Below are 57,671 nucleotides of genomic sequence, written 5' to 3'. Positions count from 1 at the left end.
TCTGTATCATTTTTGGCCAAAAACTGGGTTTCCATCCCTACACCGAAATCAAAGCCTTCCAAAAAGAAGAACCCGATAAATAATACCGCAATCAGCACAAACCATAATTCATTAAGAGAAAGCATGCGATCCCTCCTTCGTGTATGGATCATGCGAGTCACCGTGATCGTTATCCATGGCATAAGGGCCTTTTTTGATCACTTTGATGAACAGGCCAACCAGCACAGCTCCCAGTATGGCGTAAATGGCCGTAAAGGAAATGACCGAGAACAGCACCTGCCCAGCAGTAACATTAGGAGACACACTATCCGCTGTGGTCATAAGTCCAAATACCGTCCAAGGCTGACGCCCGATTTCAGTCATGATCCAGCCCGATACATTGGCGATTGGCGGAAGCAGCAGCCCCCAGAGCATAAAGCGCATGAACCAGGTATTCGGACGTTCCATCTTCTTGCGCCACATCAGATAGATGGCATAGACGCCAAGCGCAATCATCGCCGTACCTGCGGCAACCATGATGCGGAAGCTCCAGAACGTTGTGCGCACAGGCGGGATATAATCCCCAGGGCCGTATTTCTGTTCATACTCTGCCTGCAGCGTATTCATGCCTTTAAGAGACCCGGAGAACTTGCTGTAGGAGAGAAAGCTCAGCATGTACGGAACCTTGATTTCATGTGTGCTTACTTTATTATCAGGATCAATGTTTGCGTAGACTGTCCACGCCGCAGGATCTCCACTGTCGTCCCAAAGCGCTTCTGTAGCAGCCATTTTCATCGGTTGAGTCTCTACAAGATACTGCGCTTGAGCATGACCCGCAATGGCTACGCCAAACGAGGATACGACCCCGACAATAGCAGCTATTTCAAACGACTTTCTGAAAAAAGAAACATCCTGCTTCTTCAGCAGTTTATACGCACTGATACCCGTTACCAGGAATGCGCCTGTAGCGTAAGCAGCGAGCACCGTATGCGGGAATTCCACCAGCAATTGTCCGTTCGTAATGAGGGCGAAGAAATCATTCATTTCAGCTCGGCCATTATTAATGGCAAAGCCAACCGGATGCTGCATAAAAGAGTTCGCGGCCAGAATCCAGAACGCCGATAACATCGTTCCCAGGGCTACCAGCCAAATGGCGAGACAGTGAATCTTCTTCGGAACCTTGTCCCAGCCAAAAATCCACAATCCGATAAATGTAGACTCCAGAAAAAAGGCCAGCAGCGCTTCAATGGCCAGCGGAGCTCCGAACACGTCACCGACAAAACGTGAATAATCGGACCAGTTCATCCCGAACTGAAACTCCTGCAAGATCCCTGTCACTACACCTACGGCAAAGTTAATGAGGAAAAGCTTTCCCCAGAACTGTGCCATTCTTTTGTACTCGTCATTGCCTTTTCTGACATACATCGTCTCCATGATTGCAATCAAGAGCGCAAGTCCAATCGACACCGGTACAAAGAAATAATGAAAAATTGTCGTCGACGCAAATTGTATACGCGACAGTATAACTGTATCCATATTTCTCCCCTTCCTTCTCCCCATTCATTACGTATATTCTGTCAAAAATCCAAACCCTTAAGTGTGATATTAATCACATTATACACCCGGTTTCGGCCTGAAAATCAATAAATTTGTGACAAATATCACAATATTACGTTTATAAAGCAAAAAAAATAAGACGGTTTTACCGTCTTGGATGTGTGCATCATTCTATAGAGAAAGCTTGACTCATAAAGGTGCTCATTTAGCTAATGGAAGTGCCCTTCTTCAGCGATTTAAGATCGCCATTTGAATTAAGCAATTGTGGCAGCATCTTCATGGAACGCTCCATCGGAGAGTTGCAGAGACGGCAAGAAGGCGCATGCTCAAATGCGAAATTATCCCTCATCCATCCGTTACATCCATCGTTGGTACAGGCCCATATCTCAGTATTTTCCTCCGGTACTTCCTCCAGAGGCTTCTTCCGGTAGTTCATTGCCGTTCCTCCCTTCCTTTATGTAACAAGCCCGAGAATCCAGACAAGTAAAAACGGCATTGCCGCCCTTGTTCTAAGGGCGGCAACCGTATCAGTAAGTTTAAAAAAAGACCGTCCCAGCTTTCACAAGCGGGACGGTTCCTTCTATTATTACAGTTTTACAACGTTTTCGGCTTGTGGTCCACGGTTGCCTTGAACAACGTTGAATTCAACGCGTTGGCCTTCATCCAAAGTTTTGAAGCCATCGCCAGTGATAGCGCTGAAGTGAACGAATACGTCGCTTCCGCCTTCAACTTCGATGAATCCGAATCCTTTTTCTGCGTTGAACCATTTAACTGTACCTGTTTGCATGTGTGTTACCTCCACAAATTTAAATTAATATGTTCTTTTTATCTTCAAACAAAGAAAAAATTCACACATTGAAAAAGGTTGTACTTCAGTTGACAGCCCTTTTCAATACGAGAATTAGGTATCAATTGTATGATTTATTTTTATGTTACCACACCTCAATAACAAAGGCAAGCTGATTCATCCGAATTTCTCCGTATTTCCCCTTATAAGGTTGATCTCCCAATGTAAGGGCTATCAGCTTATAAAAAGTATACAAATTTATACCTTCTTTATCCATTACCCTAATTATTTCACTTAGAAACGGTTGCCGCCCTTAAATAATAATTATAAGGACGGCTTGCCGCCTCTCTTCATGTGACTGCTTCATCATTATATACTGTCTGTCGCGTTTTTATTCCTCCGGCTTCTCAAGAAGCTTCACAGTGACCTGCTTCAATTCCCCATTGCGGTAAAAAGTGATTGTAAGCTCATCGCCGATCTTGGTGTGATCGTACAGATACTTCCGCAGTGAAAGCGTAGATGTAATCGGCTGATCGTCAAACTTCGTAATGACATCATTGAGCTGCAGTCCCGCCTCCTTGGCTGGACCTACAGCATCAAGCACGACTACTCCGTCCTTCACGCTCGCCGGCAGGTTCAGCTCCTTGCGCTGGTCCTCTGCCAATGGCACATAAGGGTTGTTCAGGTCAACGGAATATACACCCAAGTACGAACGGGCTATTTTTCCATTGGCTGTCAGTTCATCCGCCGTTTCTATCACATGATTGGCTGGAATGGCAAAGCCGAGGCCTTCCACGCCTGTATCAGAGATCTTCATTGTATTGATGCCTATTACCTTGCCGTCCAGATCTACCAGCGCGCCTCCGCTGTTGCCCTCATTAATTGCGGCATCGGTCTGAATAACTTCCTGCTCCCAGTCATATACGCCATCCTGGTTCAGCGATACGGGAATGGTCCGTTCAGTGTAGCTGACAATACCGGAGGTGAGCGAATCGCCGAGTCCCAGCGGATTGCCAATGGCGATTACCGTCTCACCAAACCGCAGCTTGGAGGAGTCGCCAATCTGGGCAATGGTATTGATGCCTTTGGCGTCTATGGAGAGCACTGCGATGTCGCTTACTTTATCCGCACCAACAAGTGTAGCCTTGCGGGTCTCCCCGTCAACCGTAACCACTTCCAGCTTGCCTGCGCCATCAATCACGTGATTATTGGTAATGATGAAGGCCTTGCCGTCGTTTTTCTTATATATAACCCCTGAACCCAATGCCGACTGATCTTGAATATTGAGTTCCTTGTTATCTTCTTTATGATTAATAATGCTTACCACCGCAGGACGTACAAGAGCGGCTGCCTGAACAATCCGGTCATAGGGATCACCGCTGCTCACAGCGAGCTTGCCTATTACTGAAGGTGAACTGGCTTTCTCATGAGTGAACTGCCCTGTGACCATACTGAAGAGAAGCACCGATATCACAGCGCTGGCTATGGAGCAGATCATTGCCACCTGCCACGTTGCCAGTCCCCTCCGTGATTTGTGTACAGCCCATTTACGGCTGCCAGCTCCACTGGAGGCCTCACGTTCCCTGCTTATGCGCCGTGACACTTTCGTTGAATAGAAATCATCATCAAACAGTCCCACCGTTACACCCTCTCCCCTCTATTGCTACTGCATTCAAGACCTGAACGCCAAGCAACCACGTCCGAGCTCATCACTTTATCTCTTAGACTCCAGGAGGCACTAAAAGGTTTCAACTGATTAAGTACACAGGCTCTCTTATTCTTGCAGCCTAGCATAGATCGTTACGTATTTTCGAAGAATATTTTGCAACTTAAAAGACTACAATAGTAGAAACAGCTACTCCGGTCTTGCACCTGATTTGTTCTATACAATTGTATCACAGGCAGCAGCCGTTCCGTATTTTTTCTACAGTAAATTTCATGTAAATTTATTACAGTTAAAGCGTATACTTAGTATTGAAGGAGGAAGACAGAATGGAATCTTTTGGGACAAGCAAGGACCTCGTACAATTCATCGGCAAGCTGGGTGATCTCAAGGATGAGCATTATCATTTGGTTCTGGTTCAAAGTGCGATGATTGAGCTGCTGATTGATAAAGGACTCTTCTCACGCCAAGAGCTGGAGCATACAATCGCCGAAATGGACCGGCTTATGACTGACTCACCTTATCCCATGGCGTAGGGCGGTCATAATAGGTATCACATAGTCTGAATTCACTGTCTTTGAAAAAGCAGCCCCGGTCTTCCATCGCCCCGCGCACCGACATCCTTGCCAGATCAATCATGTTATGATCCCGGCTCAAGTGAGCCAGATAAGTGCGTTTGGTCCGCCCTGTCAGAATCTCGCTCAGCGCCGCCCCCGCCGCCTCATTGGACAAGTGGCCCAGATCGCCCAGAATTCGCCGCTTGGTGTTCCACGGATAACGTCCCATTCTCAGCATTTCAATATCATGATTGGCTTCCAGCACAAGGACATCGGCATCCGAAATCGCCGTCCGCACCTTATCGCTGACATATCCAAGATCCGTCGCTACACAAAGCTTCTCCTTGCCGTCATAAAAATTGTAGCCCACCGGTTCAGCCGCATCATGCGAAATTGCAAACGACTCTACCCGCAGACTGCCGAAATCCCTGTGCTGCCCAGTCTCCAGAATGATGCGTTTATGTTCGGCAATGTTGCCGATTCCCTTCTCTATCGCCCCCCAAGTATTGGTGTTGGCGTAGATCGGAAGATCGTATTTGCGCGCCATGGCCCCGAGTCCCTTAATATGATCAGAATGCTCGTGCGTTACCAGAATTCCATCAATATCCTGGCCCGTCAGCTCGCGCATGGCCAGCAGCTCATCAATCCGTTTGGCACTTAGACCGGCGTCGATCATCAGCGTGGTTTCCCCGTTCCGCACCACCGTTACGTTACCGGTAGAGCCGCTCGACAGCACCGTAAATGATATTCCCATCTCTCTCCTGCTCCTTCTACTTCTGCTCTGTTGTCTTGGGACTAATTATGTCCGCACTAATGGCATCCACATAATAGGCGTTGCCATTCTCCAGCATAAACCGCCACATGGGCGACGCTACCTGGCTTTCGGAATTGAACAACTCGCCGTAGTAGCCAAGCTCAATCTCTTTGACCACTGAATTCGCCGGTAAATATTTCTCAATCAGGCTGCTCAGCGCCTGGGAAGCCGGAAGCACCTTCTGCGCTTTGTCTTCGCTGCTGGCTTCAATCTCAATCTTCGGCCAGCGGTACGCCACGATTTTCTGGTCGCTGTTAATCAGCTCCAGCCTGACTCTGAACAGCGAATATTTCTTATCGACCAGTGGATGGAGCACGAACTTGCCGACCTCACTTTCCTGTGAATCGAAGCGGTAGTTGGCAATATCCGTGATCTGGCCCTGCAGCGCACTACTCAGCTCCGTGAACGAGGAATAGATCAGCTTGCTGTCCACCGGCTCCTTCAACTGAACCGGAGGATCATTCTGCTCATCGCCGGAGTAATGGTACGTAATATTGGGAAGCTGGGGTGTGGCTGCCGGGATTGGGCACAGCACCCGGATCGCCTTGTCCTCCATCACGGCCTGTGTTTCCTGGGACAAGGAGGTGAAATCCAGATTGGCACTGGCCTGATCGCGCAGATCAATCCAGAGCTGATAACACAGCAGCAGGTTCAGCACCAAAAAGGCGTAAATCATTACATTCTTCGCTCTTCCCCAGTCCATACCTTCCCCTCCGTCACTTCTAGTTCAACGAAAGCACAGTGCCGTCTTCTAATGTAACCCGCCATACCGGGCGAAGCTGCAACGATTCTCTCTTCACAACAGGCACATAAGCCGGAGTCAAATCCTTTACCGCCGAAACCTGGCTGATTTGTGCCAGTTGATTACGCAGCCTGTCTCCTACCGGCAGATCGACAATTCGCTTAACCGCCTTAGCCTCTTGCACATACATCAGGGAGCGCTCGTAGGAGGATACCGTCCCCTGCTGCAGCTCCAGGTTAATGATTCCATACTTCAGCCGGGGCTGGCTAATGATCGGATAAGAACCATAAGGCGAGTCGCCGTAGAACTGTTGAAAAGAAACCTTGCGTTCCTGCCGCCCCTCCTCCGTCGCCTCCAGCCGGTATGTTCCATTCCAGCCGCCATGCTGGTTGACGAAATCAACAGCCTCCAGGGCGTCCTTCGCCGGCGTGCTCTCCCCGGCTGGAAGGGCCGCCGGATCGCTGTAGCTCATCCAGTTCTGCTCCTGATCCACCTGAAGACTGCGTTTGCTGTCCGTATAAATCTCCGTTCCGTTTTTCTCTGGGATATATCTGGTGCTTCCTGCATCGAAGAAGAGATTGCTCTGCATTTGCTGGATAGTATACATGCCGGAAGGCATCTCTGCCTCAACCATGGATACCTTCCCCTCCGGCACATAATAATCGCCGTTTACGGCCGTATATTTAGGAAGATTGTTTCCGAAGTCCACATGCTGCTGCACGTCCTGAACCGTGAGGTCAGCTTTGGCTGCTTCATATACGATATCGCCCCGGGTGCTGAAGAAGATGGCATGCGCTTTGGAATCATTTTTTACATTGTAAATCCAAATCCGGTCGATGCTCTCCCCTTCAAACAGCGAGTCGGGAGACAACTGCATTACCCGCTGCAGCAGGGTTACCGGGATGCCTGCCCCGTAGGACAGCTCAATCCCCGGGTTCTCATTACGGATTTTATCCCAATCGAAATCCTGTACAGAGCGCCGCTGAAAGCTCTCAAAGCTGCGTCCTTTCAAGCGGTTCAGAATAAGATTATAGAACGTGGTGCTTGGATAAAAAAGCGTATGCTTGCTCTCTCCCATATGAATGATCATTTTATCGGGATAGAGCAAATTCTCTACCTTTTCTTCCGGCCCCATGTTATCCGTCTTCACATACAGATTCTCCGACATAACCGCCGAGTCGCTGCCCGGCAGCCGGTAGATCAGGTAATAGCTCTCTACAAGACTTCCGAAGACAAGCAGCGCCAGAATCCATGATTTCACCTTTTCCTTCATGACTCACTCCCCCTTTGCTCCTTCAGAGGCAGTGTGAAGGTTACGAGCGAACCTTCATTAAGCTCAGATTGCAGGGAAATAGAGCCGCCATGCGCTTTCACAATTTCCCGGGCAATGGACAGCCCCAGGCCGGTTCCACCCATATTCCGCGAGCGTGCCTTATCCACTCTGTAAAACCGTTCAAAAATACGCTCAATATCCTTTTTCGGTATTCCAATCCCGGAATCCCTTACGGAAATAGCCAGCATTCCTTCTTCATTCTTCCAAGCCTCAAGCTGGATTGTTCCGCCCTCTGGCGTATATTTCAGCGCATTGGAGACCAGGTTGCCCAGCACTTGATCAATCTGGTCACGGTCAAGCCAGGCGCTCTCAACCTCCTTGCGCACTCTTGTGCTGATATGAATCCGCTTCTGGCGAATCTGAAAAGAGAAGCGGTCAGCGACATCCTCCAGCATCTCGGAGATATCGGTTTGTTGAATGCGCAGGCTGGATTCCTTCGAATCAAGCCGCGAAAGGTGCAGCAGATCCGTGACAAGGCGGATCATCCGCTCGGTTTCATTGCGGATAACTCCAACGAACCGCACAGCTAGCTGCGGATCATCCAGTGCGCCGTCATCCAGCGCTTCGACATAGCTTTTGATGGTCGTAAGCGGCGTCCGCAGCTCATGCGATACATTGGCTACGAACTCGCGGCGGGACTCCTCCAGATTCTCCTGCTCGGTCACATCCTGCAGCACAGCAATCGTGCCCGCGATTCCCCGGCCTTCCCGGCGGTGAATCGGCGTAAAGGTGACGCGCACAATATTGGAGCTGCCGCCCCCCACGGGCGAGAGATGAAGCATGGCCGACTGGGCATTGCCCTGGGCAAGCGACCCCGACTGCTCATGGTCCAGGCCCAGCAGCTCGTCCAGGGGAGCGCCCTCAGGAAGCGGACCTTCGGAGCCCAGCATATGCGCTGCGCGGGTATTCATCAGAATGACCACGCCGCTCTCATCTGTAGCCACTACACCATCGCTCATATTCGCCAGAATGGAAGCCAGCTTCTCCTTCTCCTCCTCATTCTGTGACAGGGCTTCGCGGAGTCTTCCCGTCATATAATTGAACGCCTGACTCAACTGGCCGATTTCATCGTTGCCGAATACAGGCATCTTCCGGTTAAAACGCCCTTCCGCAACCGCTGTGGCATGACGGGTCATTTCTTTGATCGGATGCGTGATCGTATGAGCAAGAATAACACCCAGAACGGCCGTCAGCGCCAGAGCAAGCAGTATTCCCGAGAGGAATACGCTGTTAATCCGGCTCATAGTGGCGTATAAATCCTTCATGTCGGCGGCAATATAGATTGCGCCTACGACCTTGTCACCGGAGAGCACCGGCTTGGCGACTACCTTCTTTCGCACATTGTCGTCGGCAATAATATATTCTTCATTGTCGCTAATCCCCTGCAGTGCGCGGCTGACCACAGTCTGCGTGTTGCGCTGGCCGACATAATCATTCTGCGAAGGGACAGAGGTGGTGATGATTTTACCGCTTGCATCCAGAACCTGAATTTCAGCACCGCTGATATAGAGATTGTTAACCATGCCCCGCAGACTCTCTACAGCGGTTTCTTCATCTGCCGTTCCCGCCTGGCTGCCAAGCTTGTCGGCCGTCAGGATCGAGAGCATTTCTGCGCGCGCCTTCAGATCCTTGGTGAAATTATCGGTCAGTGAATTCTTCATCGAGCTGACAAAATACACACCGATCAACTGCATGGCGATCAGAATCAGCAACACATAGATAATAATTAGCCTCGCCTGTATCGTCCGGAAAAAGGACAGTCCCTTCATCACAACCCTCCGTTTTTGGGGCTATGCATCAAATAACCGAGTCCGCGCCGGGTAAAAATATATTCCGGTTTGCTAGGGTTCTCCTCAATTTTTTCTCTTAGACGGCGGATGGTTACATCAACGGTCCGCACATCACCGAAATACTCGAAGCCCCATACGGCCTGCAGCAAATGCTCCCGGGTCATCACCTTGCCGGCGTGACGGATCATATAATAGAGCAGCTCATATTCCCGGTGGGTCAGGTCAAGCGGCTCGCCTTCTTTGTAGACCATATACATATCCGTATCCACAAAAAGACCGAAGTGCTGCACGCCTTGCTTGCTCTCCAGCGGTTCACTCTGCGTTTCGGAGGGCATTGGCTTGTGCTGGCGGCGCATCTGCGCTTTGACTCTGGCCAGCAGCTCGCGCGTACTGAAAGGCTTGGTCACATAATCATCCGCTCCAAGCTCCAGACCCAGCACCTTGTCGATTTCCCCGTCTTTGGCTGTAAGCATAATGATCGGAATATCGAGATGTGCGGACCGCACCTCACGGCACACATCCATGCCGTCCTTGCCGGGCAGCATCAGGTCAAGCAGCATCAGATCGGGCCGTTTGGACAATGCCAGCTCTACTGCGCTGTTGCCGTCAAAGGCACAGATCACCTCATAGCCCTCTTTTTCCAAATTGAATTTCAATATATCAGCAATAGGCTGTTCATCGTCTACTACCAGAATCGTTCCCATCTGCATAGGCTCAGCTTCACCTTTCTACCCTTACTTATCATTGATTCTTTTATTTTAACATAAAAACCGCCCGAATTTATTCGGACGGCCGAACCTATCATATAGATTATTGCAAAAACCTCATTGGATTGATTGCTGTCCCGTTCTTGCGGATTTCAAAATGCAGATGGGTGCCGGTCGAACGTCCGGTGCTGCCCATAATCCCAATTTTGGAGCCTTGCCCAAGCCTTTGCCCCACAGAAACAGAGATTTTGCTTAAATGCCCGTAATACGTAATATATCCGTTATGATGATCCACTATAACTACGTTGCCGTATCCGTTCTGAACGCCGGCAAAGCTGACAGTTCCGGCATCGGCCGCTTTGATCGTGCGGTTGCCGGATACCAGGTCCACGCCCTTATGTACGCGTCCCCACCGTTCGCCATAGCTGCTGGAAATCGACGCGCCAACCACCGGCCAGGCGAACATCCCTGTTGCTTCCAGGGCAACCTTGGTTTCCGGCACCTTCGTCCCTTCTCCGATCACCTTGGTTCCCCGGTACACCACTTCCGGCAGTGAAGCCTGCACTACCGTCTGTCCCAGCCATTCCTCCTTGACGACCAGACCGTTCTCCTTGGTTAAGCGGTACTGCATCGTTTTGAGGCCGGTCTGCCCAGGACGGACCACCTTTCTCTTGCCGGCAGGGAGCAGATCGCTGGTCCGTACAACAACTTCCGGCTCCGTAACAACCTTCTCTGCAACCTGCTCTACAGTTACTACGGTGAGGTCAGGCTGTGGCACGGTTAATTGCAGCGTGTCCCCAATTTGCAGAGTCAATTCTTCGACCGACGGATTGTTGCGGAAAATTTCAGCTTGAGTCGTACCATACAGCTTGGCGATGCCGGAAACGGTATCACCTTCCTGCACCGTGTATAGCAGGGGCGCCTCTTTGCCTTCGGTCAGTGTCTTGACAGCTTCTTCTACACTCAGCACTTTGTTCGGGTCAGCCTTTACCGGAGCAATGGATACTTTCTCGCGGATCGCAGCCGATTCTACTTTGTCTGCGCCTGCAGCCGAGGTTTTTGCAGAGCTTAAAGCTGCCGTTTTCTTGAGCTGGGCTCCTGTGGAAGCCTGGGCCTCCGGAAGATAATGCTCCTTAACACCCTTCAGCACCGCAGCCGCCGTCTCCTGATCCTTGACGATTCCAAGCACCTTGCCGCCCACGGTCAATTGCACGCCTACCGCATAAGCCTTGAGCATGCCGTCCAGCTTGTCCAGTGTTGCGCCGCTGTCAATCTCCGGCTTATACGCCTTCTCCGGTTCTGTAGTGATACCGTCTGTCTGCAGCACCATCACCGAGTCAGGATATTTGAGCTGGTATTCCTTCCGTTTCGTTTCGAACAGTTGATCCAGCTCGCCCTCCTGGCTGATCTTTCCGATCTCCGAGCCTTTCACCAAAACCTTGTAGTAAGTCACTGTGTTCGCCGCTACGTGCCTCTTCTCCGCTCCGACCGCGAAGGCCCCAAGCAGTATTAGACCGGCAGAAGCTGCAATCCATGAGCGCCGGATTCTCCGAGGTCTGCTTTCTGCACTGAATTGTGCTGAACGTTCCTCTTGGTTCCGCATATTCCCCAACCGGCGCATGAACTTAAATCCCTTCATGTAACTCTCCCTTTCAGTCCGCCCGTTCATTCCTCCTGGAGCGATCAAGCTATTAATATACTGCCCCTTGTATATATTCTGCTGCATCTATTTTTCTGTTGCGTTAGTATGAATAATCATGCTGTTACAATCCGGAAAAAGGTTACAAAAAATTAACCCCTTTTAGTCCTTTTTTACTGTACCATAGCCGGAAGAAGGATTTCAACTTTCTCCACACGGCAAAACCCGCGCAAATGGCGGGTTTTATCCAAAAATATGATCGTTCAAAGGCTTTGTTGTGTCTGAAAAATGACAATTTTTAATTTTTCGGTGAATCTGTTGCACTAGGTGTAAGCATTTTCATTAAGGTCTTATATTCATCCGGGTCTACGTATTTGGCAATAACCTGCTGCAATTCCTGCACTTCGCTCTCTGTTAATCCATCCTCCATAATCTTGGAGATTTTTTGCATTTCATCCGGCGGCAGCTTGGTCATCAGAATATTGAATATATTGGTTTTGTCATCGGTTGGCAGTTTGTCCTTCATATCCCGCATCGCTTCCGGGGTCATTACCAATTGCTGATCGGCAGCGCTCCCGCCCTGTTCCCCGGTGCTCGAAGTTTGCCCCATCACAGGCAGTGCATTATCAGGCACCTTCTCCTCCGCAGGCTGCTCACCGCTTTTGCTGTCCTTCTTGCTGGTGCTGCCTTTATCCATCCCTATAAGACTCTTCACGAATCCGCCAATTCCCGGCTCCGGGCCGTTGAGCTTAATATCAAAGCTTGCCAGCGCAGACTGAATATACGTATTTACAACAAATGCTGTAGTCAGAATGGAAAGTCCGCTGGCCAGAACAACAATCAGGCAGACGGCAAGTGCCCGTTTTACTAATTTCATCTCTATCTCTCCCTTGCGCTATGTTCATATCCGAACTCTCAGGAGTCAGGTCTTTATACCTTCCTTCCATCCAGTATTGACTAGAACCCTGCCAGGGAAACGTGTAAATATGGAAAAAAAAGGAGCCTCGAATGAGGCCCCTTATGCGGACTTAACTATTCAGCTTAAATATAAATTGGCAGTACCTGATTGGTTTGCTCCCGGTTGCGGCCCACAGAGAAGATCGAAATCGGAATACCGGTAAGCTCCGATACCCGTTCCACATATTTGCGGGTATTCGCAGGAAGATCATCCAGCGTTTTGGCCGATGTAATATCCTCGCTCCAGCCTGGAAGCTCTTCGTAGACAGCTTCACATTCCGCCAGCATTTTCAGGCTTGCCGGATAGTGGGTAATCACCTCACCGCGGTATTTGTAGCCTGTGCAAATCTTCACGGTTTCCAGTCCAGAAAGCACGTCCAGCGAGTTAAGCGACAGACCGGTGATGCCGCTGACACGGCGGGCATGACGCACCACCACACTGTCAAACCAGCCTACACGGCGGGCGCGTCCGGTTACTGTGCCGTACTCATGGCCGGTTTCACGGATATAGTCGCCGATAGAATCATTCAGTTCGGTAGGGAACGGGCCATCGCCAACACGGGTAGTGTAAGACTTGGCAACTCCGATAACCTGCTTAATCTTGGACGGACCTACACCGGAACCGATGCAGACCCCCCCGGCCGACGGATTCGATGAAGTAACGAACGGATAAGTACCTTGGTCAATATCCAGCATGACGCCTTGCGCGCCTTCGAACAATACCTTGGAATCGGCATCAATCGCATCGTTCAGCACGACCGAAGTATCGGTAACATAACCCCGAAGAATTTCCGCATATTCCAAATATTTAGTCAGCACCTCTTCTACATCCAGCGCTTCCGCTCCGTAGACCTGAGTGATAACCTGGTTTTTCTCTTCCATTAAGTGGCGCAGGCGAAGCTCAAATTCCTCTGCGTCCATCAGATCGGCGATACGGATACCGTTGCGGGCAGCCTTATCCATATAAGCCGGGCCGATCCCCTTGCGGGTAGTGCCGATCTTGTTCGGACCCTTGCGGTCCTCTTCCAGAGCATCCAGAACCATATGATAAGGCATAATGACATGGGCGCGATCACTGATCACCAGATTTTTGGTATCAAAGCCGTTCTCATGAATATAATTAATTTCTTGGATTAGGGCTTCCGGATTGATAACCATTCCGTTGCCAATTACGCAAGTCTTCTCTTTATAAAATACACCTGATGGAATCAAGCTCAGCTTGAACTTCTTTCCGTCAATCAGAATCGTGTGACCGGCATTGTTTCCTCCTTGGTACCGAGCGACCACATCTGCACTTTCTGCCAGAAAGTCTGTGATCTTCCCTTTGCCTTCGTCTCCCCATTGTGTTCCCACGACGACTACCGTTGACATGTTCATTCCTCCGTAGGTGCCTCGCTTAGCACCATTATTTTTCATAATATGGGCCCAGTACGTATTTCTTATGTACGCAGCCCTGCGGGCGCCAAAGCGGTTTAACCCGCTAAAGCACAATAATCAGTGTAACAGCGGTACTTTTTAAAGTCAAACAAAAACGAACGATCTCACGAGAAAATGTGTGATCGTTCGGATATCGTGCGAAAACCGCCTAACCTGCAAAGGGTTCGTTGTGAGCACGCTCGTAGTTGACGAACTTGTTGAAATTTTTCAGAAACACAAGCTCTACGGTACCAACGGGACCATTACGCTGTTTGGCGATAATAATCTCAATAATATTTTTCTTCTCGGTCTCCTGGTTGTAGTAATCGTCACGGTACAGGAAAGCAACAATGTCGGCATCCTGCTCGATAGAGCCGGATTCACGAAGGTCACTCATCATCGGACGTTTATCCTGGCGCTGCTCCACACCCCGGCTAAGCTGCGAGAGGGCGATGACAGGAACATCCAGCTCACGGGCGATCTGCTTCAAGGTACGGGATATCTCCGATACCTCCTGCTGGCGGTTCTCGCCGCCTTTGCCGCGCCCCTGAATGAGCTGCAAATAGTCGATGACGATCATGCCGAGGCCTTTTTCCTTTTTCAGTCTGCGGCATTTGGCACGAATATCTGTGACCGTAATCCCCGGAGTATCATCAATATAAATCTCCGCCTCTGACAAAGACTGAATCCCCATCGTCAGCTTCGACCAATCATCATCACTTTTGAAATCACCGGTACGCATAATGTTGGCATCCAGATTGGCTTCGGCACAAATCATACGCTGAACCAGTTGGGGTGCAGACATTTCCAGACTGAAGATGGCTACGGTCTCTTTGGCGCGTACAGCCACGTTCTGCGCGATGTTCAGCGCAAAAGCCGTTTTCCCTACGGAAGGACGGGCCGCGACAATGATCAAGTCATTGCGTTGGAAGCCGTTGGTCATATGGTCGAGATCAACGAAGCCGGTGGGAATCCCCGAAGTGCCGCCTTTATTCTGATGAAGCATCTCCACACGGTCGAACACCTGCATGAGCACATCGCGGATGGCAATGAATCCGCTGCCGCTGCGGCGGTTGGATATCTCCAGAATCCGCCGTTCAGCATCGCTCAGCATATCGGCTACATCTTCCCCGCCTGTATAACCTTCGCTGACAATCTGCGTCGCTGTGCGGATCAGCCGCCGCAGCATCGCCTTCTCTTCAATAATTTGTGCATAATAGTCTACGTTGGCCGCAGTGGGAACCGCATGCGCCAGCTTTGCCAGATAGCTGACTCCGCCGATATCCTCAAGCTGTCCCTTGTCCTGCAGTCTGGACGTCAGTGTAACCAGGTCAATCGGCTGGCTCTCTTCTCCGAGCTGCACCATCGCTTCAAATATCATCTGATGCGGTTTATCGTAGAAGTCTTCGGTATTCACCCGCTCCATCGCGGTAATAAGCGCTTCATCCTGCAGCAGCACAGCGCCGATTACAGCCTGCTCTGCCTCCAGGTTCTGCGGGGGAATCCGATCGAAAAAGAGATCTCCACCCATGCTACTCCTCCGTTACCTGAACCGTGAGGTTAGCCTTTACTTCAGTATGCAGCTTAACCGCTACCTGGAAGGTACCCACATGACGAATCGAATCACTCAGCTCAATTTTGCGCTTATCAATCGAAATGCCATGAGTCGCTGCGAGTGTTTCACCGATCTGTTTGCTTGTAATGGCGCCGAACAGGCGGCCGCCCTCTCCGGCTTTGGCCTTCAGAGTCAGGGTCAGCTCGTCCAGCTTCTTGCCAAGCTCCACCGCTTCCTCTTTCTCTTGATCCTTGCGGCGCTGCTCAGCAGCCGCCTGATTCTCCAGCGTCTTTACGTTGCCATCAGTAGCCGGGCGAACCAAACCGCGCGGCAACAGGAAGTTAGTTGCGTAACCTTCCGATACCTCTTTGACTTGCCCCTTCTTGCCTTGACCCTTGACATCTTTTATAAAAATGACCTTCATTCGAACAGCCCCTCTTTCGCTTCGATTTCAGCCAGCACCGCAAGCAGCCTGGCTTCTGCTTCCTTACTTGTTCCTTCAAGCTGCACCGCAGCGTTGGATAAATGTCCGCCGCCGCCCAGCTTCTCCATGACCACCTGCACGTTCATCCGCCCGAGTGACCGGGCACTGATGCCAATGAGGCCGTCAGGCCGCTCGCTGATGACGAATGAAGCTACCACATTCGTCATTCCCAGCAGTGTATCCGCCGTCTGGGCAATCAGCAACTGCGGAATCTTCATTCCCGGCGCCGTCACAACCAGCGCTATGTGGTCATACACCATCCGCGCATGCTTGATGATTTCCGCTTTGGAAATATACTCCTGGAGGTCCTCCTTCAGCATGCGCTGAATCAGGATTGTATCCGCACCGATCCGCCGCAGAAATCCAGCCGCCTCAAAGGTGCGCGATCCCGTATGCAGTGCAAAGTGTTTGGTGTCCACCGTAATTCCGGCGAGCAGCATTGTGGCTTCGAGCGGACTCAGCTTGATCTTCTCATGGATATACTGCAGCAGCTCCGTGACCAGCTCGCAGGTGGAGGAAGCGTATGGCTCCAGATAGACCAGTACGGCATCATTAATGAATTCCTCGCCCCGGCGGTGGTGGTCAACCACCACAATCCGGCTGGCATACTGCACCAGGCGCGGCTCCATCGTCATGGACGCCTTGTGTGTATCCACAACGATCAGCAGCGTATGCTCCGTCATAACCTGCAGCGCCTGCTCCGTGGAGATGAAGGACCGGTTCAGCTCTTCATCCCGGCGGATCTGCTCCATCATGCGGGTAATGGAGGGATTCGGCGTCTCCATTACAATGTTTGCTTCCACGTTGTACATCTGAGCCGCCTTTAAGAGACCAATTGCCGCCCCTACGGCGTCAATATCCGGTGCCCGGTGACCCATAATCAGCACCCGGTCGCTCTCTTGCATAAGATCACGCAGCGCATGGGCGATGACCCTGGCCCGCACTCTGGTGCGCTTCTCTGCGGCGTTGCTCTTGCCGCCATAGAAGGACAGGCGCTGGCCTGCCTTCACGGCCGCCTGATCCCCGCCCCGGCCGAGCGCCATATCCAGACTGGACTGTGCCAGCGCTCCAAGCTCACTGGCTGATTCCGTGCCGTAAGCCAGTCCGATGCTCAGCGTCATCGGCACCTTGAGGTCAGCAGTCATTTCCCGGACCTCATCCAGAATTACGAACCGGCTCTCTTCCAGCGCCTGCAGGCTGCGGTGATTGAGCAGCATGAGGTAACGCTCTGAAGATAAGCGCCGCAGATAGACCTCAAACTGCTTGCTCCATTCCGTAATCTCACTGGCCACCTTGGCGATCAAAGATGTGCGCTGCTGATCATCCATGCCCTGGGCAGCTTCATCCAGATTATCCATCATCACAATGCCGATGGCGAGCTTTTCTTCCTCATAACGTTCACGCAGCACCACAAGCTCGGTTATATCGTATAGATACAGCAGCCGCTCGCTGGGAATAACCACCGCCTGATAATACCGGTCGTCCACTGTGATTTCCTGCCGGACATCCTTCAGCGCACTGTCCTTGGCAGCTTCCCGCTTCACCGGAACATTTCCCGTTAACACAGGCATGAGGTCAGGAAGCAGGTTCTGTATTTCTTCTCCCACCAGGGATTTGCGGGTAAAAATATCTCCGGCATTGCGGTTATTCCATTCCACCGTCCGGTCCTCGCTGTACAGGATAATACCGAGCGGAAGCATACTGACCGCTTCACCCTCTACACGCTTAATCCGGAATGAAAGCCCGTTTATATATTCCACCAGATTACGGCGGAACGCCAGCTCTGCCTGCAGCATCGAGAAGCACAGAGTGCCGGCCAGAAACAGACAGGCGACACCAATAACCCAGTTATAGACACTGACTGCTATAATCAGGAGCAGCATCAGCATGAACGCCCAGACGGTATGATAGCCGTGCCAGCGTCGTTGCAGAAATTTTGGCATGAGCCCTCACCCTATCGTTTCGATTTCGTCACAAGCTCCCGCAGCGGGAACGCCAGGTCGACTATACCGATAATCCACAGCCCCGGCAGCAGAATAACGGGCACTGCCAGCAGAAGCGCCACAACCTTGCTCCATTTGCGCTCATGCACCAGAAAGAAGAGGAAACCAATGGACTGAATGATAAAAGCAATCCTGAGTAGAGGCAGCAGATTATCCGAGATCATTGGCATGAACCCGCTGTTTCCTCCCCCGAACAGAAGACTAAGCACGACACCCAGCAGGTAATACCAAATGAACGACCTTGGAAGTCTCCAATCGCGGGCCGGTTTCAGCTTCGGCACTGCATATTCCATACTGTTCAGAATCGGACGGACGATGGAATGTGTGATAACAGAAATCATGAGTGAGCTCATAATCAGCGCCATCGGAATGATCTGGACGGTCATATGGCTGATCGCATTTACATCCTCCCTTGTGAACCTCAGCTCGGTCAACAGCGGATTGCCCGCACCCAGCTCTGCCAGCGGCGAATTCACCATCTGCAGCACATCGTTCACATAAGTGGAGAGGTCAAAGCCAAACACCGCTGTCCCAATCAGCAGCAGAAGCAAGAATTCGCCAAGAATTGCAACCGTTCCTGCAACAAGGGTGGACATAGCTGAAGCCCGCTTCTTATACCAGCGCCCCATAACTAAGGCAGGTATTAAGAAATAGACCGCTATCAAAACATAAACAGGTGTGATCAGACCTACAATCAGCAGTACGGGCAGGATATGGAAGATAAACTGCTTGGTACTTAGAGTAGTGAACAGCACTACAGCCGGAATGATCATAAAAAGGGTCGTGATAATGAGTAGCGGGGTTGATAACGACAGCAGCAAAAGCAGATAAGCAATGCTCCATGCCACAGATGTCCAGCGAAATTTCAACAGTATTCACCTCTTACGCATATGTTCTTCTAACGCAGATATATCCTGGTACCATTCTTCCAACTGATGGCCTTCCTGTCTGTGCTTCTTAAGCTTCTCCAACAGCAGGTCATCCATCTCACGATAAGGGATGCCAAGTCTGCGCCCCAGGATATACGAGCTCATAATCAGGCTGGCCAGACTGTCTCCGACACGGGTAGTGCTGCCCTCCCACAATGCTTTGAATAACCGTGAGACTTGATCAACGACTTCGGTCTTCAACCACTCAATTACCTTGGCGCGTTTGGCTACATCCAGATCCTTCGGATTGGGCACGTCTCTCTACCTCCGGCAAAAAGCATTATTCTCCATTATAGCATAAATAATTACCCTAGCTACACGGGACGACTTGCGTCCCACAGATAGACTGTACCGCTTCCAAAAAGGCCCGCATTCCGATGTCGCCGGAAATACAGGCCTTGGTCAACCTTGCTTCTGCTACCGCAGTGGACGAATTATAATGATTCCTGCGACTGGCGTGCAACAACCTTCTCACAATATTCAATAATTTGACTGCGGCGGACAATGCCGATGAACCGGTTCATATCATCAACGACCGGCACAAAGTTCTGCACCTTCGCCAGATTGATTAAATCCTCCATGTCAGCATCTATGGAGACCGGAAGATTATTCATCCGCAGCGGCACATCCTTAAGCAAATACTTTGAAGCATTTTCGAACGTAACCGCACCACCCGAATCCTTCATATACCAGAGCAGATCGCCTTCCGTTACAGTACCGGCATATTCACCGTCACGGTTCAGAATCGGGACAGCGGTATAGCGGTGAAACTCCATTCGTTCCAGGGTCTGGCGCAGCGTTGAATCAAGTGTTACGCAGGCCACCTCCTGCTTCGGCAATAAAAAAAACGCAATATTCATCTCTTGATCCTCCTCAAAGAGTTCCGAAGGAATTTTATCGCTGAAACGGGTACCGCCTTATATAAGACAGAGAAGCCGTTTCCGCTTGGCTCCACACCATTATAACATGAGAACAGTAAGCAGCAGCCATTGACCCTGCACATGGCTGCTGCTCCTGTATATTATGATTTTATAACCGTAACTATTATTGTGCTGCCGCTGTAGCGGCAGGCTCCAGCGCATTTTGCGCCTTGCCCGGCTCGATCAGTTGGCTTGCCGGCGTGCTGGCATTCATCCAGTTGTCGATCATAGCCTTCGCTTTGCTCAGATCCTCTTCATTAACGATGTCATAATATATCCCGCCGATGCGCTTGCCTTCACCCATAACCGTGAAGCTGGATATATCCATATCCTTGCCGCCCATGAACTTTCTCGCGAGACTGATAATCATGGAAGGCTGAATGTCTGTCTTGAAATTTTCGCCCATAATATCCAGCAGCTCAGGAATATTGCCGATTTGGCTGATGGATAACATTTTATTCGCCACTACATCAATAAAGACCTGCTGCCGTTTCGTGCGGTTGAAGTCACTGTCCTCACGGTACCGTGTATAATTGAGCGCTTCTTCACCGTCGTAATTCGATTTTCCGCCTTTGATGGTAAATTTCTCATGATCCTTGCCCTTATTCACAATATCTTTTTTGATAGGCAGCGGAACACCGCCAATCGCATCAACTGCATCCTTCAGACCCTGAAAATTAATTGTGGCATAATATTGAATTTCGTGGCCGAGCAGTGCTTCCATCGTATCTTTAGCCATTTGCTGACCGCCAAATGCGTAAGCATGGGTTATTTTATCTTTTTTATTATCGTCGTGTCCAATGATTTCGGTATATGTGTCACGCGGTATGGAAATCAGCAGGATCTTGTAATCCTCCGGACGAATAACCGCATAGATCATGGTATCCGAACGGGCCGTTTCGTTCTTGCGCTGGTCTGTACCCAGCAGCATCAGCGAGAACGGATCACTTTTGTAAACAATGGGCTCGGGCTTGACTGTAGTGTTGCCGTCATTAACCAAAGGCTTATACGATTCCTCCGCCAGCTTGTTCTCCACCCGATCCGACAGAAAAAGATCAAAGGCCAGTACTGCCAGTTGTTTTTGGAACAGAAATCCTCCAAGAAGGATCACCACCAGCGCAGAAATAATGATAATATATCGTTTCTTTATTTTTTTGAATTTGTTCAACATTTTTGATTCCTTCTTTATGGTGGAATGTATAGATAATTGCTTGCGATCTATTTATAATGCTTGCCTGTAACGTACCAAGCAGTCATGGTGGGCTTTTCTCGGCTGTTGCGGGTTATGCCCGATTCAGTATTAGGGTTCCCTCCTTTCCGGAATTCGGGTCATTCTAAAGGGTGGTATATACTTGGAAAACTACATTGGCACACAAACAATATTTCTATTGTAATCACTTGGCACAGAAAAAGAAACAACAAATAACGACAGTATTAGTGCTGAAGGTACTTGTATTCTGTAAAGTATATGACGAACAAAACTTTATTTTGATTCAGATTTCGTAAAAAAAAGCAAAGCCGGGGAGTCCGACGCCATTTGGATGCATCTCCCGGGCTTTGCTGCTACTCATTCTTTATCCACCATTTTTGCGGCTCAATAATGCTGCTCATGGAATTGACGTGCACGTTCTGCAGCCGTTTATTGACCGCAGTAATATTCGTCCGCTCGGCAAAAAAGATCATCGGCACTTCATCATTTATCAGTTTTTGCCATTCATAATAGACCTGTTTGCGGTGCTCTTTATCATATGACCTCACACTTATGCCTTCATGAATCAGCTCTTCACTGCGCTTAGAGCTCCACCGTACATAATTCCACAGGTCATTTGCCCGCCATAAGCCTGAAGGATCGGGATCACTGGCCAGTCCCCACACCCCGTTGAACAGCTCAACTGACGGATCGTCATTCTCCACCGCTTCATAGAAGGAGTTAAGCTCCTTCAATTGCCCGCCGTTCAGCCGGACATCCAGTCCGACCTCCCGCCAGTTCTGCAGAATAACCTGGGTACGCGGCTCTGCCGTCGTGCTTCCGGTCATGGCATCATAATGAATTACCAGCTTCTCGCCTTTGGGGTCCTCGCGGAAGCCGTCACCATCTGTGTCAACATATCCCGCCTCGTCCAGCAGCGCTTTTGCTTTCTCCGGGTTATAAGGATACGTATTGATTTCTGAATCGGCGATTTTGGCCCAGCTTGAGCTTGGAATCGGCGTTTCAATCAGACTGCCTAGACCATAAGAATATTTATGGATAATGCCTTCGCGATCCAGCGCATAATACATGGCCTGGCGTAAACGTTTGTCCTTAAACTTAGGATTATTCATAACAATCTTCCGGGCTTCTTTATCCCAGGACCCAAATTTGAATCCGATATACTCGTAAGACAGCTCCGGGGATTGTAACATTTCCACCTTGTCCAGCTTCGCGAGGGCCGCATACCCGTCACGTGGCGCTATTGCCATATCAAGCTTGTTTTCTTCAAGAAGGCTTACAATCTCTTTGTTATCAAAAACTTTATACTGCACACCGTCCAGCAGCGCCTTGCCCTGGTAGTAATCGTCAAACCGCTTCATTTCCACGAGCTGCCCCGGAACAATATTGGTTACCATAAATGGGCCGATGCCGATGGGATGCTTCCGCACCTGGTCACTGGCAGCCATATCCTTGACGGCTACTCCGCTGAAATATTTTTGGTTCATCGGGTAAGGCCACAGATTGTCAATCGTATTCACACGGACGGCATTCATCGTAATTCTCAGCGTATAGGGATCAATGACCTTAATGCCGGAGATCTCCTTGGCTTCCCCCTTATGATAAGCTTCCACGCCTTTTATCATTTCCACACTGTAATAGCGCGAGCCCGTATAATCGGGACTGGCAATCGTCTCAAGCGCAAATTTCCAATCCTCCACCGTCAGTTCGTCGCCATTATGCCAGAGAACACCCGGTTTTATTTTAAAAGTAAAGACGGTGTGGTCCTCGGATTCCTGCCAAGTAGCAATATTGGGTACCGTAGACAAATCATCTTTTACCGTAAACATGCCCTCCGTAATGAACTCCAGAACCTGAGCGTCGTCTTCGCCTTCATAAAAGACAGGCTCAAACAAGCCCTGAAATGGAGAGGAATAGCCATATGTAACAACTCCCCCCGCTACAGGCACTTCTGCCGTCTTATCAAATTGTACCTCATCGGCATGGTTGCCTGAACCCGGTATATTGCATGCGGACAACAAGATTGCCACTGCAAGCAGCAGCCCGCTAAATTTGAGCCTACTCATATAGTCCTTCCCTTCTCAAATGTAAGCGCTCTCCGCAAGCACTTTTCTTAAAAAGCCCCCTAGTTCTATATATATGCCATTATATTTCCACAGAATAAAAAGAAAATGACAGATTCCGCTCAAGTATATCAACGAAATTCTTGGATTACCAGAGTTATAGCTTCATAACATGCCTCCTTCGGTGCCAACAAGGCTCAACTCGCCGCTAAAAACGCTAAAAAGCCCCACCTGCCCAACCGGAGGTTAAGAGCTATTGGGGGGATATTTGCTTGCTGCCCGAAATTGAAAAAAGAGCGCTCCGCCCAAAAAATCTGAGCGGAACGCTCCTGCTGCATAACTATTCTCCAGAGCCGCGCACATATACAGGTGCGGATTTGTTGCCGGCGTAATCCTCCATAACAAGCGTAATAGTGCTTGAAGCAGAAGCAGGCGTTACAAACAAGGAGGCCTTTGTAGAACGTCCGCGAACGATATATGGTTTCTTGCCGGATGAATAAGTGGTATCGAACTGCATGGCTACCCCATTCTCGTAGACATACAGATAACGCCAGTCTCTTGTGTTCGGCATCGGCAGGCTAAGCGTGTTTCCCTTCCAGGACCAAGCGTCCGCATAAGGCTCTATCGTCTTGTCAATAAAATTGCCGCTCTTCGCAACCGGGTGCCGGTTACCCACTGCTATGCTGACAACATAGTCATCGCCATTGATTGGCATGCCCGTAAACAGTGCGGAAGTCGCTCCCGCCGGGACCGTCTTGGCTGCGGATACCGGCGCTGCCGTTGTCGTCCAGTTCAGCGATTTCACGCTTACTGTAATTGCGCCGGATGCTGCCGCAGGATTCGTCCATGATACGGCAAGCTCCCCATTGTCCCTGGAAACGGCTTCGATGCCGGAAACGGCGGCGTTCAGATCGAACGGCAGCGTTGCTGCTGCACCTTCCCGGCCATCGGCTCCCACCGGAATTACTTTTACAACCCCTGAACGGGCCGGCAGTTTTTTGATGTAGAAGGTTTTGTCGTATTTCCCGCCAACGAATACATCATTGACGTAGACATTATAATTTTTAACTTGCGAATAATTCGTATTGATGTCCCATTGGATAACCATTTCATTGGTATCGGTGAACACATTGGTCAAGGCAAGACCTGTCGGAGCTGCCGGAAGAGCGGCTGTCCCGTCATAAATCCGGAGCTGCCCGACATTCATCTGATAGCCGGCAATCGGGCTGCCGTTCGGAGCAGCAACGAGACCGAAAGCGGCGATGGTCTTACCGGCATACATGCTAAGATCCAATTCTTTAGTTGTCCAGCCGGCTGTTTTGCCGCCGTCAGCTACAGGCACTTTGACAACCGTGTTCGGCTGGTCTTTAAAGATCAGGCCGACGGACATCGAAGAAGCATCATTCAGTGAAGGTTTGTTGTACGTAACCGACAGCTTGGAGGTGGTTTTGACCTCTAGCTCCGTTTTGTACAGACGCAGGAAGTTCTCGGCATTAAGATTTCCGCTTATTGCAAGCGAGCTGCCTCCATCGTAGCCTCCAATTTGTGCATAGCCAAAAGCCGGGTCCTTCTTATATTTAGAACCGTAGTCATAATCGACCGTCAACCTGCTGCCGGTGGTATCCTGCCACCATTGCCAGGTTACCGGCACATCCTGCAGACTCATATTGGACCATTCATCATTACTGGAAACCGCACCGGCTTTGTAATACGACAGACCGTGGCCTGTGTTGAAGTTCGTATAGAAGTTAGTGGTTCCAATGACGGAACGCTCCGTAATGACTGACGAAATTCCCGGCCAAGCGGTGGAAGCAGCCGTTTCCCGGGGATTCGCGTTCGGGCTAGACCACCATTGCTGCTCTCTTTTCTTCGTCTCCCACTGATAGTCATTATTTGCCCGGTCATTTGACGGCCAAGCCAGATTATCATTGTAACCGGCATGAACAAAGTCGGCTCCAAGCGTCGCTATACTGACAAGCGGCACACCGCTTCCGTCCAGTTTGCTTTTCAGCGCATTAACATTAGTTGAGGTGAATCTGTCCCGTCCCGCTTCCAGACCGGCAAAGCCGACATCATAAATGGAATAGGTGGTTCCCGAATTGGCATTCAACTGGTTCAGGTAGGACTTGGCGCTATTAATTTGGGTCTGACCTACACCGTAATCAAAGAAATAAGAGTCAGAGACCGCCTCCTTCTTGTTCTTATCATATAGCAGTGAAATATTGCTGTCGTTGAAGGTTCTTGCAAAAGTATTTTGCCCGCTGGACGTATTCAGGGAGTCATACCATTGCACGTATAATCCGCCCTTTTTCAGTGTCTTAATAAATTCAATATAGTCTGGAATATCGCTCGTTTGAACGTTGGGGCTTAGTTCCTCCTGATTGATGAAATATCCGTCATAGCCGAAGTATTTGGCCATCTGGACCAGTTTCTTGGCAACAGGAAACCCGCCGCTGGCGTCCTTTACAATCATCTGTTTATACGTCTGCTGTCCACGGTCATTGTTGGAGAAAAAGATGCCGGCCAGAGACAATACGCCATTCTTATGAGCGGCATCTGTATAGGTCGGGTTCGGAATATTCAGGCTCCCGAATTCGAACCACTTCTGCTTCCAGTCCGCTTGGGCAGTATCATCATAATATTCAGTCGGCGTATAGGCCGAGGCCGTTCCATGCCAAGGCGACCAATAGTCCACATACTGCCAAAAGCCGAAGTGGTACTGGGCGAACTTGTTCGTATAGGCAGCATTTTCGATGAAGGCATTCCCGTAATCGCCGCTCACGTTGGTCATCTTTACATTTGGATTCAGGTTGGGTTTAGCCTGTGTGGCCGCAAATGGAGCAATTCTGTGCTGCAAAGGAACAAAGGATCGCAGCATCTCCGCATCGCGGTCCGTTTCCGGACTCCAGTCCAGAATGTGGCCGCTTGTGTATCCATGTACACTTGGCTGGTTCACGCCATGTGCTGCTTCCCCTTTGAACGGCCAAGTATCCCCAGCTTGTACTTGTAACGGCATGCCTGTCGCAACCAGCGCAGCAATCAACAGTGCTGCAGAAATTCTGGAAACAGCTTTCTTTTTAATTCGCAAATGCATGTTCATTAGTCAGCTCCTTTGTTGACAAAATGAGAACGCTTGCAGTCGTGGCTGTGAATACAATACACCCCCGTTTAAGTCCCTATCCTCCTCTCTCGGGCAAGATATTTGCTTTTCAATATAGCTCATGAGAACTCTTACATATAGTGGAAAAACAAAAGATATCGCTGACAAATTAAAGAAATCAGCCAGATGCGGCTGACAAAAAAGGCCCACCCATACGGGCGGACCTCCAAGCATTCAGCACCTCTTACCTCTCTTCATCTTTATTGACGATAGTCAGGCCCTCCACATGCTTTCTACGCATCAGCTTGCGCTTTTTCCGCGTATCCTTGCTCTCGAAAATAATATCAAAATCATAGTCATCCGGATACAGCTCCCCTTTGGAAAGGTAAATCTTTAGCCGTTTATGATTGAACCTCATTTTTTGCTTTTGAATCATTACCCCGACCATTCCCCGTGCGTCCCTCTTCTCATAGACAATTCCCGTCCGCCCCATCGAACTGACATACACCGCATCCCCGATTTCAAAATCCTTTCTCTGCCCTTGACCGTCGGATGGCTGTTGTACCTGCTCCTCATCAATTAGGCGTGTTGAAGTATTCTCTGCTCCGTTAATAGCTGATTTTGGACCTACAGGCCCTTCTCTGCCGGCATCCTTGCCGACCTCAGGCGTTTTATGGCCTCCCTGCACATTGAATCGGTTCCTGGACCTTCTGTTCCCGTCTAGTTCGCGCTGCTGCACGACCAGCTCCTGCGAGCGCCGGATGACCGCTTCCGGTATCCCCAGCTTCTCGGCAATCTGCAAAGCGTAGCTTTCGCCCGCCTCGCCAATCGTCAGCCGGTAGAGCGGCTGCAGCGTATCCTTATCAAACTCCATCCGCGCATTTTGGAACCCGGAGGTGGAGGCAGCGAAGACCTTCAGCTCATTAAAATGCGTAGTCACCATAATATTGGCGCCTTTGCGGTTCAACTCCTCAAGAATTGCGATAGACAGCGCAAAGCCCTCTTCCGGGTCCGTACCGGCTGCCAGCTCATCAATCAACAGCAGCACGCCTTTGCCTGCATCCCTCAGCATCCCCTCAATACTCTTCATCTGGGCCGAGAAGGTGCTTAGCGACTGTGTGAGGCTCTGTCCGTCTCCGATCACACTGATCACATCCGTAAATACTGTGAAATTGCTCCCTTCCTCTGCAGGAATCAGCAGTCCGGATTGCACCATCAGCGTCAGCAGCCCGAGTGTTTTCAGCACAACCGTTTTGCCGCCTGTATTTGGCCCGGTGACAATCAAAGATTTATACCCTTTGCCGAATTCCAGGCTGACCGGCACCATATCCTTCAGCTTCGGATGCCTGCCGCCGTTCATTCGCAGGTAGCCATTATCATTCAAGGACACTGCTCTTGCGCCCAGCGTCCGTCCATATTTGGCTTTGGCAAATATAAAATCGTAATTACCAGTGATTTCAACATTTAGACGCAGCCCCGCCTGCTCCTCCTCGAGAAGACCGGTCAGCATACTTAGAATCAGCGTTTCTTCCCGTGCCTCATCGGCTGACAACAGCTCAAGCTCTCCCTGCAAAGCAGCAATCTCATAAGGCTCCACAAATACCGTCTGACCGCTGGTTGACTGATCCAGCACCGCACCCTTCACCTGCTTGTGATATTCCCTTTTTACAGGGATGACATACCGTCCACCGCGCATACTGACCAGATTCTCCTGCAGAATTGCCTGATGCCTGGACATCACACCCTCAATTTTTCTTTGCAGCCGATCTTTGGTCACGGTCAGCCGTTTACGGACCCGCTCCAGTCCCTTGCTGGCCTGGTCATCAATAGCTCCAAAACGGATACAGCGTTCAATCTCCTCCCGTACAGGGCTAAGCTCCAGCATTGAAGCCGCATATGAGGCAATCCGTGGAGCACTCTGCTCCTTGGAGGCCATATATTTGCGCAACTGGCCGCAACTGTTCAGAAACAGGGAGACCGATGTAAAATCCTGCACACTGTACAGATAACCCGTGCCAAGCAGCGAGATGATCCACTCCATCCCCTCTAATGAAGGAATCGGCACACTCGCACCTCTTTCCAGCAGCTCCTTGGCCTCAGCGGCTTCATCCATCGCCCTATGAATCGCCGGCAGATAAGTCATGGGTTTAAGCTCATTCACATGTCTTTTCCCCTCATAAGATACCGCATGCCGCCCCAGCTCCTGCTTGATCTCTTCGTATTCCAGGGTGTTCAGGCTTTGTGAATTCATCTTCGTAATCCTCCTTCATTCCTCGCCTGAGTTCTCAGGCTGGCAGAGCTATTTCCTAACGCTAACGCAAAAAAGGGCAAAGACTGCCACCACGGCGGTCTTTGCCCTCACTTAGCAGACTATTGCCCTCTTTGTATTCTGTCAGCTCCACACCTTGCGGGGAGCATATCTGACAACAGAAAAACCGTGCTGCAAGAGCACGGTTTAATAACAAAGAGATCATTAGCCGTTAAGAGGCTTTATGACGCTTCGCGTGTGTTCTTAACTAAATCATTCATCCTTCAACAAGCTTTGATTAGATCCTCCGCGGACATATTCAAATAGAGCACATGTATCACTTATAAAGTGAGACCTGCGCAGCTTGTTAATCAGATGATATGAAATTGCTTAGTTAAGAACGCTCACCGACATCAATATTTCCCCTTTAGTTATAGGATATCTGTAATTTACTACATTCTGTATTCTACGTCAATTGACAGCCGGGGTGCAGGAGTCTGTTTTATAAAAAATCCACGCCAAGGCCGCAAAATTTGCACCAAAAAAGCAGCCGGTTTCCCGGCTGCTTCGTATAACGTCTTATTCCGTTGTGTAAGGCAGCAACGCGATTTGACGCGAGCGTTTTACAGCAATGGTCAGAGCGCGTTGGTATTTTGCACTTGTACCCGTTACACGACGCGGCAAAATCTTTCCGCGTTCGCTGATGAACTTCTTAAGAAGCTCAGTGTCTTTATAATCAATGTGAGTAATCTTGTTCACAGTGAAGTAGCACACTTTCTTACGCTTGTTGCGTCCACCACGACGTGCTGGTCTTTTGTCGTTGTCTCCGCCTTCTCTTTGCTTGAAAGCCATGTCAGTTCAGTCCTTCCTTATTAAAATGGCAAATCATCGTCCGATATGTCGATCGGTTTTCCATCGCCCGAAAAAGGATCTTGATTATTGTTGCTGCGCGAGAAATTATTGCTATTTCCGCGTCCACTGTTACCGCCGTTCCCCCCGCCATAGGCTGGTTCTTCGGGCATACTTCCACTGCCTGATGCATTTCCGCCTTCACGATTCTGCGATGATTCCAGGAAACGGACATTATCGGCAATAACTTCAGTAACGTATACACGCTTACCTTCATTATTCTCGTAATTCCGTACTTGGATGCGGCCTTCCACGGCTGTCAGACGTCCTTTGCGCAAATAATTGGCACAGGTTTCAGCCAGTTGTCTCCAGGTTACTACCGGGATAAAGTCCGCTTCGCGTTCACCGTTCTGGCCCGTAAAGTTGCGGTCTACGGCAAGCGTAAACTGCGTTACGGCAACACCAGCAGGAGTATAGCGAAGTTCCGGGTCACGGGTCAACCGACCGATCAGAATGATACGGTTCAACAATTATGTTCCCCTCCTTGTAGAGCGATTCATTACAAAGCTTGTCAATACCTTAGGCAACGTCGTTCGTAATGAGATAACGAATGACTTCGTCGGAAATCTTCATGATACGTTCCATTTCAGTAACTACTGCAGGTTCTGCAGTGAAGTTAACCAGAACATAAACGCCATCACGGAACTTCTTGATCTCATACGCAAGACGGCGCTTACCCTGCACATCGTGCTTTGTAATTTCTCCTCCGCCGTTGGAGATGATGCCTTGGAATTTTTCGACTGCTGCTTGAACGGCTTCTTGTTCAATGTCAGGACGAATAATGTACATGACTTCATATTTGCGCATAATTTTCACCTCCTTATGGTCTTCGGCCCCTGATCGCGTCAGGAGCAAGGAACGAGCACAAACATAGACTCGCACCAAATTAATATACCAAATTGTTCTGATGATTGCAAGCATTATTCAAGCACGGCAGATCTTGGGCCTTAAAAAATTTACATGAAGACAATCCTCTGTGCGCACAATATACAGTGCATTTACTATGCTTACAGAAGGAGAGATATCATGGGCGAAAAAACAGAATATGAAAAAGGCGACAAGGCCCCCAATCCAGGCTTGTACACCGAGGTAGGCGAGGCGCGGAGCTTCCATACGGAAATTCAGAATCCGAAGCAGATCAAGATGGAGAAAGGCGACACCTTCCCTGAAACCACAAATAAAAACCGCAAGTGGAAAAAGGTTGAGAAGGCTCGTGTTCACTAATTAAGCTGGCACACTTCGCCTCTGAACCATTTTTATTTTTAGAGCCTTGTATAAAAAAACTGTACATGCACATAATACAATCAGGCAGTACAAAAGAGAGGTGTGGTTCCGTTGGACGTCGTAGACGAACACAATCACAGGATTTCTGAATCAGCAACTATTGTAAGACAGGGAGAGTAAAGGCTGAATCCCTTAAATAAGGATTCAGCCCAGCAATACCTTTTTCACTTTAGCGGCTATAGACAGAAAAAATCCAAACATCATTGATGTACTGCCTCTGAAGAGGGACCTGAGAAGGTTCCTCTTTTTGCATATGTTATGTACAACATCATTTCTAGACAGAAACAAAAAACCTTCGTTCTAATAACGAAGGATTCATAAGCAAATGATATTGAGCTGAAGTGGCGGAGAGGGTGGGATTCGAACCCACGCACGCTGTGACACGCCTAACTGATTTCGAGTCAGCCCCCTTGGGCCTCTTGGGTACCTCTCCGCAGCAAGAATTATTGTATCATGGCATCATTGCTTTTGCAAGTCCCATTATTCAGGATCTGGCGCTTCAGCCGCACGCAGCACTTTCTTCATGTTCTTCTCAAACTTGGCGCGGGGAATCAGGACACTATGCTGACAGCCGGTACATTTAATTCGGATGTCCATCCCCATACGGATAATCTCCATTTCATTGGTGCCGCAAGGATGCTGCTTCTTCATTTGCACGATATCGCCCAGGCCAAAAACCTTCCGTTCCATTAGTCTCCCCCCTCTTCTCCCTCTTGTGCTGCTGCCGCTTGCCTGTTCAGGCTCCTCGCGGACGATTCCCGTTCCTGCTGTGCGTCCTCCAGGGCCTTCGCTTCCATTGCCGCTCTTGCCTCCCGCTCAGCATGCTCACGCGCCTCCTGTTCGGCCTTAGCCGCCTCAAGTGCGCTCTGCTTCTCCAATGCCAGCTTGATATCACTTTGAATTTGCCGTTCCGCAGCATCCCTCGCATTAGGCAGGCAATTCGCCGCTACCCGGATTACATACTCTGAGGTGCTCATCGACTGGATACCAAGAATATTGGGATAAGCGATGACATTGGGATTCCGGTCCTCAATCCCCACAAGCGCTTCCCCGATTAACGAGAGTGTAGCCTCCAGCCCCCGTTCGATTTTGACCGGTACATCCACTACCGCCAGAGCATTTGCCAGCGAATAGTTCGTAACATTGATAATTGTACCATTAGGGATGATATGCACCTCTCCGGTGCTGCTAAGCAGTCTGGTTGTTCTGAGACCAATCATCTCAACCGTCCCTTTGTAGGTTCCCGTCTGAATCACATCGCCAACCGCGAACTGATCCTCAAAAATAATAAAAAAACCTGTGATTACATCCTTGACCAAACTTTGTGCGCCGAACCCGATAGCAAGTCCAACTACACCGGCACCCGCGAGCAGTGGTCCAAGGTTGACATTGAACTCAGAAAGAACAAGTAGGATCATGACAAAATTACAGATGAACGTGACTACATTTTTCAGCAGCCCGCCTACGGTTGAGAACCGGCGATTGTTCGAGAGCAGTCTGCCGCCGGTTTCACGCTCCATTGAACGGTCAATCACCTTTGATACAACCTTAATGATGACCCGTGTCAAAATAAAAATAACAAGAATTCTCAAGCCTGAAAAAAGCACGTTTACCCACATGTCCACATCGGTTACCAAATTCCAAACTGCATCTCTGAACTGGACTATCCCTTTTACAGCACCTTCAGTTGTTGTTTCCAGTGTCCACTTATTCATTGGGTGCCTCCCTCTTCTTCCCCGACTAATAAGTAACCGCCGTCTGCCGATTTACCATAAATCCCGCGTATTTCAACATTCTGCTCCTCGATGATCTTCCGAACCTCTTCCAGCGCACCGCTTGGAAATTGAATCGACATCGCACACCCTGCTGTAATCTCCTTGGGAGTCGGGAATATATCAATCTCTATTTCCGCATACTCGAGCAGCATTTCGGCACGCAGCGCCTGCTGGGTGGAGTCAAAGGCTATCAGTAGTTCTTCATCCATACACACGCGCGCCTCCTTAGGCTAATCGTCCTATCTCTTCCCGCTCAAGTATAAAAAGCTTCTTGCATCCATATACTAGGATCATAATAACTCCCGGCTCAGAAAGGAAGATCCTATGAGTTTTTCTTCTAAAGCTGTCCCATTGCCAGAACCATCTTGTTTAAAAATATCACATGCCGATCCCAATATCTATTCTGCCATTACCCACCGGCTGCTTTTCCACTTTTCACGGACCCGCTCTGATACACCGATCATTATCGTATGTGTGGGTACAGACCGTTCGACCGGAGACGCACTAGGCCCGCTTGTCGGCACAGCGTTAGCCCGTTTCCATAGTCCCTTGTTTCATTTGTATGGCACACTAGACGAGCCTGTGCATGCCGTGAATCTGGAAGAAACCCTTACCCTTATTCATGAAAAACATAATAATCCTTTTATCATCGGCATTGATGCCTGCCTGGGTCATTCCGCAAGTGTCGGCTGCATTCAGGTCGTTGACGGACCGCTGCGGCCCGGAGCCGGAGTGAACAAGCAGCTTCCCCCTGTCGGGGATATCCATCTGACCGGGATTGTAAATGTTGGCGGATTCATGGAGTACTTCGTCCTGCAGAATACAAGATTGAGCCTTGTAATGCGGTTATCCGACATCATTGCCTCCAGCCTCTACTCGGCCTTGAAGCAATGGAATACCCATGCTAGCTCTGCTGCAACGCGAGAGCAATAACCTCTTTTTCTTCAGGTGACAATGAATATGGTGATTCTCCGTTCTCCAGAGGTTTGGAGTATATATAAGAATTTTCCCGGTTATGCAGGCTGGTCAGAACAATTCCGTTCCGATTGTCATCCAGTATGGCAAGCGAGAAGCTCAGGTCATTCCCCCGTTCCCCAAAAGCATTGTACCGCTTCAACGAAACCTTTGATTTCATACCGCGGATTTTGGCCTGTGCTGCTTCGATCATGGCTTTATGCTCGTGCTGGCCTTCTTCCAGCATGTCTCCTTGGTTTTTCAGATCAATCAGCAGGTTTTCGAGGTCCTCTACACCATTCCCGGTCATCATGGCTTCATATCTGCGCCGCATTTTCCGGATTTTCGTCCCCTGAACGATTAGAACTATTGCCAGCAGTATGATTACAAATGCAAATCCCATGATGAATAGCGATAGCTGCTCTGTAATTAGTTGATTTAATTCCGACATGTATGGACCATCCTTTATATTTATCTTATGCGAGCGCGGCCATACATCTCTATCATGGCGGCCAGCATTCTGTCAATATCCTGCTCTGTTGAGCTAACGCCAACACTTGCTCTCACAGCTCCGCTCTCCAATGTGTCTACAGCCATATGAGCCAAAGGAGTGCAGTGCATCCCTGCACGCACGGCGATATTATATTCGCGGTCCAGACGGTGAGCGATATGCGCTGACTCCTCTCCCTCAATGACGAAGGCTACAATCCCGCTGCGCTGCGACCCCAGCCCCGGACCAAGCAATCTGATACCGGGAATACCGGACAACCCTTCCATAAGCCTTTGAGTTAACAGCCATTCTTGCCGGTGAATATTCATTGTCCCAATAGACATTATTTTTTTCACACCTGCGAGTAGTCCGGCTATCCCTACAGCATTTTGTGTGCCTGCCTCATAACGATCGGGCCTCACATTCGGCTGAGCGCTATTTTCCGACTGACTGCCTGTCCCTCCATGCAGCAGCGGCTCCAAATCCAGTGCAGGTGATATATATACTCCCCCTGTTCCTTGTGGACCGAGCAGCCCTTTATGCCCCGGAAAAGCAAGCAAATCTATATTCATCTTCCCCACATCAATAGTCAGCGACCCGGCACTTTGCGCAGCATCAACCAAAAAAACAGCACCATGCGTCTTCGCCATATCCCCGATCTCACCGATGGGTAGTATACTTCCCAGTAAATTCGAGCTATGATTGCAAATCACCATTTTTGTATTTGGCTTAAAGTTTTTTTGCAACTCAAGCAAGTCCACTTGTCCCTCTTGATCAACCTTCACATAATCAACAGTAATCCCTTTTGTCTGGCGCAAGTATTCCAGTGGGCGGCGGACAGAGTTATGCTCCGTCATTGTCGATATCACATGATCCCCTGGTTGAAGTGTACCCTTAATAGCCATATTTAGTCCCATTGTGGTATTGTGCGTGAAGGCAATGTCTTGAGCGTTGGAGATAGAAAACAGTCCAGCGAGTTGGTTGCGCGCTTTCACCAGCACCCGCCCCGCACCTATTGCCAGTGAATGATTCCCACGTCCGGCATTTGCTCCGGAATGCTCAAGCACCTCCATCATTGCTACGCCGACCTCAGGCGGTTTCGGCCATGATGTTGCCGCATGATCTAAATAGACCAGCCTCTCCATTTTTCTATCCCCACCTTTTCATTATAAAAACATACCCCTCCATATCCGTTTTAAGGGATATCTCAGGATATGTTTTCGGGCACAGATATCCATCTCAGTTTCCCAACAGCTCCAACAATCTTTCCAGGTCTTGGGCACTGTAATAGTTCAATTCGATTTTTCCTTTATCTTTTCCTTGTTTAATTTTCACCGTCGTTTTGAATCTTTCGCGCAGTATTTCCTCCACATTATCAATATATGGATCTCGTTTGACTGTCTTCGTTTTAACTGTTCCCGTAGTTTTACGGTCAAGGTTTTTTACAACCTCCTCCAGTTCTCTAACACTCCATTGCTGTTCCACACATTGGTCCGCGAGCTGCTTCACAGCTTCGGAATCCTTCAGCCCCACGATAGCTCTGGCATGTCCCATAGAAATTGTTCCACGTGAAACATATTCCTTAACCTCTTCAGGCAATGATAGCAGACGGAGAAAGTTGGCAATATGAGATCTTGATTTCCCTACCTTCAGCGAAAGCTCTTCCTGGGTAAGCGCAAATTGATCCATCAACCCTTGATAGGCTACAGCAATTTCCATTGCATTAAGATTTTCCCGTTGGAGATTTTCGATCAGTGCAATTTCCATGACCTGCTGATCACTCAAGCTTCGAACGACCGCCGGGATCGTTGCTTTGCCACAATACTGTGAAGCCCGGAATCGGCGCTCACCGGCAATGATTTCATAACCTTTGAGTACGCTGCGAACAATAATAGGTTGAATTACGCCATGCTGTCTAATTGATTCTGCCAATTCCTGAATAGCTTCGTCGTTGAAATCTTTACGCGGCTGATAAGGATTTGCCCGCAACTGTCCCAGTGGTATCTCCACAACCTTATCATCTTCATTGATGGATAAGGAGGGGATTAATGCATCTAGTCCTTTCCCTAATCGCTTACTCATATGAGATCACTTCCTTTGCCAACTCTAGGTACACTTCCGCTCCCTTGGAACGGCTATCGTAAGTAATAATAGATTGTCCATGAGAAGGTGCTTCACTTAACCGGACATTGCGAGGAATGATTGTTCTATAGACCTTCTCCTGAAAATACTTTTTCACTTCTTCAATAACCTGAATCCCCAGATTGGTCCGGGCATCCAGCATCGTCAACAATACACCTTCAATTTTTAAATGCGGGTTAAGATTCTTCTGGACAAGTCGAACAGTATTGAGGAGTTGACTCAGCCCCTCCAGCGCATAATATTCGCATTGGATTGGGATGATCACAGAGTCAGCGGCAGTCAGGGAATTAATGGTTAGTATCCCCAATGAGGGCGGGCAGTCAATAATAATATAATCATAATTGCCCTTAACCACATTGAGTGCTTTCTTCAGCTTCAGCTCTCTGGATATAGTCGATACCAATTCAATCTCTGCCCCGGCTAATTGAATTGTTGCCGGAATAATGTGAAGCCCTTCTATCTGTGTCTCTAATATGGTCTCCTCAGGATCGGCTTCGTTGATTAGAATATCATAGATGCAATTTGCTACATCCGCTTTGTTGATGCCAACACCGCTAGTAGTGTTGCCTTGGGGGTCGATATCAACAAGAAGCACCCTTTTCCCTAGAGTCGCCATTCCGGCCCCCAGGTTAACAGAGGTTGTTGTTTTGCCGACACCACCCTTTTGATTTGCTATTGCAATAATCTTGGACACTAATTTCACCTCGAATTGTTAGAAAAATCATCATGTAGGTCGTAAGTTGTAACGGCGCAATCGCCATTGAAATTTGGCATCAATTTTCGCGAAAAACATAGACAAATATACAGATAATTTCAATATTGATCTTATACGATACACTTTAGTTCAAGAGTCACAGAAAAGGCGGCCAATCACCTCAGGGCCGCCTTCAGCTTTTGAAACCATTTATCTTTTTGGAATCTGAATTACAATCTCATAATGGTCACCGCGATCATTTTCGGAGGTTTTTATTTCCATTCCGGAACCGGACACCATGTCGATGGATTGGCGAATTGTATTGAGTGCAAGACGAACATCCTTAGTGTAGGAAACCCGCTTTGATTTTTTAGTCTGCGTTACTGTTTTATAGAAAGCAATGCGTGCTTCAGTCTGTTTGACGTTTAATTCTTTGGAAATAATTTCATCCAGAACTTTTAATTGCATTTCCACAGTGTCCAGTGACAACAGTGACCGCGCATGCCGCTCTGTAATTTTTCTTTCCATTAATGCGGTTTTAACCTGTTCCGGCAAGTGCAGTAAGCGAATCTTATTAGCAATGGTCGATTGGCTTTTACCGAGCCGCTGCGCCAAGCTTTCTTGAGTTAATTGGTGAAGATCAATCAGCTTTTGATAGGCAATAGCTTCTTCAATTGAAGTCAAGCCCTCGCGCTGCAGGTTTTCTATCAAGGCGATAGATGCAGCCTGAGAATCATTGAACTCACGGACAATGGCCGGGATCGTTTCGAGCCCCAACTTCTTAACTGCCCGCCAGCGCCGCTCACCCGCAATAATCTCATACTGGGAATCGCGCAGGCGCACAACAATCGGCTGGATAACCCCATGAGTCTTGATAGTCTGGCATAGCTCGTCTATCTTTTCGTCATCAAAAATCGTCCGTGGCTGATAAGGACTGCTGACGACCTCATGAACTGGGATTTGTTTGATCTCTTCTCCGCTGCTCCGCTCGGTAAATCCAAAAAGCTTGGTGAATTGTTCTTTCATTCCGTTCATAACCACCTAATTTCGTTATAGTACGATCCTCTTGACCATGCCTAGCGAAAAGCTTATCGTACAGCAAGTAGAAACAGTTGCGCCGCCCTCAAAAGGAGCATAAGCTTCCAAAAAACAGCGATATTCCGTATCGCTTTCAGGTATCCGTTGTAGCCTGGTGATCATCTGGCTCTTAACCTTCAAATATACACATGAAAAGTCTTACTATATTATTCTATCACTTTTTAGCCTATAATCCTATTCTCCATAGGGACCTATTTTTCCTGCATTTTGTATTTGATCAATGAACTTTTGGAATCATAAGCATGGTTATATTCACAAAAAGATCAAGCCCTCATTAATATGAAGAGCTTGATCTTGGTTTGCCTTATATATAAGTTGAACTTTAGATTTTCATAATGGGGTCTGGTCGTAACTGCGGGGAATGTTTGGACTTCCGGCCGCTGCCGTCTTCAAATTTCTTGATTCATACCGCCTTTAGCGGATGAAATTTGAAGACAAAAGCGGATGCGTTCGCTCCGTAAGTATCCAAACTTCCCCTTCGCACTTCTGCCCTATTAATGTTTTCATTAGTTCAACCTATTCGGATTGGAAATTGTTTCACGTGAAACAATTATAGCAGTGGTGATTTAGCCGGGATTCCGGCCTTCCGGGGATATTTAGCCGGAGTAGCTCCGGTTTTACGGATCATTACAATATGCCTTGCAGACTCTTCAACAGGCAGGCTGAATGATTCAACTTTTTGTAGTTCAGCACGTAATTCCTTCAAGCTGCGTTTGGCCTCGGTTAGCTCCTCAGAGGGATCATTCCCCTTCATTGCTGCAAAAATGCCATCTTTGCGAGTGAACGGAAGACAAAATTCGTTTAGCAGTGACAACCGGGCAACTGCCCGGGCTGTAACAAGATCATAGGCATCGCGGTGAGCAAATTGCCTTGCAACATCCTCTGCCCGGCCGTGAATCAACTGCACATTACTTAATTTTAAAGTATCGCAGACATGCTGGAGAAAAGTGATTCGCTTGCTGAGAGAATCAACAATTGTCAGCTTAAGATGCGGAAAACAGATCTTCAAAGGTATTCCCGGAAAGCCTGCGCCGGAGCCGATGTCCGCCAGATTTCTTACTTTCTCTATATCGGCATAGAAAGCAAGCGATAGTGAATCGTAAAAGTGCTTGGTATACACTTGGTCACGTTCGATTATGCCAGTGAGATTCATTTTTTCGTTCCAGGAAACAAGCGCCTGGAAATAAAGCTCAAACTGTGCAAGTTGCTCAGTTGTTAGTTTGATTCCTTGTTCCTGCAATAAAAATATAAACTGCGCTGCAGTGTTATCCATATATTATCCTTTCGCTGCCGTCACACGGTTATAATGCTCCAGATATACGAGAAGAATTGAAATATCGGCCGGCGTTACACCGGAAATCCGAGAGGCCTGACCGATGGATATTGGAGCAATTTGGGTCAGCTTTTGCCGTGCTTCAATGGCGAGTCCATGAATCTCATTGTAATTGATATCATCCGGTATCTTCTTCTTCTCCATCTTCTGCAGCTTTTCAACATGCATAAGCTGCTTCTCGATATATCCGACATATTTGATTTGAATTTCAACCTGTTCCTTCATCTCTTCATCCAAACCTTCGGGAGAAGGCGACAATTGGTCTACAAAGCTGTACGCTATTTCCGGACGGCGCATCAACGTTAGCAGGTTGCTTCCATCTACAATAGGTGCAGAATCATATTCAGCAAGCAGCGTGTTCACATCAACTGGTTTGACCTTAGTTTCCTGAAGCCGGACAACTTCCCGTTCCACCCGTGCTTTTTTATCCAAGAAGGCTTCATAACGCGCTTCCGGTATCAGACCAATCTCATGTCCAATCGGAGTCAGGCGCAGGTCAGCATTATCATGACGGAGCAATAGGCGGTATTCTGCACGCGAAGTGAGCAACCGATAAGGCTCATTCGTTCCTTTGGTCACCAGATCATCAATCAGTACGCCGATATACCCTTGAGAGCGATCCAGCACAACCGGTTCCTTGCCTTGCACTTTACGGGCTGCATTAATGCCTGCCATCACTCCCTGCCCTGCCGCTTCTTCATAACCTGAAGTACCGTTAATTTGTCCGGCGGTGAACAGTCCAGGCAGACGTTTGGTTTCGAGTGAAGGCCAGAGCTGGGTTGGAACCATTGCATCATATTCAATGGCATAACCATTGCGCATCATCTCAACCTTTTCCATCCCGGGAATTGAGCGGAGTATAGCTAGTTGAACATCCTCAGGAAGGCTGGTAGACAACCCTTGAACATAATATTCTGCAGTGTTTTTACCTTCCGGCTCCAGGAAAATTTGATGATGCGATTTGTCGCTGAAACGGACAACCTTATCTTCAATGGACGGACAGTATCTCGGACCAGTTCCTTCAATAATACCTGTAAACATCGGCGCCCGGTGCAGATTGTCATTGATAATCTGATGAGTCACCTCCGAGGTATAGGTTAACCAGCAGGGAAGCTGTTCATTATTTGAAGACTTTGTTTCAAAAGAAAAGAATTTCGGCTTCTCGTCTCCCGGCTGGATCTCGGTTTTGGAGAAATCAATCGAATCCTTATGCACCCGTGGTGGCGTGCCTGTCTTGAAGCGTACAAGATCAAAACCCAGCTCACGCAGATTCTCAGACAGCCTCACTGACGGCTGCTGGTTGTTCGGTCCGCTTTCATAGGTCAGCTCACCCATGATTACTTTGCCGCGCAGATAAGTGCCCGTGGTTAGAATCACCGTTTTACTATGATATACCGTTCCTGTCTTCGTAATCACACCGGTGCACTTTCCATCTTCAACAATTAGTTCTTCCACCATCCCCTGACGAAGCGTCAGATTCGGTGTTTTCTCCATCGTTTCCTTCATCGCATGCTGATAGAGAAATTTATCGGCTTGCGCACGCAGAGCGTGGACCGCAGGACCTTTGCCTGTATTGAGCATCCGCAGTTGAATAAAGGTTTTATCAATATTGCGGCCCATTTCCCCGCCGAGTGCATCTATTTCACGCACTACATGTCCTTTTGCAGGTCCGCCAATGGACGGATTGCATGGCATGAAGGCTACCATATCCAGATTGATTGTAATCATCAGCGTGCGGCAGCCCATTCGCGCTGCGGCCAGTGCAGCTTCGCAGCCGGCATGACCTGCGCCAATGACCACTACGTCATAGCTGCCTCCATCATAATTCATACCCTTTTACCCCCTTAATTTGTGCTTGTAATCTTCTATTTGGACCTAAGCAATGTTACTTGCCTAAACAAAATTGCGAAAAAATTTGATCAAGCAGCGAGTCCGCAGCCGTATCACCAATAATCTCACCCAACTGTTCCCACGCAAGACGAACATCTATCTGGATCATATCAATAGGGACATGCAGATCTGCAGCCTCATAGGCATCCTGCAACGATTTTTGGGCTTTTTTGAGCAGAGCAATATGCCTTACATTACTTACATAAGTCAGGTCGCCCGATTCCAGCTTACCGCCAAAAAACAGCTCAGAGATCGCCTCCTCAAGCTTATCCAGACCTTGCTCCTCCAGCACAGACATCGACACAATATTCGCTTCATTAAAATAAGAAAGCAGTTCCTTTTTATCGAGCCGGGACGGTAAGTCCATTTTATTCATGATTACCAAGGCTTGTCTACCGTGGAATTGTTCCATCAATGCCAGTTCATCCTCATGCAGCTTTTCGCTGGCATCCAGTACCAGGAGAATCAGATCCGCATCGCTAAAAGCAGCTTTGGAGCGCTCCACTCCGATTTTCTCTACGATATCCATGGTTTCGCGAATCCCGGCGGTATCCAGCAGCTTAAGCGGAATGTTGTTAATCGTTACATACTCTTCTATAACGTCACGCGTCGTTCCCGGAATATCGGTTACAATTGCTTTATTGTCACGGGCAAGCGCATTAAGCAGTGAAGACTTGCCGACATTGGGACGCCCAACAATCGCTGTTGTGATGCCTTCACGCAGTATTTTACCTTCATTAGCTGTTTTGAGCAGCTTCCTAATACCGTCCATTACCTCACTGCTTTTGGCTTTGATGAACTCGGCAGTCAAGGATTCCACATCATGCTCGGGATAATCAATATTCACTTCAATATGAGCCAGCGTTTCAATTAAAATATGGCGCAGCGCTACAATCCGCTCCGACAAGGAGCCGCTGACCTGCTTAAGCGCAACTGAAAAAGCCCGGTCCGATTTGGAACGGATCAGATCAATAACAGCCTCCGCCTGAGAGAGATCAATACGCCCGCCTAAAAACGCACGTTTGGTGAACTCACCCGGTTCTGCCAATCTGATGTCCTGCTGCAGCAGAAGGTCCATTACTCTCCGTACAGAGATTACCCCGCCATGGGCGCTAATTTCTACAACATCCTCGGTAGTAAAAGAACGCGGCCCTTTCATCACGGTTACGAGCACTTCTTCCAATTGTTCTCCGTCAGCAGGACTGATGATATGCCCATAATGAACGGTATGCGTCTCCACTTCCGTAAGCGGTGTCTTGCTACGAAACAATGGGGCCACCTGAGATATTGCTTGCGGGCCGCTGACCCGGATAATTGCAATTCCTCCCTCGCCCAATGCCGTCGATACAGCAGCAATAGTATCACTATACATGCTTTTATTCACCTCAATTGTATATGCACTTCAGCTACGCTGAAAGATTCATTTCATTTTAATTTCAAAATTTTCAAAAAAACAATGACCCCTTATATTGGTCAAGGAGTCATTGCGGCAATTTAGTCTCTACTTAAATGTTATAACAACGCGGCGGTTGGGCTCTTCCCCTTTGCTCAGGGTACTGACCTGACGGTGATCCTGTAATCTGGAGTGAATAATCTTCCGTTCCTGCGGTGACATCGGCTCCAGTACAACCTCTTTGCGGGTTCTAACAACTCGTGCCGCCAAGCGGTCAGCTAACTCCTCTAATGTCTTCTTGCGACGTTCGCGGAAATTCTCGGCATCCAGCACAAGCCGGATAAAACTATCAGAATAACGGTTGGCAACGATATTAGCCAAATACTGCAGAGCATCGAGAGTTTGTCCTCTTCTGCCGATCAGCAGCCCCAGATCCGGACCGGATATTTGCAGAACAGTCGATTCCTTGGCATGAACGGTTTCCACTTCCACCTCGAGCCCCATGCTCTTGGCAACATCCACAATGAAATGAACAGCCTCTTGGTAAGCTTCCTCCACCGGGTGTCCGGAATCTTGGCGGGTTGCACCGCCGGCAGCCTCCTGTTTGTCCTCTCTAGCTGACTGCTGAGGCAGTGACGGAGCACTCGCCGCTGACGCCGGTGCGGGTTCGGCAATCAAGGTCAATTCCACCTTGGCGCCTTTCGCACCGATGAGTCCCAGGAATCCTCTTGACGGCTGTTCCAGTACGTTGACCGTTACCCGGTCCTTGTGAACTCCAAGCTGGATCAGTCCCTGTTCTACAGCTTCTTCAATGGTTTTCCCTGTCGCGACGACTTTGCTCATTTTGACTTTTTGGCCCCCTTCGTTCCTTTGCTGCTATTGCCTTTCGCAGCCGGAGTAACATCCTTACGGGCAGTATCCTTGCTCTTCACAAGATTAACTTCTTTGCTGCTGCCGGCACCCGCGCCAGCGACAGCCAATTTGGTCTTATCGTTGTTGCGATATAAGAAGTAATTCTGAATAATGGTATACAGGTTACTGTAGAACCAGTACAGTGGAAGTGCTGAAGGGAAATTGTAGGACATAATGAAAATCAGAACCGGATACACCATCATCATGAACTGCATTGGACCTTGCTGCTGAACCGGGTTCATCTTGGTCATCATCCGGGTCTGCAGGAATGTGGTCGCTGCTGCAAGCAGCGGCAGAATAAACAGATGGTCGGGCTTACCAAGCTGCAGCCATAAGAAGGAATGTAACCGCAGATCAGGGTTATAATAGATCGAGTTATACAGCGCGATAAAGATCGGCATTTGCACAATCAGCGGCAGACAGCCTGCCATCGGATTAACCTTGTTCTCTTGGAACAGGCGCATCGTTTCCTGCTGCACCTTTTCCGGCGTATCTTTATATTTTTTCTTTATTTTCTCAAGTTCCGGTTGAATCGCCTGCATTGCACGCGAGCTCTTCACCTGCTTCATGGTAAGCGGCAGAATCAGCGTGCGGACAATGAGCACCATTACAAGGACAGCTAAACCATATTGTCCATTAAACCATTTAGCGAAAGTATCCAGGGCTGTGGCGAAGTAGTACACTACATTACTCTGCCAGAAGCTTCCGTTCTTCAAATCCTCCGTAGTGTGTGTAACCGTAGACGACGGGGCACACCCCGACAGAACAGCAATCATCAATACCATTATCCCGAGGAGAAGAAACCATTTTCCCCGTTTAGTCTTCATTAGAGACACTTCAAAACCCCTCTCTTAAACATTCCATTGCACCGTAAATCATACCATAATTATGAGTACAAATAAACAAGCCCCTTCTGCCCCTCTTACATACGTGAAGCCTTGAGCAGCTTGGCTTTGCGCAGCACATGCAGCACGCTTTTCTCCAGCTCGGAATAATCCTTGGAAAGCGCTCCTTTTCTTACGATGAACACCATATCAATCCCGCCGGTTATTTCCGGTTCATGGTGCCTTACTATCTCCTTCACCAGTCGTCTCATCCGGTTGCGGACAACGGCGTTTCCGACCTTTTTGCTGACAGACACCCCGACCCGGAACCGCTCCACCTCTTTTCTATTGAACCAATAGACCACAAACTGATGATTCGCAAATGACTTCCCATGGCGGTATACGCGGCTGAAGTCGGCACGGTTTCGTAATCGTAAACTTTTGTGCATGGGAATCTCCTATTCAAAGACCGGATTCATAAGACTCCGGAATTTTATCTTCTAATTATTATTGTCAGACGAATGCCGTCATAAACGGCACACATACATTAAAAAGCCCCGCAAAGTATAGCCAACGCTGTCTCAGGCGTATTCCTCTGCAGAGCAAAAATAAATTATCCATACAATATAATGAAACGAATGCCCCGGCTTCTTCAAGAGCTTGTCCATTTCTGCGGGTATAATGAAGCAATTTGTTCAAAGTACACAGATTACTTCATTATATTTAAAAAGGACCACCGTAGTGGTCCCTAAGTGGCCTAACTTACGCACTCAAAACTTTTCTGCCTTTCAAGCGGCGGGCTGCCAGCACTTTACGGCCGTTTTTCGTGCTCATTCTTTTGCGGAAACCATGTACCTTCTTGCGTTTGCTCACATTCGGTTTGAACGTCGGTCTCATGTATTGCACCTCCCTTACAGGATCTTAATTACTGTCATATAGCAGAAACGGACTAAGCCGCCCTTGGAGTAGGGACAGTATCTACAAGTATCATCATTTTAATTTGGAGACATATCCTCACAGAAAACACCTTTATATATTTAAACACATAATGAAGTCAAAAGTCAACCATATCTACTTGCCAGCCGCGCCTCCATTTCAGAGTCTTTATCCACAATCTCCTCGCCCAAACAAAAAATCCACAGACTTTTACAGTTATCCACCTGTGATCAAAAAAATCTCTAGCTACTCACAATTGAGCACAACCTGTGTATAAAAAAGTCGAAGTCTTTGCAGAAACTGTCGAACGGTAAACAAATTATCAACAATATGTAGTGTTGTGCCTAATAATTATACACAAGTGATTGAATTTGTGGATAAAATGTGCCTGCACATTGAAAAACAAGGGCCATTTTGCTATGATGGTATTACTTTTGAATGTGAATAGGTTTGTTTGTTCAATAAATTATCAACAAGCTGTGGATAAAGTTGTGAACAATTCAAATTTATCCATATTTTTTTGTCTCTTTATATTGCATATTGGGGATAAGATACAGCACCAACCCATTTTCTTCGACATTTCCACTTCATGGCTGACGCCACATTTGGAAGATTTAAAGGAGTGACAGTCTGTGGACAGCCATACTTCCGAATTATGGCAGCAAATTTTAGAGATTATTCAAACCAAACTAAGCAAGCCGAGCTTTGATACCTGGTTTAAGGCTACGAAAGCGTTAACCTTCAGCCCCCAGGCTCTAATCATCTCGGCGCCTACAACTTTTGCCGTAGAATGGCTGGAAAGCCGCTATACCAAATTGGTGGGAGCCACCGTTTATGAAGTCACCGGACAGCAGGTTGACGTCAAATTTGTGATTGAGGAGAACAAGCCCTCTGAGCCTGTAATTCAACAAATGGCGCCCTCGCCCGCAGTATCGCGAGAAGAAGCGCAGACCCATTTGCTCAATCCCAAATATACTTTTGATACATTCGTAATCGGTTCCGGCAACCGTTTTGCGCATGCCGCCTCACTGGCGGTGGCCGAAGCGCCTGCCAAAGCTTACAATCCGCTGTTTCTGTATGGTGGTGTAGGACTCGGAAAAACGCATTTAATGCATGCTATCGGACACTATGTTCTGGAGCACAACCCGAACAATAAGGTCATATACATCTCCTCCGAGAAATTCACGAATGAGTTCATCAATTCCATCCGTGACAACCGCGGTGAAAGCTTCCGCAACAAATACCGCAATGTTGATATTCTGCTGATTGACGACATCCAATTCCTCGCCGGCAAGGAATCAACGCAGGAGGAATTTTTCCATACGTTCAATGCGCTGCACGAAGAACGCAAGCAAATTATTATCTCCAGCGACCGTCCGCCAAAGGAAATTCCCACCCTGGAAGAACGGCTGCGTTCCCGGTTTGAGTGGGGACTCATCACCGATATTCAGCCGCCGGATCTGGAGACGCGAATCGCCATCCTGCGCAAGAAAGCCAAGGCAGAGAATCTGGATATCCCGAATGAAGCCATGATGTACATTGCCAACCAGATTGATACGAACATTCGTGAGCTGGAAGGCGCATTAATTCGGGTTGTGGCCTATTCGTCGCTGACCAACCAGGATGTAACCACTCATTTGGCAGCCGAAGCGCTTAAGGATATCATTCCATCAAGCCGGCCGAAGATGATCACAATCGGTGATATTCAACAAAAGGTCGGCGAGTATTACAATTTGCGCATGGAGGATTTCAAAGCGCGCAAACGCACCAAGGCTGTAGCTTTTCCGCGGCAAATCGCTATGTATCTCTCACGTGAATTAACGGATTATTCGCTGCCTAAGATTGGAGAAGCCTTCGGAGGACGCGATCATACCACCGTTATCCATGCCCATGAGAAGATTACACAGTCATTAAAGGTAGACCAGGAGTTGTACAAAGTGGTAAATAATCTTGCGGAGAAAATCAAAAACCCTTCATAAGAGTAACAAAGAGCCTATACACAATCTATACACATGTGGGTAGGCTTAATTTTATGCTGTTTTTACGGTTATCCACATAAACGGCGCCCCTACTACTAATACTATTAAATAACTATAAGAATTCATCATCTAAGAGCGCCGTTTCAAAGAGAATCCACAGCCATCCAATTCCCAATTTTCCAGCTAGGAGTGAAATCATGAAAATAAGCATTCTCAAAAATGAGCTCAACGAATCAATAGGCCATGTATCCAAGGCAATTTCCAGCCGAACCACTATCCCCATTCTTACCGGGATTAAGTTTGAAGTTAGTCATCAAGGCGTTACCTTGACTGCAAGCGATACCGACATTTCCATCCAATCCTTCATTCCTGCAGAAAGCGACAGCCAAACCATCGTAAAAGTAGAACAGCCCGGAAGTGTTGTGCTTCCAGCAAAGTTCTTCGTTGAAATCATCAAGAAGCTTCCCTCCAAAGAAATCCACATGGAAGTCAAAGAAGGCTTCCAAACCTATATCTCTTCCGGCTCCACCGAGATTCAAATCGTTGGCCTTGACCCCGAAGAATTCCCTGTGCTGCCTAGCATAGAGGAGAACGAGACGATCTCTCTGCCCGGCGATTTGCTGAAAAATATGATTAAACAAACCGCTTTCTCCATCTCCACCCAAGAGACAACACCGATTCTTACCGGGATTTTGTGGAATCTTAGCGATAATGAATTCAAATTCACGGCAACTGACCGCCACCGTCTTGCGACAAGAGCTGCACACCTGGAAGGAACGGACAATGTTCAGTTTGCCAATGTTGTTATAGCCGGTAAAACGCTGAACGAACTAAGCAAAATTATTCCGGACCAGAACATGCTCGTGGATATTGTCGTAGCCGATAACCAGGTCCTGTTCAAAATCGACAAGGTGCTGTTCTATTCGCGTATTCTGGACGGAATTTATCCGGATACTTCTAGAATTATTCCAACTGCCTACAAAACAGAACTAACTTTGGATACAAAAAAATTAAGCGAATCCATTGACCGAGCTTATTTGCTGTCCCGTGAGGAAAAAACCAACATCGTACGTATGCAGACACTTGATAACGGGGATGTTGAGATTTCCTCAAGCTCGTCGGAGCTGGGCAAAGTACGTGAGGAGCTTGAGGTGATTGATTTTAAAGGCGAACCGCTGAGAATCTCCTTCAACTCCAAATACATGCTTGATGTGCTCAAGGTTGTCGAAAGCGAACAACTGGTGATAGCTTTTACGGGAATGATGAGTCCGATCATCCTGAAGCCGCTCGACGAAAGCCGCAGCCTGTATGTCATTCTCCCTTACCGGACGACCAATTAATGCCGCTGTCCATGCACCTGTGGATAAGTGGCTGAAAGGATGAAATTCATGAAAAAAATACTTATCCACAGTGGATATATTAAGCTCGACCAGTTTTTGAAGCTCTCCGATTGCGTATCCACAGGCGGGATGGCCAAAGCCCTGCTGCAGGAAGGTTATGTGAAGGTTAACGGCGACAAAGAAGAACGTCGTGGAAGAAAGCTGTACCCGGGTGATACAATAGAGGTTCAGGACAACGGCGTTTTTGTGGTTGAAGGCGGCGCAATACAAGAGAAATAGTCCAAAGGGAGGCACAGGCTTGTGTTTGTCAAAAATATCGGTCTGCAGTATTACCGCAACTACGGGCTGCTGCGTCTGGAGAGCCTGGGCGATGTGAACCTTATTCTCGGTCAGAACGCCCAGGGCAAAACCAACCTCATGGAGGCTCTGTTCGTCCTGGCCATGACCAAAAGCCACCGAACCTCCAAGGACCGGGAGCTTATTTCCTTTGATGCCCCGGCAGGCTCCGCGCAAATTGTGGCCGATGTAGAGCGCAAATACGGTGATCTGAAGCTGGAGCTGACCTTGTCCTCCCAAGGCAAAAAAGCCAAAATTAACGGACTTGAGCAACGCCGTCTCAGCGAGTTTATAGGCTCATTGAATGTCGTGATGTTCGCCCCGGAGGATCTGGAGATTGTCAAAGGCACGCCCGGTATCCGGCGCCGGTTTCTTGATATGGAAATTGGCCAGGTTCAGCCAAGCTACCTGTTTCATCTGCAGCAATACCAGAAGATACTGGTCCAAAGAGGCAATTTGCTGAAGCAGCTATGGGGCAAGGAGGCCGCAGGCCAAGAGCTTTTGGAGATATGGGATGCCCAGCTTGTGGAGCATGGTGTTAAAATCGTAAAAAAAAGGAAACAATTCATAAAGAAGCTGCAAGTATGGGCAGAGAGCATTCACAAGGGGATTACCAACGGCGGAGAAGAGCTGAAACTACTGTATGTTCCCTCTTTCGGTGAACGGGAGATGGAAGATGAAGCTGTTTTATTGAACAATTTTATGTTAAAGTTATCACAAACGAGAGATCAGGAAATCAGGCGCGGCATGACGCTGACGGGTCCCCACCGGGATGACCTGTCCTTTTTTATCAACGGAAGAGAAGCTCAGGTCTACGGTTCCCAAGGGCAGCAACGTACGGCGGCTTTATCGCTCAAGCTGGCGGAAATTGAGCTGATCCATGAGGAGATCGGAGAGTATCCTGTGCTGCTTCTTGATGATGTTTTGTCCGAACTTGATCCCTACCGTCAGACCCAGCTTATCGAAACCTTTCAGAGCAAGGTCCAGACCTTCATTACCGCAACCGGGGTAGAGAGTCTGAATGCCGAAAGATTAAAAGGCGCCAGCCTATATCATGTTCATGACGGCAAAGTGGAGCTATAAAGAGCGGAGGAAGATCATGTATATCCATTTAGGCGGGGAAAAAATTATTCGATCCTCAGAGTTGATTGCTATATTTGATATCTCGATTGAGAAATCTTCCAAGGTGTCGAAGCAGTTCATTATTCATTCCGAGCAGGACAAAAAACTGGAACGAATCGGTGAAGAGGAAGCGAAGTCCATTGTTGTAACCAAAAACACTGTGTATTACTCCCCTATTTCCTCCTCCACTCTCAAAAAAAGAGCCAAAATCTTGTTAGAAATATAGTGTATTCAGAGTTACAAGAGATAATCAGAAAGAAGTAGGTGAAGACATGTCAATGAATCAACCGACATATGATGAGAGCCAGATTCAGGTACTGGAAGGGCTGGAGGCGGTTCGGAAACGTCCCGGCATGTACATCGGCTCCACGAGCGCCAAAGGTCTGCATCATTTGGTCTGGGAGGTTGTCGATAATAGTATCGACGAGGCGCTGGCAGGTTTTTGCGACCGGATTCAAGTGAAGATTCATGAGGATAATAGTGTCACTGTTATTGATAATGGCCGGGGTATCCCTGTCGGAGAGAACGAGAAGCTCAAGAAATCTACCCTCGAAGTTGTCATGACTGTCCTGCATGCAGGCGGTAAATTTGGCGGTGGCGGGTATAAAGTATCGGGCGGTCTGCACGGCGTAGGGATATCCGTAGTGAATGCTTTGTCCGAGAAGGTAGTTGTAAAGGTTAAGCGCGACGGCCATATTTATCAGCAGGAGTACAGACGCGGCGTACCGGAGTATGAGATCAAGGTGGTTGGCGATTCCGATGAGACCGGGACAACGACAACCTTTCATCCCGACCCGGAGATTTTCACCGAAACTACTGTTTTTGAGTATGCAACTCTGCTCACCCGTATCCGCGAGCTGGCTTTTCTTAACAAAGGCATTGAGCTGTCGCTGCTGGATGAACGGACGGGAGTATCCAACGTCTTCAAATATGAGGGCGGTATTGTTGAGTATGTGAAGTACTTGAACGAGAAAAAAGAAGCGCTGCATGAGGACCCAATCTACGTGGAAGGCTCGCGGGATATGATTGCGGTGGAAGTGGCGCTGCAGTATAACGATTCATATACAGAGAATATCTACTCTTTTGCCAATAATATTAATACCCATGAGGGCGGAACCCATGAATCGGGCTTTAAGAGCGCATTAACCCGAATCATTAATGATTATGCCCGCAAGGCGGGAGTCATTAAGGACAGCAACTCGAATCTCACCGGCGATGATGTTCGCGAAGGACTGACCGCAATCATTTCGGTCAAAATTCCGGAGCCACAATTCGAAGGCCAAACCAAGACCAAGCTGGGCAACAGTGAAGTCCGTGGTATCGTCGAGTCTCTCTTTGGGGAGAAATTGCAGCAGTTTCTGGAGGAGAATCCAGCGGTTTCCCGCCGTGTGCTGGAGAAATCTTTGCAGGCCTCCCGTGCCCGTGAAGCAGCCCGTAAAGCCCGTGAGCTGACCCGCCGCAAGAGTGCGCTAGAAGTCAGTGCTCTGCCGGGTAAGCTGGCTGACTGCTCATCCAAGGATGCTTCGATCAGTGAACTGTACATCGTCGAAGGTGACTCTGCCGGCGGTTCTGCCAAGCAGGGACGTGACCGTCATTTCCAGGCGATTCTGCCATTGCGCGGTAAGATCCTGAATGTGGAGAAAGCCCGTCTTGATCGTATTTTGTCCAATGCTGAAATCCGGGCAATTATTACGGCACTGGGAACCAGCATCAGCGATGATTTCGATTTGTCCAAAGCCCGTTACCACAAGGTTGTCATTATGACCGATGCGGATGTTGACGGAGCCCACATCAGAACATTGCTGCTGACGTTCTTCTACCGTTACATGCGCAAGCTGGTAGAGGCAGGATTTATCTATATCGCCCAGCCGCCGCTCTTTAAGATTGAGCGCAACAAGGTTGTTCGTTACGCCCAATCCGAACGTGAGCGTGACGAGATCATCGCTACGTTTGGCGAGAATGTTAAAGTTAATATTCAGCGCTATAAAGGACTTGGAGAAATGGATGCAGCTCAGCTATGGGATACGACAATGGACCCTGAGAGCCGCATCATGCTGCAGGTAACGATTGAGGATGCCATACTGGCTGACAGTATTTTTGATACGCTCATGGGAGATAATGTCCAGCCGAGATATGAGTTCATTCAAGAGCATGCGAAGACAGTGCGGAACCTTGATATCTGATAGTTGTGCATTGTAGCGAACCTCCGCTCCCTGTTCTCTGATGAATAGGGGGCGGAGGTTCTTTTTTTTCTGTCCGTTACCGGGGTCTTGAAACAGATTTGCGGCGGGAAGCTGAAGCAGATTTGGTGCTCTTGAACCGGCCATAGGCTGCAGCATAACGGTGGATTTTACGGTAGATTGATTTGTTGGGGAATGTTTTAAAGACCATTATAGCGGGAAGTGTGTTGACCTCAAGCAGCCACATGTCATGGTGCGGGTCCATCGCTACATCAAGTCCAATCTCTTTGAGTCCCGGATAAGCAGTTTCTAGCTGTGCGGCAATTTTTACTCCAAGCGATTTTAACTGGTGTAGGGTTGTAGTCATTTCAGGCGGGCTCATATGAGCTTTCAACAGGTCGTTTACGGAAAAAATACTGCCGCCATTGTGATAGTTGGTGACAACCTTTTGCGGGGCGGCTACCCTTCCGAGCATTCCAGTCGTTTCCCAGCCCCCTGATAGATTTTTTTGAGTAAGTACCCGCAGATCAAAGGGAAGGTTCTGATGACACAGCAGGTCAATTCCCTGTTGGATCAAATAAGGCCGTCCTTTTATCCGCGGCATGATAGCTGCGTGCAGCTCTTGAGGCGTGTTAAAAATCTCTGCGTCTTTTGCATACCGGAGGATATACATAACCTTCTGCTCGGTTTCGTGATTGTCGATCAGACCTTGGGGGCTGGTTTCATTGTCCGGCTGCTGATCGCTTGAGCTTAAATGAACCATGCGTTGTTCTGCCCTCATCACCCCACTTCCATAGGTCCCGCGGTCCGGCTTAATGTATACCGTTCCATGAATTTCAAGCAGCTCTATTAGAGCTTCCAGTTTATATTTCCTCGTTTCCGGTATGAAGGCTGAAAGCTTGCTGTTCTGCAGGATGACTTTCGTTTTAGCCCATTTACTGGACACCCGTTGAATCCTCATGATCATCCTCCTAAAAAGTATGGTGAGTTCCTTGGAAAGCATGCACCTCAAGTGTCTTGCGGGTTGAAATGTCAGGACAAGCTGCCTAAACAATGTTATAATATAAGGATATGGGGTTATGTCTTTTTGGACGAAATCAGGGTCATAAGACCATTCTTCTTGTCTTTACAGTCTATGTGCTGAAGACATTGGCGGACAGGGCATATACCCGTATTCTGCTAAAGAAAATCAATGCAAAGGCTATCATGTTTAATTGTGCTACTTTTGTGAAAGTAATATAATTAGGGGTAGCGGTTTTTAACTGAAGGAGGTCCAGCAACTCATGGCTGAACAAAATAACCCGCAAGTCCACGATCGGGACATTGGTGTGGAAATGCGCGAATCCTTTATGGATTATGCGATGAGCATCATTGTAAGCCGAGCTTTGCCGGATGTGCGGGACGGACTTAAGCCTGTCCACCGACGCATTTTGTTTGCGATGTCGGAACTTGGAATGTTTTCGGATAAACCTCATAAGAAATCAGCAAGAATTGTCGGCGAGGTTATCGGTAAGTATCATCCTCACGGAGATTCTGCAGTTTATGAAACGATGGTCCGGATGGCCCAGGATTTCTCAATGCGCTATATGCTGGTGGATGGTCACGGAAACTTTGGATCTATCGACGGAGATATGGCTGCAGCTATGCGTTATACCGAGGCGCGGCTATCCAAAATCGCGGGTGAAATGCTTCGTGATCTGAACAAGGAAACGGTAGATTTCGCACCCAACTATGATGGCGAAGAAAATGAGCCCGTAGTTTTGCCTGCCCGGTATCCCAACCTGCTCGTTAATGGGGTATCTGGTATCGCTGTTGGTATGGCTACCAATATTCCTCCGCATAATCTGGGTGAGGTCATTGATGGTGTTCAGGCAATGATCAAGAATCCTGATATTACTCCTATGGAACTCATGGAATATATTCAAGGCCCGGATTTTCCAACTGCCGGTTACATCCTGGGCCGTGAGGGCATTCGCCAAGCTTATCGCACTGGCCGCGGATCGGTCACTATGCGGGCCAAGGCGGATATTGAAGAGAACAACGGTAAAGCGCGGATCATTGTGAGTGAGCTGCCTTACCAGGTCAATAAGGCGAGATTGGTTGAGAAGATTGCCGAATTAGTACGTGAGAAGCGGATTGACGGTATTACGGATCTTCGCGATGAATCCGACCGCAATGGTATGCGTGTTGTGATTGAGATGAGACGTGACGTGAACCCAAGCGTCGTGCTGAATAATCTCTACAAACACACTTCTATGCAGTCTACATTCGGCATTAACATGCTGGCTATTGTCAATAACGAACCCAAGATTCTTAATTTGCATGATGTGCTGCACCACTACTTGCAGCACCAAATGGAAGTTATCCGCCGCCGGACTGTCTTTGATCTTAAGAAGGCTGAAGCGCGGGCGCATATCTTGGAAGGTCTGCGCGTAGCACTGGATCATTTGGATGAGGTTATTGCCCTGATCCGTGCCTCACGCACAACGGATATTGCGCGGGAGGGCTTAATGAGTACCTTCAGCCTCAGCGTAGAGCAGGCACAAGCCATCCTAGACATGCGGATGCAGCGCCTGACCGGTCTGGAGCGGGAAAAGATTGAGAACGAATATAACGAGCTATTGGCCAAGATTGCGGAGTATAAAGAGATTCTGGCTAATGAGCACCTCGTGCTGGAGATCATCGGCAACGAGCTGCAGGAGATTCGCGATAAGTATTCGGATGACCGTCGTACAGAAATCACGATTGGAGAAGAAAGCATTCTCGATGAGGATCTGATTCCACGTGAAGAGGTGGTCATTACCGTCACACATACTGGCTACATCAAGCGTTTGCCGGTAAGCACCTATCGCAGCCAGAAGCGCGGAGGCCGCGGTGTAATAGGGATGGATACCAAAGATCAGGATTTCGTGGAGCATCTCTTCGTGAGCAACTCGCATAATTACCTGATGTTCTTTACCGATAAGGGCAAGGTGTACCGGATCAAAGCGTACGAGATCCCAGAGCTTGGACGCACCGCACGCGGGACTCCAATCATCAACCTGATTCAAATCGAACAGGGTGAGAAGATCAACGCGGTAATCCAGGTTGAAGATACCGATAGCGATAAATATCTGTTCTTTGCTACCCGTGAAGGGATCGTGAAGAAAACTCCGCTGGAGGACTATAATAACATCCGTAAGGGCGGATTGATTGCGATTAATCTCCGTGAGGAGGATTCGCTGATTGAGGTTAAGCTGACGGACGGCGAGCAGAATCTGATTATCGGTACCGCACGCGGGATGTCGATTACGTTCTCCGAGAATGATGTACGTTCAATGGGCCGCAGCGCAACCGGTGTTAAGGGAATTACTCTCGATGACAATGACCATGTTATCGGTATGGATTGTGTGGATAAGGAGCTTGAAGTGTTGATTGTAACCAGCAATGGTTACGGCAAACGGACACCTGCAAGCGACTACCGTTCACAGACCCGGGGAGGTAAGGGAATTAAGACCATTAGCCTTACCGAAAAGAACGGTCCTGTAGTTGGTCTGAAGGTTGTTAAGGATGATGAGGACCTGATGATTATTACCACGAGTGGTACTCTGATTCGCACAAGTATGGACGGCATTTCGACCATGGGCCGTTATGCGCAGGGCGTTAAACTGATCAATATCCGTGAAGATGACGCTGTAGCGACTCTCTGCAGAGCGGATAAGAATGAAGAGGATGAACTCTCAGAGCAGGAAGGCGGAGAAGAAATTCAAGGCGAACCTGTAGATGTAGAGGACGCTGGAGATGTGAACCAGCCTGAAGCGGGCGCAGACAGCGAAGGGGACAGCCTCGAATAGAACAACTACAAGGATCAAGAGTTTCTATTTACAGAGACTCTTGATCCTTTTGTATATTTACTTTGCTGTATCAAGAGCTCGAAATAAATCTTTCCAATTGACATTAATCTATCTAGTCGCTTGCAGCTATCCATAATATAATTAGAGAGTTATATTACCCAGAGCGCAGTGTCACCGAAATAGAGGGGCTGATTTTATGCCAAGCATATCCGTAGGAGAAGTTAAACCCGGTTCGAAAATTGTTAAAGATGTAATAACACCTTTGGGAGGTGTTTTATTTGCTAAGGGGAAGATTATACTCCCACGGGATATCGAGATTTTGCAGGCATTCCTGATTCAACAGATAGAAATAGAGGGTGCCCAAGGAGAGAATAAGGCTTCGGAAACAACCATAGCAGCCTCCAAGCGGGCGTCGCTCAAAGCAGGTGCGATGATTAATGAGTCATTGCTGGCCAAGAGCAACTCTCCTCTTCATGATGAGTATGAGAAAATGCTGGCGTTAATAAAGAAAAGCTACGCTTCCGTGGCTGCTGCTCCCTTGCCTATTTATGAATTGCGAAGTCAATTAGAGACATTAATCGGTCACTTGAAGGACTATCACATTTTAAAATTTGCACCGCGGGTTGTACTTGACCAGGATTATTACTATCACAACGCTGTACTTTCTGCACTGACCTCCTACAAGATTGCCCAATGGTGCGGATATCCGCAAAAGGATTGGCTGCAAGCTGCATTTGCCGGATTGCTGCATGACATAGGGAATGTTAAGGTTGATGCCTCACTGTTGCAGAAGCCGACTCCGCTGACAGCGGATGAGGTAGAGGAAGTTCGCAGGCACACCACTTATGGCTACCAGTTGCTGCGCAATGTCACGGCCATCAATGAAGGCGTCCGATTGGCGGCGCTGCAGCATCATGAGAAAATTGACGGTTCAGGTTATCCACTTCATCTTGAGGGCACTCAGATTCACTTCTACGCTAAGATTGTGGCTGTGGCGGATATATTCCATGCCATGACTCTGGAGAAGGCGTACAGAAAGGCACAGTCACCGTATCTGGTTCTGGAGCAGTTGCTTACAGAGAGCTTCGGCAAGCTCGACCCGGTCATCGTTCAGACATTCATTCAAAAAACAACCGATCTGTATAACGGCACAAGAATACGTCTTAGCGACGGCCGCCATGGAGAGATTATTTTCACTGACCGCAGCAATCCTACACGGCCAATGGTCCAAGTCGAGGGTGCAATCGTTAATTTGATGATGGAACGTGAACTGTTCATTCAGGAGATTATCGCTTAAGGCTGTCTGATAAGCTTTTATACTAAAAGGCTACGCCCCCATACAACTGCTGGAGAAATTCGCGGTGATTAAGGGGCGTAGCCTGTTCTATATAAATTATTTAAAATAAATGCTTGCAAAGAATCTCTATACATGATATATTCTAATTCCGGCCAAGAAAGTTCAACGCCGAGCTCGAAAAAAGAAATTAAAAAAAGAGCTTGCATTAATACGCCGGACATGATATAGTATAAGAGTTGCTGCTGACGAGAACATCGCCGCCAACAACGAGCTTGATCTTTGAAAACTGAACAACGAGTGAGTATCGGAAATCACGTGAGTGACTTCCAAAATGAGAATGCAAATTCTCGTCAGATGTTTCAAAATGAGCGAATCGCTCTTTCTAAATACCAATTTGGAGAGTTTGATCCTGGCTCAGGACGAACGCTGGCGGCGTGCCTAATACATGCAAGTCGAGCGGAGCTTATCCTTCGGGGGAAGCTTAGCGGCGGACGGGT

54 protein-coding genes and 1 tRNA gene (1 of these 55 running past the window's edge) are annotated in these 57,671 nt (G+C 48.5%); 12 read left to right on the top strand and 43 right to left on the bottom strand.

The window, feature by feature from the left end; translation table 11 throughout:
* The 5 genes from cydB to B212_RS0127820 all read right to left on the bottom strand — a co-directional run.
* Positions 1–125 carry the beginning of a cytochrome d ubiquinol oxidase subunit II gene (cydB, locus tag B212_RS0127845; RefSeq protein ID WP_019914585.1) on the bottom strand. 892 nt of this gene lie to the left of the window's left edge, so the window shows 125 of its 1,017 coding nt (coding positions 1–125); the start codon lies at positions 123–125; the stop codon falls past the left edge of the window.
* On the bottom strand, positions 112–1,515 hold the full coding sequence (locus B212_RS0127840; protein ID WP_019914584.1) for a cytochrome ubiquinol oxidase subunit I: 1,404 nt from the start codon (positions 1,513–1,515) through the stop codon (positions 112–114). Before B212_RS0127840 ends, cydB begins: the two co-directional genes overlap by 14 nt.
* Before the next feature lie 226 nt (positions 1,516–1,741).
* A complete protein-coding gene (locus tag B212_RS0127835; RefSeq protein ID WP_019914583.1) occupies positions 1,742–1,972 on the bottom strand; it encodes a cold-shock protein in 231 nt (76 codons plus the stop codon).
* A gap of 150 nt (positions 1,973–2,122) precedes the next feature.
* Positions 2,123–2,323 carry a cold-shock protein gene (locus B212_RS0127830; protein WP_019914582.1) on the bottom strand — a complete coding sequence of 67 codons (201 nt, stop codon included), beginning with the start codon at positions 2,321–2,323 and terminating at the stop codon, positions 2,123–2,125.
* Between the two features lie 391 nt (positions 2,324–2,714).
* Positions 2,715–3,962, bottom strand: a complete 1,248-nt coding sequence (locus B212_RS0127820) for a S1C family serine protease (RefSeq protein ID WP_019914578.1) — start codon at positions 3,960–3,962, stop codon at positions 2,715–2,717.
* A 353-nt stretch (positions 3,963–4,315) separates the two neighbouring features.
* On the opposite strand from B212_RS0127820, the gene B212_RS0127815 reads away from it, so the two are divergent.
* Positions 4,316–4,522 (top strand): hypothetical protein, encoded by a 207-nt coding sequence (locus B212_RS0127815; protein WP_019914577.1) that lies wholly within the window; start codon positions 4,316–4,318, stop codon positions 4,520–4,522.
* On the opposite strand, the gene B212_RS0127810 is transcribed toward B212_RS0127815, so the two are convergent.
* The 21 genes from B212_RS0127810 to rpsF all read right to left on the bottom strand — a co-directional run bounded on the left by B212_RS0127810 (position 4,491) and on the right by rpsF (position 30,169).
* Positions 4,491–5,297, bottom strand: a complete 807-nt coding sequence (locus tag B212_RS0127810) for an MBL fold metallo-hydrolase (protein WP_019914575.1) — start codon at positions 5,295–5,297, stop codon at positions 4,491–4,493. The genes B212_RS0127815 and B212_RS0127810 overlap by 32 nt on opposite strands.
* 16 nt (positions 5,298–5,313) lie before the next feature.
* Positions 5,314–6,060 carry a two-component system regulatory protein YycI gene (gene yycI, locus B212_RS0127805; protein WP_019914574.1) on the bottom strand — a complete coding sequence of 249 codons (747 nt, stop codon included), beginning with the start codon at positions 6,058–6,060 and terminating at the stop codon, positions 5,314–5,316.
* 19 nt (positions 6,061–6,079) lie between these two features.
* A complete protein-coding gene (locus tag B212_RS0127800) occupies positions 6,080–7,372 on the bottom strand; it encodes a YycH family regulatory protein (protein ID WP_019914573.1) in 1,293 nt (430 codons plus the stop codon).
* Positions 7,369–9,201, bottom strand: a complete 1,833-nt coding sequence (walK, locus tag B212_RS0127795) for a cell wall metabolism sensor histidine kinase WalK (RefSeq protein ID WP_019914572.1) — start codon at positions 9,199–9,201, stop codon at positions 7,369–7,371. Before walK ends, B212_RS0127800 begins: the two co-directional genes overlap by 4 nt.
* Positions 9,201–9,932, bottom strand: coding sequence for a response regulator YycF (gene yycF / locus B212_RS0127790; protein WP_019914571.1), 732 nt, complete (start codon positions 9,930–9,932; stop codon positions 9,201–9,203). Before yycF ends, walK begins: the two co-directional genes overlap by 1 nt.
* 100 nt (positions 9,933–10,032) lie before the next feature.
* On the bottom strand, positions 10,033–11,568 hold the full coding sequence (locus tag B212_RS0127785; RefSeq protein ID WP_019914570.1) for a M23 family metallopeptidase: 1,536 nt from the start codon (positions 11,566–11,568) through the stop codon (positions 10,033–10,035).
* A 298-nt stretch (positions 11,569–11,866) separates the two neighbouring features.
* Positions 11,867–12,445, bottom strand: coding sequence for a hypothetical protein (locus B212_RS0127780; protein WP_019914568.1), 579 nt, complete (start codon positions 12,443–12,445; stop codon positions 11,867–11,869).
* A 164-nt stretch (positions 12,446–12,609) separates the two neighbouring features.
* Positions 12,610–13,896: an adenylosuccinate synthase gene (locus B212_RS0127775; RefSeq protein WP_019914567.1), complete on the bottom strand. Its 1,287-nt coding sequence runs from the start codon at positions 13,894–13,896 to the stop codon at positions 12,610–12,612.
* A gap of 214 nt (positions 13,897–14,110) precedes the next feature.
* Complete coding sequence (dnaB, locus tag B212_RS0127770; protein WP_019914566.1) at positions 14,111–15,472, bottom strand: replicative DNA helicase; 1,362 nt, start codon at positions 15,470–15,472, stop codon at positions 14,111–14,113.
* A 1-nt stretch (position 15,473) separates the two neighbouring features.
* Complete coding sequence (gene rplI / locus B212_RS0127765; protein ID WP_019914565.1) at positions 15,474–15,920, bottom strand: 50S ribosomal protein L9; 447 nt, start codon at positions 15,918–15,920, stop codon at positions 15,474–15,476.
* Positions 15,917–17,923, bottom strand: a complete 2,007-nt coding sequence (locus B212_RS0127760) for a DHH family phosphoesterase (RefSeq protein ID WP_019914564.1) — start codon at positions 17,921–17,923, stop codon at positions 15,917–15,919. Before B212_RS0127760 ends, rplI begins: the two co-directional genes overlap by 4 nt.
* A gap of 11 nt (positions 17,924–17,934) precedes the next feature.
* Positions 17,935–18,852: a DUF2232 domain-containing protein gene (locus B212_RS0127755; RefSeq protein WP_019914563.1), complete on the bottom strand. Its 918-nt coding sequence runs from the start codon at positions 18,850–18,852 to the stop codon at positions 17,935–17,937.
* A 6-nt stretch (positions 18,853–18,858) separates the two neighbouring features.
* Positions 18,859–19,167: a MazG-like family protein gene (locus tag B212_RS0127750; protein WP_019914562.1), complete on the bottom strand. Its 309-nt coding sequence runs from the start codon at positions 19,165–19,167 to the stop codon at positions 18,859–18,861.
* Positions 19,168–19,346: 179 nt separating this feature from the next.
* Positions 19,347–19,772, bottom strand: coding sequence for a CBS domain-containing protein (locus B212_RS0127745; protein ID WP_019914561.1), 426 nt, complete (start codon positions 19,770–19,772; stop codon positions 19,347–19,349).
* 184 nt (positions 19,773–19,956) lie between these two features.
* On the bottom strand, positions 19,957–21,003 hold the full coding sequence (locus B212_RS0127740; protein WP_019914560.1) for an LCP family protein: 1,047 nt from the start codon (positions 21,001–21,003) through the stop codon (positions 19,957–19,959).
* 392 nt (positions 21,004–21,395) lie between these two features.
* Positions 21,396–23,108 (bottom strand): oligopeptide ABC transporter substrate-binding protein, encoded by a 1,713-nt coding sequence (opp4A, locus tag B212_RS0127735; protein ID WP_019914559.1) that lies wholly within the window; start codon positions 23,106–23,108, stop codon positions 21,396–21,398.
* A 337-nt stretch (positions 23,109–23,445) separates the two neighbouring features.
* Positions 23,446–26,205: an endo-beta-N-acetylglucosaminidase gene (locus B212_RS0127725; protein WP_019914554.1), complete on the bottom strand. Its 2,760-nt coding sequence runs from the start codon at positions 26,203–26,205 to the stop codon at positions 23,446–23,448.
* A 244-nt stretch (positions 26,206–26,449) separates the two neighbouring features.
* On the bottom strand, positions 26,450–28,456 hold the full coding sequence (locus B212_RS0127720; protein WP_019914553.1) for an endonuclease MutS2: 2,007 nt from the start codon (positions 28,454–28,456) through the stop codon (positions 26,450–26,452).
* A gap of 576 nt (positions 28,457–29,032) precedes the next feature.
* Complete coding sequence (gene rpsR / locus B212_RS0127715; protein WP_019914552.1) at positions 29,033–29,305, bottom strand: 30S ribosomal protein S18; 273 nt, start codon at positions 29,303–29,305, stop codon at positions 29,033–29,035.
* A 20-nt stretch (positions 29,306–29,325) separates the two neighbouring features.
* On the bottom strand, positions 29,326–29,832 hold the full coding sequence (ssb, locus tag B212_RS0127710; RefSeq protein ID WP_019914551.1) for a single-stranded DNA-binding protein: 507 nt from the start codon (positions 29,830–29,832) through the stop codon (positions 29,326–29,328).
* A gap of 49 nt (positions 29,833–29,881) precedes the next feature.
* Positions 29,882–30,169: a 30S ribosomal protein S6 gene (gene rpsF / locus B212_RS0127705; RefSeq protein ID WP_019914550.1), complete on the bottom strand. Its 288-nt coding sequence runs from the start codon at positions 30,167–30,169 to the stop codon at positions 29,882–29,884.
* Between the two features lie 219 nt (positions 30,170–30,388).
* Here rpsF and B212_RS0127700 point away from each other — a divergent pair, with 219 nt between their 5' ends.
* Positions 30,389–30,586 (top strand): YjzC family protein, encoded by a 198-nt coding sequence (locus B212_RS0127700; protein ID WP_019914549.1) that lies wholly within the window; start codon positions 30,389–30,391, stop codon positions 30,584–30,586.
* Positions 30,587–30,988: 402 nt separating this feature from the next.
* On the opposite strand, the gene B212_RS0127695 is transcribed toward B212_RS0127700, so the two are convergent.
* From B212_RS0127695 to B212_RS0127680, 4 genes are all read right to left on the bottom strand, one after another.
* Positions 30,989–31,079: transfer RNA gene (locus B212_RS0127695), tRNA-Ser, on the bottom strand.
* A 47-nt stretch (positions 31,080–31,126) separates the two neighbouring features.
* On the bottom strand, positions 31,127–31,336 hold the full coding sequence (locus B212_RS0127690; protein WP_019914548.1) for a DUF951 domain-containing protein: 210 nt from the start codon (positions 31,334–31,336) through the stop codon (positions 31,127–31,129).
* Entirely contained in the window at positions 31,336–32,361 is a 1,026-nt protein-coding gene (locus B212_RS0127685) for a mechanosensitive ion channel domain-containing protein (RefSeq protein ID WP_019914546.1), read from the bottom strand. Before B212_RS0127685 ends, B212_RS0127690 begins: the two co-directional genes overlap by 1 nt.
* The gene (locus B212_RS0127680) at positions 32,358–32,630 is read right to left on the bottom strand and encodes a DUF3343 domain-containing protein (protein ID WP_019914544.1); all 273 of its coding nucleotides are present in this window, start codon (positions 32,628–32,630) and stop codon (positions 32,358–32,360) included. The genes B212_RS0127685 and B212_RS0127680 overlap by 4 nt, the downstream gene beginning before the upstream one ends.
* Positions 32,631–32,745: 115 nt before the next feature.
* Between B212_RS0127680 and yyaC the strand changes: the two genes are divergently transcribed.
* Positions 32,746–33,354 (top strand): spore protease YyaC, encoded by a 609-nt coding sequence (gene yyaC / locus B212_RS0127675; RefSeq protein ID WP_019914543.1) that lies wholly within the window; start codon positions 32,746–32,748, stop codon positions 33,352–33,354.
* Here yyaC and B212_RS0127670 read toward each other — a convergent pair.
* From B212_RS0127670 to rpmH, 12 genes are all read right to left on the bottom strand, one after another.
* Entirely contained in the window at positions 33,326–33,826 is a 501-nt protein-coding gene (locus B212_RS0127670; RefSeq protein WP_019914542.1) for a DUF4446 family protein, read from the bottom strand. The two genes, yyaC and B212_RS0127670, sit on opposite strands and share 29 nt — an antisense overlap.
* Before the next feature lie 20 nt (positions 33,827–33,846).
* Positions 33,847–35,010 carry an aminotransferase class V-fold PLP-dependent enzyme gene (locus B212_RS0127665; protein WP_019914541.1) on the bottom strand — a complete coding sequence of 388 codons (1,164 nt, stop codon included), beginning with the start codon at positions 35,008–35,010 and terminating at the stop codon, positions 33,847–33,849.
* Between the two features lie 94 nt (positions 35,011–35,104).
* Entirely contained in the window at positions 35,105–35,947 is an 843-nt protein-coding gene (locus B212_RS0127660; RefSeq protein ID WP_019914540.1) for a ParB/RepB/Spo0J family partition protein, read from the bottom strand.
* Positions 35,940–36,701, bottom strand: coding sequence for a ParA family protein (locus B212_RS0127655; RefSeq protein ID WP_019914539.1), 762 nt, complete (start codon positions 36,699–36,701; stop codon positions 35,940–35,942). The genes B212_RS0127660 and B212_RS0127655 overlap by 8 nt, the downstream gene beginning before the upstream one ends.
* A 210-nt stretch (positions 36,702–36,911) precedes the next feature.
* Positions 36,912–37,727 (bottom strand): nucleoid occlusion protein, encoded by an 816-nt coding sequence (gene noc / locus B212_RS0127650; protein WP_019914538.1) that lies wholly within the window; start codon positions 37,725–37,727, stop codon positions 36,912–36,914.
* A gap of 622 nt (positions 37,728–38,349) precedes the next feature.
* Positions 38,350–39,072: a 16S rRNA (guanine(527)-N(7))-methyltransferase RsmG gene (rsmG, locus tag B212_RS0127645; protein ID WP_019914537.1), complete on the bottom strand. Its 723-nt coding sequence runs from the start codon at positions 39,070–39,072 to the stop codon at positions 38,350–38,352.
* Positions 39,073–39,075: 3 nt separating this feature from the next.
* Positions 39,076–40,962, bottom strand: a complete 1,887-nt coding sequence (gene mnmG, locus B212_RS0127640) for a tRNA uridine-5-carboxymethylaminomethyl(34) synthesis enzyme MnmG (RefSeq protein WP_019914536.1) — start codon at positions 40,960–40,962, stop codon at positions 39,076–39,078.
* 55 nt (positions 40,963–41,017) lie between these two features.
* On the bottom strand, positions 41,018–42,394 hold the full coding sequence (gene mnmE, locus B212_RS0127635; RefSeq protein ID WP_019914534.1) for a tRNA uridine-5-carboxymethylaminomethyl(34) synthesis GTPase MnmE: 1,377 nt from the start codon (positions 42,392–42,394) through the stop codon (positions 41,018–41,020).
* Between the two features lie 129 nt (positions 42,395–42,523).
* Positions 42,524–43,258, bottom strand: a complete 735-nt coding sequence (jag, locus tag B212_RS0127630; RefSeq protein ID WP_019914533.1) for an RNA-binding cell elongation regulator Jag/EloR — start codon at positions 43,256–43,258, stop codon at positions 42,524–42,526.
* The gene (locus B212_RS0127625; RefSeq protein ID WP_028531072.1) at positions 43,255–44,163 is read right to left on the bottom strand and encodes a YidC/Oxa1 family membrane protein insertase; all 909 of its coding nucleotides are present in this window, start codon (positions 44,161–44,163) and stop codon (positions 43,255–43,257) included. The genes jag and B212_RS0127625 overlap by 4 nt, the downstream gene beginning before the upstream one ends.
* Before the next feature lie 86 nt (positions 44,164–44,249).
* On the bottom strand, positions 44,250–44,600 hold the full coding sequence (gene rnpA / locus B212_RS0127620; protein WP_019914531.1) for a ribonuclease P protein component: 351 nt from the start codon (positions 44,598–44,600) through the stop codon (positions 44,250–44,252).
* Positions 44,601–44,913: 313 nt separating this feature from the next.
* Positions 44,914–45,048 (bottom strand): 50S ribosomal protein L34, encoded by a 135-nt coding sequence (gene rpmH / locus B212_RS0127615; RefSeq protein WP_019914530.1) that lies wholly within the window; start codon positions 45,046–45,048, stop codon positions 44,914–44,916.
* A gap of 671 nt (positions 45,049–45,719) precedes the next feature.
* Here rpmH and dnaA point away from each other — a divergent pair.
* The 6 genes from dnaA to gyrB all read left to right on the top strand — a co-directional run bounded on the left by dnaA (position 45,720) and on the right by gyrB (position 52,047).
* Positions 45,720–47,066 carry a chromosomal replication initiator protein DnaA gene (gene dnaA / locus B212_RS0127610; RefSeq protein ID WP_019914529.1) on the top strand — a complete coding sequence of 449 codons (1,347 nt, stop codon included), beginning with the start codon at positions 45,720–45,722 and terminating at the stop codon, positions 47,064–47,066.
* 197 nt (positions 47,067–47,263) lie between these two features.
* The gene (dnaN, locus tag B212_RS0127605) at positions 47,264–48,406 is read left to right on the top strand and encodes a DNA polymerase III subunit beta (RefSeq protein WP_019914528.1); all 1,143 of its coding nucleotides are present in this window, start codon (positions 47,264–47,266) and stop codon (positions 48,404–48,406) included.
* Positions 48,407–48,454: 48 nt separating this feature from the next.
* On the top strand, positions 48,455–48,685 hold the full coding sequence (gene yaaA / locus B212_RS0127600; protein WP_028531071.1) for a S4 domain-containing protein YaaA: 231 nt from the start codon (positions 48,455–48,457) through the stop codon (positions 48,683–48,685).
* Between the two features lie 21 nt (positions 48,686–48,706).
* Complete coding sequence (gene recF, locus B212_RS0127595; protein WP_019914526.1) at positions 48,707–49,825, top strand: DNA replication/repair protein RecF; 1,119 nt, start codon at positions 48,707–48,709, stop codon at positions 49,823–49,825.
* Positions 49,826–49,841: 16 nt separating this feature from the next.
* Complete coding sequence (gene remB / locus B212_RS0127590) at positions 49,842–50,090, top strand: extracellular matrix regulator RemB (RefSeq protein WP_019914525.1); 249 nt, start codon at positions 49,842–49,844, stop codon at positions 50,088–50,090.
* Positions 50,091–50,136: 46 nt separating this feature from the next.
* Positions 50,137–52,047: a DNA topoisomerase (ATP-hydrolyzing) subunit B gene (gyrB, locus tag B212_RS0127585; protein ID WP_028531070.1), complete on the top strand. Its 1,911-nt coding sequence runs from the start codon at positions 50,137–50,139 to the stop codon at positions 52,045–52,047.
* A gap of 76 nt (positions 52,048–52,123) precedes the next feature.
* On the opposite strand, the gene B212_RS0127580 is transcribed toward gyrB, so the two are convergent.
* Positions 52,124–53,005 (bottom strand): YheC/YheD family protein, encoded by an 882-nt coding sequence (locus B212_RS0127580; RefSeq protein ID WP_019914523.1) that lies wholly within the window; start codon positions 53,003–53,005, stop codon positions 52,124–52,126.
* 322 nt (positions 53,006–53,327) lie between these two features.
* On the opposite strand from B212_RS0127580, the gene gyrA reads away from it, so the two are divergent.
* The 3 genes from gyrA to B212_RS35575 form a co-directional block, all read left to right on the top strand.
* Positions 53,328–55,877, top strand: a complete 2,550-nt coding sequence (gyrA, locus tag B212_RS0127575; protein WP_019914522.1) for a DNA gyrase subunit A — start codon at positions 53,328–53,330, stop codon at positions 55,875–55,877.
* A gap of 196 nt (positions 55,878–56,073) precedes the next feature.
* Positions 56,074–57,174 (top strand): HD-GYP domain-containing protein, encoded by a 1,101-nt coding sequence (locus tag B212_RS0127570; protein ID WP_019914521.1) that lies wholly within the window; start codon positions 56,074–56,076, stop codon positions 57,172–57,174.
* Positions 57,175–57,453: 279 nt separating this feature from the next.
* Positions 57,454–57,671 (top strand): hypothetical protein (locus tag B212_RS35575; RefSeq protein ID WP_232231512.1); only part of this gene is annotated, 218 nt, incomplete at its 3' end.

This window comes from Paenibacillus sp. HW567, assembly GCF_000374185.1.
In the GTDB taxonomy this organism is placed as follows: domain Bacteria; phylum Bacillota; class Bacilli; order Paenibacillales; family Paenibacillaceae; genus Paenibacillus_AQ.
The sequence above is the reverse complement of the archived record's forward strand: the minus strand, read 5'-3'. Positions and strand labels throughout refer to the sequence as shown.

Bases quoted from the DNA above. Each gene is read 5' to 3' on its own strand.
- dnaB (WP_019914566.1), bottom strand. From the start codon at position 15,472: ATGGGTGGAGATCTCTTTTTCGATCGGATTCCCCCGCAGAACCTGGAG.
- B212_RS0127780 (WP_019914568.1), bottom strand. From the start codon at position 12,445: ATGAAATTAGTAAAACGGGCACTTGCCGTCTGCCTGATTGTTGTTCTG.
- B212_RS0127810 (WP_019914575.1), bottom strand. From the start codon at position 5,297: ATGGGAATATCATTTACGGTGCTGTCGAGCGGCTCTACCGGTAACGTA.
- opp4A (WP_019914559.1), bottom strand. From the start codon at position 23,108: ATGAGTAGGCTCAAATTTAGCGGGCTGCTGCTTGCAGTGGCAATCTTG.
- B212_RS0127760 (WP_019914564.1), bottom strand. From the start codon at position 17,923: ATGCCAAAATTTCTGCAACGACGCTGGCACGGCTATCATACCGTCTGG.
- B212_RS0127570 (WP_019914521.1), top strand. From the start codon at position 56,074: ATGCCAAGCATATCCGTAGGAGAAGTTAAACCCGGTTCGAAAATTGTT.
- B212_RS0127700 (WP_019914549.1), top strand. From the start codon at position 30,389: ATGGGCGAAAAAACAGAATATGAAAAAGGCGACAAGGCCCCCAATCCA.
- B212_RS0127835 (WP_019914583.1), bottom strand. From the start codon at position 1,972: ATGAACTACCGGAAGAAGCCTCTGGAGGAAGTACCGGAGGAAAATACT.
- yaaA (WP_028531071.1), top strand. From the start codon at position 48,455: ATGAAAAAAATACTTATCCACAGTGGATATATTAAGCTCGACCAGTTT.
- rpmH (WP_019914530.1), bottom strand. From the start codon at position 45,048: ATGAGACCGACGTTCAAACCGAATGTGAGCAAACGCAAGAAGGTACAT.
- B212_RS0127690 (WP_019914548.1), bottom strand. From the start codon at position 31,336: ATGGAACGGAAGGTTTTTGGCCTGGGCGATATCGTGCAAATGAAGAAG.
- gyrB (WP_028531070.1), top strand. From the start codon at position 50,137: ATGTCAATGAATCAACCGACATATGATGAGAGCCAGATTCAGGTACTG.
- B212_RS0127745 (WP_019914561.1), bottom strand. From the start codon at position 19,772: ATGAATATTGCGTTTTTTTTATTGCCGAAGCAGGAGGTGGCCTGCGTA.
- mnmE (WP_019914534.1), bottom strand. From the start codon at position 42,394: ATGTATAGTGATACTATTGCTGCTGTATCGACGGCATTGGGCGAGGGA.
- B212_RS0127740 (WP_019914560.1), bottom strand. From the start codon at position 21,003: ATGTTGAACAAATTCAAAAAAATAAAGAAACGATATATTATCATTATT.
- remB (WP_019914525.1), top strand. From the start codon at position 49,842: ATGTATATCCATTTAGGCGGGGAAAAAATTATTCGATCCTCAGAGTTG.
- B212_RS0127680 (WP_019914544.1), bottom strand. From the start codon at position 32,630: ATGGATGAAGAACTACTGATAGCCTTTGACTCCACCCAGCAGGCGCTG.
- B212_RS0127665 (WP_019914541.1), bottom strand. From the start codon at position 35,010: ATGGAGAGGCTGGTCTATTTAGATCATGCGGCAACATCATGGCCGAAA.
- B212_RS0127660 (WP_019914540.1), bottom strand. From the start codon at position 35,947: ATGAGTAAGCGATTAGGGAAAGGACTAGATGCATTAATCCCCTCCTTA.
- B212_RS0127785 (WP_019914570.1), bottom strand. From the start codon at position 11,568: ATGAAGGGATTTAAGTTCATGCGCCGGTTGGGGAATATGCGGAACCAA.
- gyrA (WP_019914522.1), top strand. From the start codon at position 53,328: ATGGCTGAACAAAATAACCCGCAAGTCCACGATCGGGACATTGGTGTG.
- B212_RS0127685 (WP_019914546.1), bottom strand. From the start codon at position 32,361: ATGAATAAGTGGACACTGGAAACAACAACTGAAGGTGCTGTAAAAGGG.
- walK (WP_019914572.1), bottom strand. From the start codon at position 9,201: ATGAAGGGACTGTCCTTTTTCCGGACGATACAGGCGAGGCTAATTATT.
- rplI (WP_019914565.1), bottom strand. From the start codon at position 15,920: ATGAAGGTCATTTTTATAAAAGATGTCAAGGGTCAAGGCAAGAAGGGG.
- noc (WP_019914538.1), bottom strand. From the start codon at position 37,727: ATGAAAGAACAATTCACCAAGCTTTTTGGATTTACCGAGCGGAGCAGC.
- B212_RS0127840 (WP_019914584.1), bottom strand. From the start codon at position 1,515: ATGGATACAGTTATACTGTCGCGTATACAATTTGCGTCGACGACAATT.
- rpsF (WP_019914550.1), bottom strand. From the start codon at position 30,169: ATGCGCAAATATGAAGTCATGTACATTATTCGTCCTGACATTGAACAA.
- B212_RS0127670 (WP_019914542.1), bottom strand. From the start codon at position 33,826: ATGTCGGAATTAAATCAACTAATTACAGAGCAGCTATCGCTATTCATC.
- B212_RS0127815 (WP_019914577.1), top strand. From the start codon at position 4,316: ATGGAATCTTTTGGGACAAGCAAGGACCTCGTACAATTCATCGGCAAG.
- rsmG (WP_019914537.1), bottom strand. From the start codon at position 39,072: ATGGATAACACTGCAGCGCAGTTTATATTTTTATTGCAGGAACAAGGA.
- yycF (WP_019914571.1), bottom strand. From the start codon at position 9,932: ATGCAGATGGGAACGATTCTGGTAGTAGACGATGAACAGCCTATTGCT.
- yyaC (WP_019914543.1), top strand. From the start codon at position 32,746: ATGAGTTTTTCTTCTAAAGCTGTCCCATTGCCAGAACCATCTTGTTTA.
- dnaN (WP_019914528.1), top strand. From the start codon at position 47,264: ATGAAAATAAGCATTCTCAAAAATGAGCTCAACGAATCAATAGGCCAT.
- B212_RS0127830 (WP_019914582.1), bottom strand. From the start codon at position 2,323: ATGCAAACAGGTACAGTTAAATGGTTCAACGCAGAAAAAGGATTCGGA.
- yycI (WP_019914574.1), bottom strand. From the start codon at position 6,060: ATGGACTGGGGAAGAGCGAAGAATGTAATGATTTACGCCTTTTTGGTG.
- mnmG (WP_019914536.1), bottom strand. From the start codon at position 40,962: ATGAATTATGATGGAGGCAGCTATGACGTAGTGGTCATTGGCGCAGGT.
- B212_RS0127725 (WP_019914554.1), bottom strand. From the start codon at position 26,205: ATGAACATGCATTTGCGAATTAAAAAGAAAGCTGTTTCCAGAATTTCT.
- B212_RS0127720 (WP_019914553.1), bottom strand. From the start codon at position 28,456: ATGAATTCACAAAGCCTGAACACCCTGGAATACGAAGAGATCAAGCAG.
- B212_RS0127775 (WP_019914567.1), bottom strand. From the start codon at position 13,896: ATGTCAACGGTAGTCGTCGTGGGAACACAATGGGGAGACGAAGGCAAA.
- B212_RS0127800 (WP_019914573.1), bottom strand. From the start codon at position 7,372: ATGAAGGAAAAGGTGAAATCATGGATTCTGGCGCTGCTTGTCTTCGGA.
- rnpA (WP_019914531.1), bottom strand. From the start codon at position 44,600: ATGCACAAAAGTTTACGATTACGAAACCGTGCCGACTTCAGCCGCGTA.
- rpsR (WP_019914552.1), bottom strand. From the start codon at position 29,305: ATGGCTTTCAAGCAAAGAGAAGGCGGAGACAACGACAAAAGACCAGCA.
- jag (WP_019914533.1), bottom strand. From the start codon at position 43,258: ATGAGCAAAGTCGTCGCGACAGGGAAAACCATTGAAGAAGCTGTAGAA.
- B212_RS0127580 (WP_019914523.1), bottom strand. From the start codon at position 53,005: ATGAGGATTCAACGGGTGTCCAGTAAATGGGCTAAAACGAAAGTCATC.